Source organism: Lentzea kristufekii, assembly GCF_033949925.1.
Classification (GTDB): domain Bacteria; phylum Actinomycetota; class Actinomycetes; order Mycobacteriales; family Pseudonocardiaceae; genus Lentzea; species Lentzea kristufekii.
Genome location: NZ_JAXAVV010000013.1, coordinates 56,063 through 112,831, shown reverse-complemented (window position 1 = coordinate 112,831; position 56,769 = coordinate 56,063). Strand labels below are relative to the sequence as shown.

General features: G+C 66.6%; 58 protein-coding genes, 1 tRNA gene and 1 pseudogene (2 of these 60 only partly in view). 35 read left to right on the top strand and 25 right to left on the bottom strand.

Annotated features, from left to right (window positions below; all coding sequences use genetic code 11):
• Together ettA and SK571_RS26140 are read right to left on the bottom strand one after the other, a co-directional pair.
• Positions 1-582 carry the start of an energy-dependent translational throttle protein EttA gene (gene ettA / locus SK571_RS26145; RefSeq protein WP_319986727.1) on the bottom strand. It extends 1,095 nt beyond the left edge of the window, so the window shows 582 of its 1,677 coding nt (coding positions 1-582); it begins with the start codon at positions 580-582; its stop codon lies beyond the left edge, outside the window.
• 263 nt (positions 583-845) lie between these two features.
• Positions 846-1,241 (bottom strand): single-stranded DNA-binding protein, encoded by a 396-nt coding sequence (locus tag SK571_RS26140; RefSeq protein WP_319986726.1) that lies wholly within the window; start codon positions 1,239-1,241, stop codon positions 846-848.
• Positions 1,242-1,493: 252 nt separating this feature from the next.
• Here SK571_RS26140 and SK571_RS26135 point away from each other — a divergent pair, with 252 nt between their 5' ends.
• From SK571_RS26135 to SK571_RS26125, 3 genes are read left to right on the top strand one after another with little or no spacing between them, the layout of a single operon-like run.
• Entirely contained in the window at positions 1,494-2,105 is a 612-nt protein-coding gene (locus SK571_RS26135; RefSeq protein ID WP_319986725.1) for a TetR/AcrR family transcriptional regulator, read from the top strand.
• Positions 2,098-3,021, top strand: a complete 924-nt coding sequence (locus SK571_RS26130) for an ATP-binding cassette domain-containing protein (protein ID WP_319986724.1) — start codon at positions 2,098-2,100, stop codon at positions 3,019-3,021. The genes SK571_RS26135 and SK571_RS26130 overlap by 8 nt, the downstream gene beginning before the upstream one ends.
• Before the next feature lie 9 nt (positions 3,022-3,030).
• The gene (locus SK571_RS26125; RefSeq protein WP_319986723.1) at positions 3,031-3,828 is read left to right on the top strand and encodes an ABC transporter permease; all 798 of its coding nucleotides are present in this window, start codon (positions 3,031-3,033) and stop codon (positions 3,826-3,828) included.
• Here the strand turns inward: SK571_RS26125 and SK571_RS26120 are convergent.
• Positions 3,825-5,756: a cytochrome c oxidase assembly protein gene (locus SK571_RS26120; protein WP_319986722.1), complete on the bottom strand. Its 1,932-nt coding sequence runs from the start codon at positions 5,754-5,756 to the stop codon at positions 3,825-3,827. The two genes, SK571_RS26125 and SK571_RS26120, sit on opposite strands and share 4 nt — an antisense overlap.
• Positions 5,757-5,791: 35 nt before the next feature.
• Here SK571_RS26120 and SK571_RS26115 point away from each other — a divergent pair, with 35 nt between their 5' ends.
• Entirely contained in the window at positions 5,792-6,313 is a 522-nt protein-coding gene (locus SK571_RS26115) for a hypothetical protein (protein WP_319986721.1), read from the top strand.
• Here the strand turns inward: SK571_RS26115 and SK571_RS26110 are convergent.
• Positions 6,291-7,454, bottom strand: a complete 1,164-nt coding sequence (locus SK571_RS26110; RefSeq protein WP_319986720.1) for an MFS transporter — start codon at positions 7,452-7,454, stop codon at positions 6,291-6,293. The two genes, SK571_RS26115 and SK571_RS26110, sit on opposite strands and share 23 nt — an antisense overlap.
• A 72-nt stretch (positions 7,455-7,526) precedes the next feature.
• Between SK571_RS26110 and SK571_RS26105 the strand changes: the two genes are divergently transcribed.
• The 3 genes from SK571_RS26105 to SK571_RS26095 all read left to right on the top strand — a co-directional run bounded on the left by SK571_RS26105 (position 7,527) and on the right by SK571_RS26095 (position 10,511).
• Complete coding sequence (locus SK571_RS26105; RefSeq protein WP_319986719.1) at positions 7,527-8,606, top strand: LacI family DNA-binding transcriptional regulator; 1,080 nt, start codon at positions 7,527-7,529, stop codon at positions 8,604-8,606.
• Between the two features lie 129 nt (positions 8,607-8,735).
• A tRNA-Arg gene (locus SK571_RS26100) sits at positions 8,736-8,808 on the top strand.
• A gap of 128 nt (positions 8,809-8,936) precedes the next feature.
• Positions 8,937-10,511, top strand: a complete 1,575-nt coding sequence (locus SK571_RS26095; protein ID WP_319986718.1) for a tyrosine-type recombinase/integrase — start codon at positions 8,937-8,939, stop codon at positions 10,509-10,511.
• A gap of 1 nt (position 10,512) precedes the next feature.
• On the opposite strand, the gene SK571_RS26090 is transcribed toward SK571_RS26095, so the two are convergent.
• Positions 10,513-11,670 (bottom strand): tetratricopeptide repeat protein, encoded by a 1,158-nt coding sequence (locus SK571_RS26090; protein WP_319986717.1) that lies wholly within the window; start codon positions 11,668-11,670, stop codon positions 10,513-10,515.
• Positions 11,671-11,818: 148 nt separating this feature from the next.
• Between SK571_RS26090 and SK571_RS26085 the strand changes: the two genes are divergently transcribed.
• Genes SK571_RS26085 through SK571_RS26075 form a run of 3 tightly spaced genes read left to right on the top strand, consistent with a single transcriptional unit; the run spans position 11,819 to position 13,984 of the window.
• Positions 11,819-12,121: an AMED_5909 family protein gene (locus SK571_RS26085; protein WP_319986716.1), complete on the top strand. Its 303-nt coding sequence runs from the start codon at positions 11,819-11,821 to the stop codon at positions 12,119-12,121.
• A gap of 4 nt (positions 12,122-12,125) precedes the next feature.
• Entirely contained in the window at positions 12,126-13,076 is a 951-nt protein-coding gene (locus tag SK571_RS26080) for a Scr1 family TA system antitoxin-like transcriptional regulator (RefSeq protein WP_319986715.1), read from the top strand.
• Between the two features lie 2 nt (positions 13,077-13,078).
• The gene (locus SK571_RS26075; RefSeq protein WP_406602030.1) at positions 13,079-13,984 is read left to right on the top strand and encodes a helix-turn-helix domain-containing protein; all 906 of its coding nucleotides are present in this window, start codon (positions 13,079-13,081) and stop codon (positions 13,982-13,984) included.
• A 243-nt stretch (positions 13,985-14,227) separates the two neighbouring features.
• Here SK571_RS26075 and SK571_RS26070 read toward each other — a convergent pair whose 3' ends face one another.
• From SK571_RS26070 to SK571_RS26050, 5 genes are read right to left on the bottom strand one after another with little or no spacing between them, the layout of a single operon-like run.
• Positions 14,228-16,387 carry an FtsK/SpoIIIE domain-containing protein gene (locus SK571_RS26070; RefSeq protein WP_319986713.1) on the bottom strand — a complete coding sequence of 720 codons (2,160 nt, stop codon included), beginning with the start codon at positions 16,385-16,387 and terminating at the stop codon, positions 14,228-14,230.
• A complete protein-coding gene (locus SK571_RS26065; protein WP_319986712.1) occupies positions 16,380-17,222 on the bottom strand; it encodes a hypothetical protein in 843 nt (280 codons plus the stop codon). The genes SK571_RS26070 and SK571_RS26065 overlap by 8 nt, the downstream gene beginning before the upstream one ends.
• A complete protein-coding gene (locus SK571_RS26060; RefSeq protein WP_319986711.1) occupies positions 17,219-17,548 on the bottom strand; it encodes a hypothetical protein in 330 nt (109 codons plus the stop codon). Before SK571_RS26060 ends, SK571_RS26065 begins: the two co-directional genes overlap by 4 nt.
• Positions 17,545-17,886: a WhiB family transcriptional regulator gene (locus tag SK571_RS26055; protein ID WP_319986710.1), complete on the bottom strand. Its 342-nt coding sequence runs from the start codon at positions 17,884-17,886 to the stop codon at positions 17,545-17,547. The genes SK571_RS26060 and SK571_RS26055 overlap by 4 nt, the downstream gene beginning before the upstream one ends.
• Complete coding sequence (locus SK571_RS26050) at positions 17,880-18,161, bottom strand: helix-turn-helix domain-containing protein (RefSeq protein ID WP_319986709.1); 282 nt, start codon at positions 18,159-18,161, stop codon at positions 17,880-17,882. Before SK571_RS26050 ends, SK571_RS26055 begins: the two co-directional genes overlap by 7 nt.
• A gap of 155 nt (positions 18,162-18,316) precedes the next feature.
• Here SK571_RS26050 and SK571_RS26045 point away from each other — a divergent pair, with 155 nt between their 5' ends.
• Positions 18,317-18,691, top strand: a complete 375-nt coding sequence (locus SK571_RS26045; protein ID WP_319986708.1) for a hypothetical protein — start codon at positions 18,317-18,319, stop codon at positions 18,689-18,691.
• 231 nt (positions 18,692-18,922) lie between these two features.
• Positions 18,923-20,014, top strand: coding sequence for a tetratricopeptide repeat protein (locus SK571_RS26040; protein ID WP_319986707.1), 1,092 nt, complete (start codon positions 18,923-18,925; stop codon positions 20,012-20,014).
• Here the strand turns inward: SK571_RS26040 and SK571_RS26035 are convergent.
• On the bottom strand, positions 19,985-20,554 hold the full coding sequence (locus tag SK571_RS26035) for an NUDIX hydrolase (protein WP_319986706.1): 570 nt from the start codon (positions 20,552-20,554) through the stop codon (positions 19,985-19,987). The two genes, SK571_RS26040 and SK571_RS26035, sit on opposite strands and share 30 nt — an antisense overlap.
• Positions 20,555-20,612: 58 nt before the next feature.
• Here SK571_RS26035 and SK571_RS26030 point away from each other — a divergent pair, with 58 nt between their 5' ends.
• Entirely contained in the window at positions 20,613-22,373 is a 1,761-nt protein-coding gene (locus SK571_RS26030; protein ID WP_319986705.1) for a DUF4209 domain-containing protein, read from the top strand.
• 10 nt (positions 22,374-22,383) lie between these two features.
• Here SK571_RS26030 and SK571_RS26025 read toward each other — a convergent pair whose 3' ends face one another.
• Complete coding sequence (locus SK571_RS26025) at positions 22,384-24,600, bottom strand: hypothetical protein (protein ID WP_319986704.1); 2,217 nt, start codon at positions 24,598-24,600, stop codon at positions 22,384-22,386.
• Positions 24,601-24,874: 274 nt separating this feature from the next.
• A complete protein-coding gene (locus SK571_RS26020) occupies positions 24,875-26,374 on the bottom strand; it encodes an HNH endonuclease (RefSeq protein ID WP_319986703.1) in 1,500 nt (499 codons plus the stop codon).
• Positions 26,375-26,473: 99 nt separating this feature from the next.
• On the opposite strand from SK571_RS26020, the gene SK571_RS26015 reads away from it, so the two are divergent.
• Complete coding sequence (locus SK571_RS26015) at positions 26,474-26,857, top strand: hypothetical protein (protein WP_319986702.1); 384 nt, start codon at positions 26,474-26,476, stop codon at positions 26,855-26,857.
• Here the strand turns inward: SK571_RS26015 and SK571_RS26010 are convergent.
• The gene (locus tag SK571_RS26010; RefSeq protein ID WP_319986701.1) at positions 26,833-27,636 is read right to left on the bottom strand and encodes an NAD(P)H-binding protein; all 804 of its coding nucleotides are present in this window, start codon (positions 27,634-27,636) and stop codon (positions 26,833-26,835) included. The two genes, SK571_RS26015 and SK571_RS26010, sit on opposite strands and share 25 nt — an antisense overlap.
• Positions 27,637-27,724: 88 nt before the next feature.
• On the opposite strand from SK571_RS26010, the gene SK571_RS26005 reads away from it, so the two are divergent.
• Positions 27,725-28,486: an AraC family transcriptional regulator gene (locus tag SK571_RS26005; protein ID WP_319986700.1), complete on the top strand. Its 762-nt coding sequence runs from the start codon at positions 27,725-27,727 to the stop codon at positions 28,484-28,486.
• Here SK571_RS26005 and SK571_RS26000 read toward each other — a convergent pair.
• The 3 genes and pseudogenes from SK571_RS26000 to SK571_RS25990 form a co-directional block, all read right to left on the bottom strand.
• A complete protein-coding gene (locus tag SK571_RS26000) occupies positions 28,443-29,081 on the bottom strand; it encodes a LysR family substrate-binding domain-containing protein (RefSeq protein ID WP_319986699.1) in 639 nt (212 codons plus the stop codon). The genes SK571_RS26005 and SK571_RS26000 overlap by 44 nt on opposite strands.
• Before the next feature lie 71 nt (positions 29,082-29,152).
• A pseudogene (locus SK571_RS25995) lies at positions 29,153-29,284 on the bottom strand (LysR family transcriptional regulator); the annotation flags it as partial.
• 53 nt (positions 29,285-29,337) lie between these two features.
• Entirely contained in the window at positions 29,338-30,129 is a 792-nt protein-coding gene (locus SK571_RS25990; protein WP_319986698.1) for a DUF3152 domain-containing protein, read from the bottom strand.
• Positions 30,130-30,209: 80 nt separating this feature from the next.
• On the opposite strand from SK571_RS25990, the gene SK571_RS25985 reads away from it, so the two are divergent.
• Positions 30,210-30,875: a response regulator transcription factor gene (locus tag SK571_RS25985; RefSeq protein ID WP_319986697.1), complete on the top strand. Its 666-nt coding sequence runs from the start codon at positions 30,210-30,212 to the stop codon at positions 30,873-30,875.
• On the top strand, positions 30,872-32,581 hold the full coding sequence (locus SK571_RS25980; protein ID WP_319986696.1) for a sensor histidine kinase: 1,710 nt from the start codon (positions 30,872-30,874) through the stop codon (positions 32,579-32,581). Before SK571_RS25985 ends, SK571_RS25980 begins: the two co-directional genes overlap by 4 nt.
• Here the strand turns inward: SK571_RS25980 and SK571_RS25975 are convergent.
• A complete protein-coding gene (locus tag SK571_RS25975; protein WP_319986695.1) occupies positions 32,565-33,377 on the bottom strand; it encodes an NAD(P)/FAD-dependent oxidoreductase in 813 nt (270 codons plus the stop codon). The genes SK571_RS25980 and SK571_RS25975 overlap by 17 nt on opposite strands.
• A 50-nt stretch (positions 33,378-33,427) precedes the next feature.
• On the opposite strand from SK571_RS25975, the gene SK571_RS25970 reads away from it, so the two are divergent.
• Both SK571_RS25970 and SK571_RS25965 read left to right on the top strand, forming a co-directional pair.
• Complete coding sequence (locus SK571_RS25970) at positions 33,428-33,988, top strand: helix-turn-helix domain-containing protein (RefSeq protein WP_319986694.1); 561 nt, start codon at positions 33,428-33,430, stop codon at positions 33,986-33,988.
• 7 nt (positions 33,989-33,995) lie between these two features.
• Positions 33,996-34,265 carry a DUF2277 domain-containing protein gene (locus tag SK571_RS25965; protein WP_319986693.1) on the top strand — a complete coding sequence of 90 codons (270 nt, stop codon included), beginning with the start codon at positions 33,996-33,998 and terminating at the stop codon, positions 34,263-34,265.
• Here SK571_RS25965 and SK571_RS25960 read toward each other — a convergent pair.
• Entirely contained in the window at positions 34,262-34,477 is a 216-nt protein-coding gene (locus SK571_RS25960) for a hypothetical protein (RefSeq protein WP_319986692.1), read from the bottom strand. The genes SK571_RS25965 and SK571_RS25960 overlap by 4 nt on opposite strands.
• A 357-nt stretch (positions 34,478-34,834) precedes the next feature.
• Between SK571_RS25960 and SK571_RS25955 the strand changes: the two genes are divergently transcribed.
• Both SK571_RS25955 and SK571_RS25950 read left to right on the top strand, forming a co-directional pair.
• Positions 34,835-35,485 (top strand): hypothetical protein, encoded by a 651-nt coding sequence (locus SK571_RS25955; RefSeq protein WP_266037807.1) that lies wholly within the window; start codon positions 34,835-34,837, stop codon positions 35,483-35,485.
• Positions 35,486-35,801: 316 nt separating this feature from the next.
• A complete protein-coding gene (locus SK571_RS25950; RefSeq protein ID WP_319986691.1) occupies positions 35,802-35,963 on the top strand; it encodes a hypothetical protein in 162 nt (53 codons plus the stop codon).
• Between the two features lie 410 nt (positions 35,964-36,373).
• Here the strand turns inward: SK571_RS25950 and SK571_RS25945 are convergent, their stop codons facing one another.
• Both SK571_RS25945 and SK571_RS25940 read right to left on the bottom strand, forming a co-directional pair.
• Entirely contained in the window at positions 36,374-37,015 is a 642-nt protein-coding gene (locus tag SK571_RS25945) for an HNH endonuclease family protein (RefSeq protein ID WP_319986690.1), read from the bottom strand.
• 63 nt (positions 37,016-37,078) lie between these two features.
• Positions 37,079-38,026 (bottom strand): methionyl-tRNA formyltransferase, encoded by a 948-nt coding sequence (locus SK571_RS25940; RefSeq protein ID WP_319986689.1) that lies wholly within the window; start codon positions 38,024-38,026, stop codon positions 37,079-37,081.
• Positions 38,027-38,119: 93 nt separating this feature from the next.
• Here SK571_RS25940 and SK571_RS25935 point away from each other — a divergent pair, with 93 nt between their 5' ends.
• Positions 38,120-39,370 carry a lysine N(6)-hydroxylase/L-ornithine N(5)-oxygenase family protein gene (locus tag SK571_RS25935; protein ID WP_319986688.1) on the top strand — a complete coding sequence of 417 codons (1,251 nt, stop codon included), beginning with the start codon at positions 38,120-38,122 and terminating at the stop codon, positions 39,368-39,370.
• On the top strand, positions 39,367-40,902 hold the full coding sequence (locus tag SK571_RS25930; protein WP_319986687.1) for an amidohydrolase: 1,536 nt from the start codon (positions 39,367-39,369) through the stop codon (positions 40,900-40,902). Before SK571_RS25935 ends, SK571_RS25930 begins: the two co-directional genes overlap by 4 nt.
• Here the strand turns inward: SK571_RS25930 and SK571_RS25925 are convergent.
• Both SK571_RS25925 and SK571_RS25920 read right to left on the bottom strand, forming a co-directional pair.
• A complete protein-coding gene (locus SK571_RS25925; protein WP_319986686.1) occupies positions 40,880-41,191 on the bottom strand; it encodes an ArsR/SmtB family transcription factor in 312 nt (103 codons plus the stop codon). The two genes, SK571_RS25930 and SK571_RS25925, sit on opposite strands and share 23 nt — an antisense overlap.
• A 39-nt stretch (positions 41,192-41,230) precedes the next feature.
• The gene (locus SK571_RS25920; RefSeq protein WP_319986685.1) at positions 41,231-42,040 is read right to left on the bottom strand and encodes a hypothetical protein; all 810 of its coding nucleotides are present in this window, start codon (positions 42,038-42,040) and stop codon (positions 41,231-41,233) included.
• Positions 42,041-42,191: 151 nt separating this feature from the next.
• On the opposite strand from SK571_RS25920, the gene SK571_RS25915 reads away from it, so the two are divergent.
• A complete protein-coding gene (locus SK571_RS25915; RefSeq protein WP_319986684.1) occupies positions 42,192-43,664 on the top strand; it encodes a CYTH and CHAD domain-containing protein in 1,473 nt (490 codons plus the stop codon).
• 107 nt (positions 43,665-43,771) lie between these two features.
• On the top strand, positions 43,772-45,340 hold the full coding sequence (locus SK571_RS25910; protein WP_319986683.1) for a beta-N-acetylhexosaminidase: 1,569 nt from the start codon (positions 43,772-43,774) through the stop codon (positions 45,338-45,340).
• 1 nt (position 45,341) lies between these two features.
• Here the strand turns inward: SK571_RS25910 and SK571_RS25905 are convergent, their stop codons facing one another.
• Entirely contained in the window at positions 45,342-46,679 is a 1,338-nt protein-coding gene (locus SK571_RS25905) for an aldehyde dehydrogenase family protein (protein ID WP_319986682.1), read from the bottom strand.
• 197 nt (positions 46,680-46,876) lie between these two features.
• On the opposite strand from SK571_RS25905, the gene SK571_RS25900 reads away from it, so the two are divergent.
• From SK571_RS25900 to SK571_RS25865, 8 genes are read left to right on the top strand one after another with little or no spacing between them, the layout of a single operon-like run.
• Entirely contained in the window at positions 46,877-48,232 is a 1,356-nt protein-coding gene (locus SK571_RS25900; RefSeq protein ID WP_319986681.1) for a GAF domain-containing protein, read from the top strand.
• Positions 48,233-48,290: 58 nt separating this feature from the next.
• Positions 48,291-49,565 (top strand): FAD-dependent oxidoreductase, encoded by a 1,275-nt coding sequence (locus SK571_RS25895; RefSeq protein WP_319986680.1) that lies wholly within the window; start codon positions 48,291-48,293, stop codon positions 49,563-49,565.
• A complete protein-coding gene (locus SK571_RS25890) occupies positions 49,543-50,085 on the top strand; it encodes a DUF402 domain-containing protein (RefSeq protein WP_319986679.1) in 543 nt (180 codons plus the stop codon). The genes SK571_RS25895 and SK571_RS25890 overlap by 23 nt, the downstream gene beginning before the upstream one ends.
• Complete coding sequence (locus SK571_RS25885; protein ID WP_319986842.1) at positions 50,082-50,669, top strand: nucleoside/nucleotide kinase family protein; 588 nt, start codon at positions 50,082-50,084, stop codon at positions 50,667-50,669. The genes SK571_RS25890 and SK571_RS25885 overlap by 4 nt, the downstream gene beginning before the upstream one ends.
• 46 nt (positions 50,670-50,715) lie before the next feature.
• On the top strand, positions 50,716-51,261 hold the full coding sequence (locus SK571_RS25880) for an RNA polymerase sigma factor (RefSeq protein WP_319986678.1): 546 nt from the start codon (positions 50,716-50,718) through the stop codon (positions 51,259-51,261).
• Complete coding sequence (locus SK571_RS25875) at positions 51,258-51,977, top strand: hypothetical protein (protein ID WP_319986677.1); 720 nt, start codon at positions 51,258-51,260, stop codon at positions 51,975-51,977. Before SK571_RS25880 ends, SK571_RS25875 begins: the two co-directional genes overlap by 4 nt.
• Positions 51,978-51,987: 10 nt before the next feature.
• Positions 51,988-52,272, top strand: a complete 285-nt coding sequence (locus SK571_RS25870) for a DUF6412 domain-containing protein (RefSeq protein ID WP_229905080.1) — start codon at positions 51,988-51,990, stop codon at positions 52,270-52,272.
• A 40-nt stretch (positions 52,273-52,312) separates the two neighbouring features.
• Complete coding sequence (locus tag SK571_RS25865; protein WP_319986676.1) at positions 52,313-52,930, top strand: YidC/Oxa1 family membrane protein insertase; 618 nt, start codon at positions 52,313-52,315, stop codon at positions 52,928-52,930.
• Here SK571_RS25865 and SK571_RS25860 read toward each other — a convergent pair.
• A complete protein-coding gene (locus SK571_RS25860; RefSeq protein ID WP_319986675.1) occupies positions 52,912-54,438 on the bottom strand; it encodes a PucR family transcriptional regulator in 1,527 nt (508 codons plus the stop codon). The genes SK571_RS25865 and SK571_RS25860 overlap by 19 nt on opposite strands.
• A 107-nt stretch (positions 54,439-54,545) precedes the next feature.
• Between SK571_RS25860 and pruA the strand changes: the two genes are divergently transcribed.
• Positions 54,546-56,171 carry an L-glutamate gamma-semialdehyde dehydrogenase gene (pruA, locus tag SK571_RS25855; RefSeq protein WP_319986674.1) on the top strand — a complete coding sequence of 542 codons (1,626 nt, stop codon included), beginning with the start codon at positions 54,546-54,548 and terminating at the stop codon, positions 56,169-56,171.
• 88 nt (positions 56,172-56,259) lie between these two features.
• On the top strand, positions 56,260-56,769 hold the 5' portion of the coding sequence (locus tag SK571_RS25850) for a proline dehydrogenase family protein (protein ID WP_319986673.1). Its footprint extends 414 nt past the window's final position; only the first 510 of its 924 coding nucleotides appear in the window; its start codon is at positions 56,260-56,262; its stop codon lies beyond the right edge, outside the window.

Below are 56,769 nucleotides of genomic sequence, written 5' to 3'. Positions count from 1 at the left end.
GCTCTCCGCGTCCAGGTGGTTGGTGGGCTCGTCGAGCAGCAGCAGGTCGGGCTTGCTCAGCAGCAGCTTGCACAGCGCGACACGGCGGCGCTCACCACCGGAGAGCTTGGTGACGTCGGCGTCGGGCGGCGGGCAGCGCAGGGCGTCCATCGCCTGGTCGAGCTGCGAGTCGATGTCCCACGCGTTGGCGTGGTCGAGCTCCTCCTGGAGCTTGCCCATCTCCTCCATCAGCTCGTCGGAGTAGTCGGTCGCCATCAGCTCGGCGATCTCGTTGAAGCGGTCCAGCTTCACCTTGATCTCGCCCAGGCCCTCCTGGACGTTGCCGAGGACGGTCTTCTCCTCGTTGAGCGGCGGCTCCTGCTGCAGGATGCCCACCGTGTAGCCGGGGGCCAGGTAGGCCTCACCGTTGCCAGGTGTGTCCAGCCCCGCCATGATCTTGAGCACGCTCGACTTGCCGGCGCCGTTGGGACCGACCACACCGATCTTCGCGCCGGGGTAGAACATGATCGTGACGTCATCGAGGATGACCTTGTCACCGTGCGCCTTGCGCACCTTTTTCATGGTGTAGATGAACTCGGCCATGGCGGCGATCGTAGAGCGGTGCCCAGAGGCCCCTGACCTCGGTCGCCGACAAGCAGGCGCTCACGTCCGGATCGAGCGTCACGCGACTCGGTGACCAGCCCGTTCCGTTCGAACGTGAACGACTCTCGGCGATCGGTCCTCGGCAGCCCCGATCTACGAGCTTCCCTCCTTCTTCGTGGATCTCGGTACGTGCATTCTTCTCCGGCGATGCCGCCGGTTCGGGCGGGTTCTGAGAAGTCCGGGACCGGGTTGCCCCGAACGGCTCAGAACGGAACGGGTTCCTCGGCGAGATCTTCGGCGGCCCGCGGTTCAACGAGCGGGGCGGAGCCCAGTGACTGCACTCGGCTCAAGTCCAGCCCGACGTGCGACGCGTCGAGGCCGAACGCCTGCCGCTTCACGTCGTCCTTCTCGTAATGACGGATCCGCAGCTTGCCCTGGACGATCACGGGGTCGCCCTTGGACAGCGTGGTCTTCACGCTGTCGGCGAGCTTGCGCCAGCACGACACACCGAGCCACAACGACTCGCCGTCCTCCCAGTCACCGTTCGCCGTGTTGTACCGGCGCTCGGTCGAGTTGACGCGGAAGAACGCGTTCGTCTTGCCGTCCTCGCCGTGCTTGTACGTGATGTCGCTGACGACAGTGCCAACAACGGTGATCACGGTGGAATTCCAGGACATCGGGCTTGCCTCCAGGTCGCGGGGTTCTGGTCCAGGTTGCTCCGGAGGCGGGCGGCCGGGGTGGGGTGGCAGCGGATCTGTGGACAACTCGCGGGGTGTGGACAGGTCGAGATCTTGAACGGCCTCGAACCACGGAATTGTCGGGGCCACGTGCTAGTGCGCCGCTGGAGCGAGACGAGTGAGTGAGCGCCCACTCATTGACATGAGTGAGTACTCACTCATACAGTTGCGGACGTGTCAGAGGAACCACGCCGCCGCCGCGCCCCCGCGATGAGCCCGGAAGATCGCCGTGAAGCGATCGTCCAGGCCACGCTGCCGCTCGTCGTGAAGGCCGGCGCGAACGTCACCACCAGCCAGATCGCCGCCGCGGCCGGAATCGCGGAAGGCACGGTGTTCCGCGTCTTCAAGGACAAGGCGGAGCTGCTCGACGCCTGCATCCAACGTGCGCTGCACTCCGACGAAGAGGTCGCACGGCTCGAAGCGATCCCGGTGGACGTGCCGCTCGAAGAGCGGCTCACCGCAGGAGTCGCGGCGTTCAGCGGCTACCTCGACCGCATGTGGGGTGTCATCGGCGCGCTGCGCGAGTCCGGCTACCAGCCGCGCGACGAGGACCACAAGAAGCACAAGGGACCGCCGATCGGCATGCAGCAGCTGTCCGACGCCATCGCCGGCCTCTTCGGCGACGCGGAACTGCGCGTCAGCCCCGACCTCGCCGGACGGATGCTGCTCGGCGCCGTCTTCACGAACCGCATGGGCTCGGGCTTCGGCCAGACCGCCGCCGAACCCGCCGCCATCGTGGAGCTGTTCCTGCACGGAGCACTCAAATCAGGGGGAACAGATGTCTGAGCTCATGATCGAAGCCCATGAGGTGAGCAAGAGGTTCGGCGACGTGAACGCGCTCGACGGCGTGAGCGTCACCGCGAAGAAGGGCTCCGTTCTCGGCCTCCTCGGCCACAACGGAGCCGGCAAGACCACGCTGGTCAACCTCCTCACCACGATGCTGCCCCCGTCCAGCGGCACCGCGAGGGTCGCGGGGTTCGACGTCGTGAAGCAGAGCCACGAGGTCCGCAGCCGCATCGGCCTGACCGGCCAGTTCGCCGCCGTCGACGAGCAGCTCAGCGGCCACGACAACCTCGTCCTGATCGCCCGCCTGCTCGGCGCCGGCCGCAAGCAGGCCCACTCGCGCGCGGACGACCTGCTGGAGCAGTTCGACCTCACCGACGCCGCCAAGCGCAACGCCAAGACCTACTCCGGCGGCATGCGCCGCCGCCTCGACCTGGCCGCGTCCCTGGTCGGCAACCCCGACGTGCTGTTCCTGGACGAGCCGACCACCGGCCTCGACCCGGCCAGCCGCCTCGCGATGTGGGAGATCGTCGAGAAGCTCGTCGCGGACGGCACGACCGTGCTGCTCACGACCCAGTACCTGGACGAGGCCGACCGCCTGGCCGACTCGATCACCGTGCTGTCGCACGGGAAGGTCGTCGCGTCCGGCACCTCGGCCGAGCTGAAGGCCCAGGTCGGCCAGCGCACGGTCACCGTCACGCTCGACTCGGTGTCCGAAGTGGACGTCGCGCTGAAGGCCGTCAACGCCGTGGGGCTCCACCCCGTCGCGGAAGGCCTCACGCTCACGACCCCCGTCAGCGCGTCACGCGACCTTGCGACAGTCGTGCGCGCGTTGGACGACAACGGCTTGGAGGCGCACGAAATCGGCCTCAAGGAGCCAACTCTGGACGACGTCTACCTCACTCTCGCCGCGAACTAGGGGGAAATCATGGCGACCTTGACCTGGCACGGCAGCAGCTATCCGACACAAGTTCTCGTACTGACTGGCCGTTCTCTGCGCGCATTGCTGCGCACGCCCGCTCTCGTCTTCTTCAGCATCCTGCAGCCGTTGATCATGCTGACGCTGTTCAGCCAGATCTTCGGCAGCATCACGTCCACGGCGAACTTCCCGCCTGGCATGAGTTACATCAACTACCTGCTGCCCGCGATCCTCGTGAACACCGCGATGCAGTCCTCTCTTGCATCCGGCATCGGGCTCGTGCAGGACATGTCGAACGGTGTGCTCGCACGGTTCCGTTCGCTGCCCATCCGCCCGAGCACGGTTCTGTTGGCGCGCAACCTGTCCGACGCCGTCCGCACGGCGTTCCAGCTGGTGCTGATGATCGCGTTCGGCGTCCTGGTGTTCGGGTTCCGTCCGGACGGCGGCACGCTCGGCACCCTCGCCGCGCTGGGCCTGGCGCTGGTCGTCGGCTGGGCGCTGAGCTGGGTGTTCATCGCGATCGCCGCGTGGGTGCGCAAGGCTGAACTGATGCAGACCGTCGGCTTCCTGGCGATGTTCCCGCTGATGTTCGCGTCCAGCGCGTTCGTGCCGGTCAGCGGTCTGCCGGGCTGGCTGCAGGCGGTCGCGAAGGTCAACCCGCTGACGTACGCCGTCGACGCCGCCCGCAGCCTTGCGCTCGCCCACCCCGTCACGGGTGTGGCCGGCGCGCTGGTCACGAGCGGCGTGATCGCGGCGATCGGTGCGTTCTTCGCGGTCCGCGGCTTCCGCCGCCCGCTCTCGGTCTAGTCCTTGCCCGCCATCTTGCGCAGCATCGCGTTGTAGGCCTCGAGGTCGGCTCCACCATCGGAGTCGGCCTTGCGGTCGTACCGCTTCGCGTCACGACCGTCCTGCCGCGCCCACTGCGTGAGCAGGGCGACCATGACCACCAGCAACGGGATCTCCCCCGCAGCCCACGCGATGCCGCCACCGAGCCGCTGGTCCTCCAGCAGGTTCTGCACCCACGGCAACGCGAGACCCCGGTAGAACTGCTCGCCGATGACGTTCGCGGAGCTCATCAGCACGACACCGAAGAACGCGTGGAACGGGATCGACGCGAACAGCAGCCCCAACCGGCCGAGCGGCGGCAGCTTGTTCGGTGACGGGTCCACGCCGATCACGGGCCAGTAGAAGACGTAGCCCGCGAGGATGAAGTGCGCGTTCATCGCGAGGTGCGCCCAGTGGAACGGCAGCGCGGCCTCGAAGAGCCCCGAGAAGTACAGGGCGTAGAAGGAACCGACGAACAAGGCCAGCGCCACGAAGGGGTTCGTCAGCAGCCGTGCGACCGGTGAGTGCACGAAGGCCAGCACCCACTCTCGCGGTCCCGGAACCTCCTTGTTGACCGGCAACGCGCGCAACGCCAGCGTGACCGGACCACCCAGGACGAACAGGATCGGCGTCAGCATGGACAGCACCATGTGCGCTTCCATGTGCACGCTGAACATCGCGGGCGAGTACCGGCCCATGCCCGACGACGTCGCGAACAGCAGCGAGAAACACCCGCACAGCCACGCGACGGTGCGGCCCACCGGCCACTTGTCGCCGCGCTTGGTCAGCCTGCGCACGCCCAGGACGTAGAGCAGGGCGAGAGCCAGCGCCGCGGTGCCGAAGACCAGGTCGAAGCGCCAGTCGAACAGGATGGCCGCGAGCGTCGGAGGTCCGTCGAGGTCGTAGCCGATCGCGATCTCCGTGCGGCTGGGCAGTTCGGTGCTGCCGCCGGGAGGAGGCGTGCGGGCCAGCGCCACGGCCAGGCCGATGGTGAACATCATCAGCAGGACTTCGAGGCCGGCGAGCTTGAGCAACGCGTGCGGCTTGCCGTCGACGACGCCCTTCACACCGCGTTCGCGCTGGAAGTAGCCGAACACGCCGAGCAGCAGCAGGCACGCCAGTTTGCCGAGCGTCAGCCAGCCGTAGGTGGACGTCACGAGGTCGGCCGGTGTGATGCGCACCAGCGCGTTCACGACACCCGAGACGGCCATCACGATCCAGCAGACCAGCGCGATCTTCGAGAACCTCGTCGCGGCGAGGGGAAGGTGCGCGCCGCCACGCCTGCCGTGCGCGAGCAACGCGATCAAGCCGCCCACCCACAGCACCGCGGCGACGAGGTGGAACAGCAGGCTGTTCGTCGCCATGTCGTGCGAGCCGCCGGACGACGAGTGCCCCGTGACCGCGACCGGGACCAACGCGAAGATGGCGCCGAACAGCAGGACCGTCGTCCATCCCCACGACAGCACCAGGCGGCAGCCCAGTGCGAGCAACGCCACGATGATCGCCGTCAGGAGCCACGCCTTCGACTGCTCCAGCAACATCGCCGTCGCGATCATCTGGCTGAAGCTGAACGAGCTCACCGGACGGTCGATCGCGGCCGCTGTGGTGAACGGCACTGACAGCAGGGCGCCCACGAGCCACACGAGCGCGAACCACCCAGCGGTGCGCATCGCGGCGTAGCCGTCTGCTGCGAGAGTGCCGGACTTCTGCGGTGGCACGAGGAACGCCGCCAGCAACAACGAGCCGATGGTCACCACCGCACCCGTCTCGGTCAGCACCCGCACGATCTGCACCCCGGTTGGAGGGTTGCTCTCGAACGAGCTCAGCGCGACGGCCGCGAGGGCCGCCACTGCGAAGCCGATGGCGACGAGGGGCACCAAACCCGTTCTGGTGGAGCGTTCGATTGCCACGCCCCGGAGCCTACGACCCTCTAGTGTTGCGCCGTGTGAGACGTTCTCTCCTTCTCCTGCTCGTGCTGCTTCCACTGACCGGTTGCGCGTACTCCATCCAGGGCGAACCCATCGCGGCACCACTTCCGCCGCTCGCCATCGCCACGCCGCGCAAGACCGCCGGCGTCGACCCGTGCGCCCTGGTGACGGAGAAGGACCTCAAGCCCCTCGGCACGCTCAAGTTCAAGCCCGTGCCGCGCACGGAGCTGGCGAACTCGTGCCTCTTCACGCTCAACGAGGGCCCGTACGTGCTGGTGGCGGTCCCCTACCGGTCGTTCGACGAGTCGAAGAAGTCGCAGGAGACGGGCCGCGAGGTCGAGACCTCCAAGCACGCGACCTGGCTCAACTGCACAAAGCCGGCGGACAAGGACACGGTCTGCACCGCGACCATCGCCGTGACGCGCAACGAGTCGTTGATGGTCGCCATCGGCATGAGCGGCGACGCCACCGAGGACAAGGCCGCCAAGGCACTCGAACCGCTCAGGGTGGAAGCGCTCAAACGGATGCCGCCTGCCTAGCCGCTCGCCTGGCCAGCAGGGTCGTCGGGATGATCAGCGCCGTGACGAGCGCCACGAACCCGAGCGAGACCACGAGAGAGCTGACGTGCGCGAGCCCGCCCACGATCGGTGGCCCCGCGAGGAACCCCGTGTAGGCGATCGTCGTCACCAGCCCGAGCTCACGCTCGCCACCGCTGCCGTCCGCACGTTTGCCGGTCTCGCTCGCGAGGTCCATGACCACCGGGAACGAGAACGCGAGCCCCAGTCCGGCCAGGCCGAACCCGACGTAGCCGGCCACCGGGAACGGGACGACCACCGCGAGCGCCAGCCCCGTCGCGGCCAGGCCCCCGCCCGCGGCGAGCAGGCGGTGCGGCCCCAGGCGGCGTTGAATCGGTTCGCCGAACCACCGTGAGAGCGCCATCGTGACGGAGAAGCCCGCATAGGCGTATGCGCCCGCCGCGTCACCCATTCCACGCTCACGCACCATGAACAACGCCGACCAGTCCGCCGCCGCCCCCTCCGCGATGGCACTGCACAGCGCGACGCTCGCCAACAGCCAGAGGACAGGGCTCTTGAGCACGTTCGCGCGTTCGGTTACTTCTTCCCTATGACGCTCCCCTACTCCTCCGGGGATGCTCTTCGCGATAAGCGCAGTCACCAGTACGCCGACGAACGCCGCCAGGAGGAAGTGCTTCATGGGCGTCCAGTGCGCCTGAGCGGCGGCGGCGCTGCCCAACGAGCCGATGAGCCCGCCCACGCTGAAGCCCGCGTGGAACTGCGGCATCAGTGGCCGTTGCATGGCGCGGACGACGACGACCGCAGCGACGTTCATCGACACGTCCATCGCCGCGACACTTGCTCCCAGCGCGACGAGCGTCAGTCCGAACTGCAGCGGTGACTGCGACAACGCGAGCACGGGCAGAAGCAGCGGACTGAGGAGGCTGCTCGCTATCAGAACCCCACGCGACCCGTGGACCGCGCAGATCCGTGCCGCCAACGGCGCCGTGAACGCCAGCCCGGCACTCGCCCCGAGCAACGCCAGGCCGAGGCTGCCAACCTCCGCGCCGATTTGTTCGGCGAGCGCGGGCACGCGGGAGGCCCAGGTGCCGAAGACAGCGCCGTTCAAGAGGAACACGACGAACGTGGCCAGGCGTGGAGACATGAGCTCCAGCATGACTGAAGCGCTTCAGCAGCGCCAGCGATGGGGGTGCGATCTCTCGCATACGATGCGTCCGTGGACTCCGACCGCCGACGCAGGCCGACGCTGGACACCGTCGCCGCAGCCGTCGGGGTCTCCAGGGCAACGGTGTCGAACGCGTACAACAGGCCTGATCAGCTGTCGTCGACGTTGCGAGAACGCATCCTCGAAACGGCACGTTCCCTCGGCTACGCGGGCCCAGACCCCGTAGCCCGCTCACTCGCGACCCGTTCGTCCGCCGCCGTGGGCTTCATGCTGCCGCAGGGCCTGTCCGGCGCGTTCTCGGACCCGGCGCTGTCGATCGTGCTCGACGGCCTGGCCTCCACCGTCGACGGCCACGACCACAGCCTCGTGCTGATGCCAGGCGACGCCACGGGCGGTCCGCGCCCATCGATCGTGGCGCGCGCGCAGGCAGACGTGATGGTCGCCTACTCACTACCCGACTCCGCCCCGGCCTTCGACGCCGTCGCCGCCCGCGGCCTGCCGCTCGTGGTGATCGACCAGCCGGCACTGCCGGGCTCGGCGCGGGTGGAGGTGCAGGACTACACCGGCACCTGCGCAGCCGCGGCACACCTGCTGGCGCTGGGACACTTGCGCTTCGGCATCCTGACGTTCGCCCTGCACCCGGACGGAGTATCCGGCCCGGTCTCGCACGAGCGCCGTTCGGACGTGCCGTTCCGAGTGAGCAGAGACCGCCTGGGCGGCTACCTCGACACTTTGGAAAAAGGCGGGGTGAAACCGGACAATGTTCCGGTGTGGGAGGCGCGCGGCAGTGATCGCGAACTCGGACGTCTCGGCGCGCGGTGGCTACTCACCCGCACGCCGCGCCCGAGCGCTTTGCTGTGCGCGTCGGACCAACTGGCCTTCGGCGCCCTCCAAGCGGCCCGCGACCTGACGTTGACCGTCCCAGGAGACATTTCGGTCGTCGGCTTCGACGACGTCCCCGAAGCGGCCTACAGCGACCCACCGCTGACTACCGTGCGTCAACCCCTGGCCGACAAGGGCCGCCGAGCCGGCGAGCTGGCGCTGAAATTACTGGCCGGCGGAAGACCGCCACGGCCAACGAGACTCGACGTTTCCCTCGTGGAGAGAGCCTCAACGGCCCCACGAACGTGATCCGTGTCACGTTTAGACAGTTTTCGTCACCCGTTTGGACGTAGGGACGAAACAGTCGATCGACTTCGGACGATGTGTCCGGTGGGGGCACCGGTGGCCACGCTTCGTGGCCACTTTCGCACCCCTCCAGCCTCTGTAGCTCAGTGGAGAGAGCGAGGGACTTCTAATCCCGAGGTCGCAGGTTCGAATCCTGCCAGGGGCACTGGAACGAGATAAGGCCGCTGACCTGCTAGAATAGGTCAGCGGCCTTCTTCTTTGATCAAGCTCAGAGTTGATCTCTGACGGCTTCGTGGTGCGGCGCATGGTGCGAACTGTCGCTACGGTCGCACCATGACCGGTCGGAAGGCAGGCCCCAAGGCCCGGCAGCGCGGCAGGATCGAGGAGCTGCCGAGCGGCTCCCTGCGCGTGGTCGTCTACGCGGGCCAGGACGCGCTCACGGGCAAGCGGAACTATCGCCACGAGGTCATCCCCGGCAACTCGCAGGAGTCGTGGAATGAGGCCGAGAGGGCCAAGACGCGCATCCTCAACGAGATCGATGAGCAGCGTGCACCCAAGACCAAAGCCACCGTTGACGTCCTGCTGACCCGCTACCTGGACAACCTGGACGTCGATGTCAGCACGATGAACGGATACGTCCGCAAGAACCGGCTCCACATCAGCCCACTCCTGGGCAAGCTTCAGGTCGGCAAGCTAAGCGGCGAGACCTTCGATTCGTTCTACAAGGTCCTGCGGACCTGCCGCTTGCACTGCGGCGGTAAGGGCAAATTCATCGAGCATCGAACCAAGGCTCAGCACGAGTGCGACGAACGATGCAAGCCGCACGTGTGCACAGGCTTGGCCAAGTCGACCATCCGGCAGATCCACTTCATTCTCAGCGGCGCGCTCCAGGCCGCGAAGCGGTGGAAGTGGATCACCGTGAATCCGCTCGAACAGTCGAAGCCGCCAAGTCCACCCAAGCCGAAGCCGAGCCCGCCGAACGCCGAAGCAGCAGCCGCGCTCATCAACGAGGCGTTCCGCGATCTCGACTGGGGCATGTTCGTCTGGTTGTCGATGGTCACCGGCGCTCGCCGGGGCGAACTGTGCGCGTTGAAGTTCGATGACCTCGACCTGGACACCGGAATTCTCACCGTCGCCCGCAGCATCGGCCAAGAAGGCGGCGAGACGTGGGAGAAGGACACCAAGGACCACCAACAGCGCCGAATCGCGCTGGACGAGGAAACCCTCGTCCTCTTCCGCGCCTACAAGCTGATCTGCGAGGAGAAGGCGCAGGAGTTCGGAGTGAAGCTGGTCCTCGGGTCTCGGATCTTCTCGAACTCCCCAGACCACAGCACGTACCTCAAGCCCGACTCCGTGACCCAGCGATACGGCCGGATGTGCGCCCGTCTCGGACTGGAAACGCACCTGCACGAGCTTCGCCACTACTCGGCGACCGAACTGATTGCCAGCGGCGTGGACGTCCGCACAGTGGCGGGCCGACTGGGCCACAGCGGAGGCGGCACCACCACGTTGCGCGTCTACGCCGCGTGGTTCTCAGAAGCCGACCAGCGGGCCGCAACCAGCCTTGGCGGCCGAATGCCAGCAGCTCCCGTTTCCATCGGCCAAGACGGCACCGCAACCACCAAAATCGAGCCCAAGCTGAGCGGCCCGTACCAAAAAATCGCGGCTGACCTTCGCGGCGCGATCACCTGCGGAGCGCTCGCACCCGGCACGCCCCTTCCACCGGTTGTCGAGCTGGCCAATCGCTACGGCGTTGCCCCTGCGACTGCTCACCGTGCGATCGCCGAACTAAGCGCGAGCGGCCTCGTGCGCGTCAGTCGCGGCAAACGCGCCGTCGTGCTCGCACCGGATGAAGAACCTGATGTGGCCGACGTCGTGAGCATCAAGCGCAAGCGGAAGGCCGAGTGACCTAGCCAACCAGCGCAGCAAGCCGTTTCTGCTGCCGCTGTGAACCAACCTGAGCCGCGAGCAGTCGCGCACGTTCAACGTGTGCGGCTGCTTCGTCGTTCGCGCCGTTCGCGGTGAGTACCTGAACGAGGTCCACTCGAAGCGTCGTCTCCGCACGAGCGAAAGTCGGATCGAGACGTGCCAAGACGTCCGAAAGCACCTCGATTGCGTCCAGATCTCCGAGTCGAGCGAGCGCGTTCCCCCGCCACCGCGCAAGGTGCGTCGAATCAAACACCAGGTAGGGCGTCTCCGATCCGTCAACCTGCGCCGGCATCGCCCGCAACGCGTCATCGAAGGCGATCAGGCAGTGCGCACGATTACCGCTCGCTGCACACGCTTCGCCATAGCCCGCAGACAGCCATGAATAGAGCAGGCGCGGCACCCGACCACGGGCAAGTTCGAGCGCGTGCTGCGTCAACTCCACAGCGGCATCCGCTTCACCGATGTCGAGCAGAACCACGGCCTGCCCGGCACACGCGTACGCCTCAAGCTCGACCGACCGGGCTTCTCGCGCGGCTGTCTTCGCGGTGTCGTATCGGTTCCAGGAATCGTTGACCAATCCCTGGTCGAGCGACTGCCACCCGGCAAGCGCAGCTGCATCTACCAAGAGTTCGGCCAACGCTGCACGAATCGGTTGATCGAGCACGTCTCGAAGTGCGCGCTCCATGTGATCGATCTGCGCGCACAACTCGCCACTCAAGGCGGATGCACCCAACTTCCGATCTATGACCCGCGTGATGTCGAGCTTCTGCCGCATCAACCCGACGGTGTCCATATCGAGGGCACGACCGGCCGCGAACCTCGCGCGCAAGGCGAGTTCATCTTCCGTGGCAGTGTGAGAGACCTGTTCGACCGACTCCAGCAGACGTTCGATCGGCACACCCAACATCTCTTCAAGAAGGCGCCCGGTCGTGGCCGTGACGGGTCCCAGGCCGCGACCGTCATCCCGTTTGCCAGATGCCAGGCGGCGCACGTGTCGAGGGCTGATCGTGCCTTTCAGACCGTGGTCGCGCGCAAACACCTCGGCAGCCTCGCTGAACTCTTCAGCGGTCTGCCGGCGCTGTCGCAGCAGCTCGCCGAACAGCGTGTGTGCCCGTTCCTGTCCGCCTGCCGAGCCCATCGGTCGACCTCTCATGCGCCAATGTCAGCTTTGCTTAGTTCAGGTCCAATCATGGCACCCCAGGTCAATACCAGGTCATTTACACCTCGCGCGCCCGAGCGAAAGCTGATGTCTGCGGTTCTGAGGTGACGATCTGAGGTGATGAGCAGTGAAGTCGAGCGAGGACTGGTGGGCCAAAGCTGCCCTGGCAGAAACACTGATGCAGGCTCACGAGGCACTGAGCCGCGCACGTCCACGGCCGGGCACGAACAACCCACGCGTGTGGCGCGACTACCACCTACGCAGCGCGGCCATCTACACCGAAGTCGCCCAGATCGACCGGGGCCACTTCCACGAGGCGACGGCGTGGGCCACCTGCGAGCGCCAACGCGGTGAAGAGTTCGACCGGCAGATCAAGACCAAGAAGGCGGACAACGCAGCCGCTTCATCCTCAGTGGACAAGGCGAGCTGACGACATGGCGCAGAAACTCACCGGAGGCAAGGCAAGCCTCGAAGTACGGGCGTTGAGCAGGAGCGTACTTGGATGGCGCCACATCCGAGGCTGGTCCCTCGCGGAGTTGGGCGAACTGGTCGGCTTCTCAGCGGCGACGCTCTCCCAGATCACCAGGGCCGTGATACGTCCGTCTCCCAGTGATGTCCTGAAGATCGGCGCTGCGTGCCGCGCACCCGACGACGAGATCGAACTTTGTGTTCGTGTGGCACAACGGGCGAACGATCCTCAGATGTGGGACCGCATCAACGGTGACGCGTGGGCCCGCCTGGCCTGGACACCCTGGGACGTCATGGCAGAGGCCAACGAACTCTTGATCGTGGCAACCGACGTACTGCCCGAACTGCTCCGCACCAACGCCTACCACGAGGTGCTGTGCAAGTCCGGCGCAGCGACCAACGGCCTTGATCTCGGCCTACAGCAGTCCGTTCTAGCCCGCTTGGACATGGATGCGAAGGAAGCGGCACGACCAGGCAGCCACGGGCCGCTACGCGTTCGGCTTCTGGTGACGGAGGCCGTTCTCACGAGCAGTGTTGGCGGAGCGCGGACCATGATCGAGCAGTTGGGACACCTGGAAGACCTGACGGGGCAGACAGGGTTCGATCTTGCCATCGTGGACGGCGATGCAGGACCGTACTTCGGTCATCACCAGTCATTCACCGTAGTGCGTTTCCGAGCACCTCGTTTCGATGACGTCGTCCTCACACGCACCCTGCACGGCGGTGACACTTGGCTTGAGTCTGCTGCTGAATGCGCACCCTACGAACGCGTTCTGCTCGTCCTCAACGACGTCGTCAGGACACGAGAAGAGTCGGCGCATTGGGTAAGTCAGGCGTCACTCGCTCTACACGAACCGTTGCCTGACAACAACTCCCACTGTCGTCCGCCCACGACCACTGTCCAGGCGGGAACCTAGACATGCCAAAGAGAGTCTCTACCGCCCGAGGTCGCGAGTTCGGTGCAGGGGTGCGGGCAGCGCTCGAACACAGCGACCTCACCTCCCGCGAGGTCGCTGAAGTCATGGGCTGCCACGAGGCCAAGGTCTCAGATGTCCTGACCGGCAAGGGTGGCGTCACTCAGACCGAGGTCGCTCTACTGCTGGGCATCTGCCGGACCAAGGCACCAGAAGTGGCGCACTTGATGGACTTGTTCCCCATGCGACACCACGGCGGGGGCTGGTGGCAGGAACACGGCGCCTGCCCGCCTATCTCGCTGCGCACGGCCTCGGAGAACCTGAAGGTCTCCAAGACGCTCGTGAGCTGGCACGGGAACATGGTGCCGTTCTTCCTTCAGACGGCCGACTACATCCGCGAGACACTCCGAGCTTCCGCCACGACTCCCGCCGAAGAACTCGAAGAGCGCGCGAAGGCGCACCTCGTGATGCAACAGGCTTTGCCACGTAACGCGAAACGCCTGTTCTTCGTCCATGAGTCGGCGCTACGTCTGCAAGTCGGTGGACCCGAGGTGTACGCGTGGCAGATGCAGCACCTCGCCGTCACCGCGAACCAGTCGAACACCAAGATCAGGATCCTCCCGGCAGCACGCGGTGCCCACGCTGGCATGGCTGGACCGTTCACGCTGTTGACCTTCGAGAAGTACGAACCGCTCGTGTGGGTGGACACGGAGAACTCCAGTCTGTTCGCCGAAACGACAGATGCAGTCAAGGGCTACAACACAGTCGTTGAGGCACTCACGGACACAAGCCTGAGTGAGGACGACTCCAGGGCACTGATCGCCGAGTTGTCCGAGATGGCATGGGCCCGCGCGGACGAAAGCGCAGGGTTGCAGACACCTCCGGCAGAACAAGCCCCACCCGTGCCGTAGCGGCATGCCCTCAAGCTGCCAGCCTTGGCGCCCTCCGTCACACGCCCCCGCCAAGGCTGGCACCCAAAGCCGTCGCGGTACCCGATTTCACGTCATCGGGTACCGCGACGGCCGCATGTGACGGGTGGACCCGTCACACGTCACACGCGTCACGGCGGACCGTTCGCGCAGGTGATGCGCCGTTCTGGACCCGTCACAGGGCTTGTGACGGCGTGACGGGTCCGTGGGACGGGGTGTGACGGGTCAGCGCTCACCGTCGATCACCTCGCCCTCCAGAACAGCAGCGTCCCGCAGACGCTCGGCAGCGGCGACCAGATCCGCGACGGCGTAGCCGCGTATCTGCTTCACACCGTCAGCCGTCGCCACACGGTCCCGAGTCGACCGGCAACCCAACTCCACCATGTCGCGCCCGAACGTCGTCATCTCCAGTCCCAACGCCTCTACAAGCTCAGACGTGGGAACGAAGTGGCGGCCGTCACCCCCTTCCCCGAGGTAGTCCACGACGGACGCCAGTGGCTCAGGCAGTTCGACGTCCGCCGCACGCACGGCCTCCGCTGCCACCGGAACGCTGCTCCCGATCGCCTTCGCTACGGCCGCGTGATCGAGCATCGGCTGTGCCTCTTGCCCTGCCGCATGTCCGGTCAACGTCCCTTCCGCTTCACGCAGGCCACGCCCGCGCTCGCACAACTCCCTCCAGTCCTCGTTCGGCATGTAGAACGTGCGCACGGTCAGCGCGAGCACATCGGCGCCTGCCTCCGTCTCGCCGTCCGGCCGCAGGATGCCCACGCCCTTATGCGACGGCAGCAGCCGACTGCTGTCATACCCGCGCGTGTTCATCTGCTCCCCGAGGACGATGTTGCTGTCACGCCAGTCGATGACCCGCAACGCGAACCGCGAGCCGAGCACCGCGCGCAGCTTGGACGGGATGGTCTTGCTGTCCGGACGCTGCGTCGCGAGCACCAGGACCAGCCCAGCAGCCGGCGCCTTCTTGGCGAGCCACGTCAGCAACTCGCCGATGTACTCCCCCGCCGTGAGCTTCTTCCCCTGCACCTCAACAGGCGTGCGGTCTTCGAGCGGTAGCTGAACCTCATCGATGAACACGGCCGTGATGGGCATGTCCAGTGCCCGATCACGCGACATGTCCGGCGTGACCTTCGACTCCGGGCACGTGAGGTCGTCCAACTCCTGCATCCGCCGGTAGCGCCCCTGGACCTCACCCACGAGTTCCACGAGCCAGTCGATCAGCGCCAAGACGTGTTCGGTGCCGTCGCCGGACATGAACCGGTGCGCCACCTGCGCCGCTGAAATCCAGTCCTTTCCTGCCTTGAAGTCAGCGACGTACAGCCGAACATGCGGGTCCAAGATCAAGGCCGCGGCGACCAGTCGAGCGGCCATCGTCTTGCCCTGCCTGGGGATTGCGCCGATGAGCAACGACGTCCACACCAACGGAAGGTCGATCCGCCGATCACGAGCGTCCCGCCCGAAGGGCAGCGGCCGCCACGCGTCCCACCTCTGCACCGCGAGCAGAGGTGTCCGCAACGGAGGCGCCGCGTACGGGTCCTCGTCCGCGACCCACATCGCGACCCGGCCGGCGTGGCCACCGTTTCCCCGGACGCGTTCCACGATGAGCTGCACCTCGTCGACCGCGAGCGCGGAGGCGAGAGCATCCCGGTTCTTCACGACGTCGGCCGCCTTACGGGTGGCCGGTAGGTCCACGGTGATGGCCCACCCGTCACCCTGCCTGGTAGCCCGCTCGACCAGGCGCAGCGTCTCGTCCTTCCCGATCAGCTTCGCGTCCCGGAACGCGTCAACGAGCACCTGAGGGTCCATCGTCCACGTCAGCGTGCGCGGTCCGGCGAGTACCGCCTTACGCCCCGGACTGCCATCCTTCCGCCTACCGAGGACGGCAAGCGCTACGGCGACGACACCACCACCGATCCACAACACCCGATGCCCGTACACGAGATCAGCGACGGCACCGACGATCGCCACGCCTGCGAACACTGCCCCCGTGACCTTCCACCGGAAGAGCGTCAGTTCACGGATGTCACCGAACTTGTCCGCGAGCTTCTCCGACTGCTCGGCAGCCTCTCGGTAGTCCCGCACGGTGACCCACGACCGCCACCACCGAACGGCGACCACCAAGCCGCGTACAACGGCCCCGAGGAACCGAAACGGTGAACGCAACAGGGCCACGACCAGATCCTTCGCGGCCTGCACCGCGTGAACTCGATCCTTCGCCCACAGCGGCACGCGCGGTGAACGCTTCCACCTGTTCATGAACCGACGCACCGGTGTGACGCGCGGAGCCTGCGGAGCGTCGTTCACGAACTCGCCTTCGAGCACCGCACACACCGGCAGACGCGGGTCTGTGACAGCCAACTCCCGATCATCCTCACTCATGGCCGTCACCACCTTCAGCGACCTCTGCCGCAAGCAACGAAGCCAGCCGCGACGAGAGCCCGCGCGAACACCCCGTGACCTCGCGAACCCACGCGGGACTCACCACGACTTCGGGTGTCCACATTTCGCGAGCCTTGTCTAGGTACTCCGCAGAGGACACACGTCCCGACGTACTTCTGTTGGACCGCTTGACTTTTGAGTGCTTAGGCTCTGTCGCAACGAGCGCCGGAGACTTCGCCGCGGTGACCGGCGCCGTCCGCTGTTCCGCCTCTGTGAACGCAGCGGTCACGGCCTCCGTGAGCTTGTCACGCAGGTCTGTGACAGCCTCCGCCGCGGCGAACACCACGAGCGGTGGAACCGAGTGCAGGACCACACCGGACACAGACCCGGCAGCCCATGAATGCCACGTGTTCATGACGTACGTAGCGGCGAGCGTGAACCATTTCGCACGACGCGTCCACGAACCCGTGCGCACTCGATACCGCGCGGTCACCTGCTCCGCTCGAAGGATCGCCAGCAGCACCAGCGACACCGTCGGATCGAGCAACCACGCAGCGAGCCAAGGCAACGACCAGGCCGGCGTTCCCGCTGCCGCGAAGCTCTGCACGTTGGTCATCGTGAAGCCGAGACCAAGCACGATCCCCGCCCAGCACAGTCGGTCGACCTCCGCCCGGACCCGCTCGACACGAAGCGCCACCACGTCCGGATGCGTCGCGTAGGCCCTCAGCTCCGCAGCCTCCGCCGCATCAGCGGCGAGCTGCTGCGCCGCTGCCGGGGCGGCGGGCAGCCGCCCGAAGGCGGCTACCCCTTCCCGAACCCGAGTGACCGCGCTCATCGCCGATCACCCTTGCCACGCGGACTGTCGTAGGACGTGATCGTGAGAGCACGGGTCAACGTGTACGCGGCGAACAGCGCGGGGAGGCCCAGCACCACGAGCAACAACACGGTGTCGCCCCGGTGCGTGATCACCACCCACTGAACCCCGACGATGACGCCGGCCATCACGAGCACCCGCCCGGTGAGCGAGAGCAACCGCGCACCCGTACGCGCTGCGTTCGCAGCGGCCTTCGCCCTACGGGCGCTCGCTCGCCAGATCCACAGCACCGCGATGACCGCACCCAGCACCGCGAGAATCTGCGTGGGAGTCAGGTTGATCGTCATGACAGCTCACCGCCTTCACGACGAACCCTCCACACGCGGTAGAGCGCGCGTCGATCGGCCTGCGACAGCCCACCCCACACACCAACCGTCTCCGCACCGGCCGTGCGCAACTCCAGCTCCAAGCACACGTTGCGGATAGGACAGCCCGCGCACAGCCGCACGGCCAATTCCCGATCAGTCAGCTTCTCGTTCTGCCACTCCGGCTCGTCCTCGTTCGCCCACAACCACATGCAGGCGCCGTCACGCGTCACGATCTCCAGCAACACGTCATCCGGGACCTTCGCGTAGCGGTCGAGCTCGGCCGCGATCACCTCGTAGTAGTTCTCCGGGTTCACCACGTACCCCCGGCCTTGGCCTCGAACTCACGAGCAGACCGGCGCTCGGCCGTCATGCGAGCAACGTCAACGACGCTGCCGGACTCCGACGCCTGCCGAACGATCTCCTCGACCGCACGAGCAGGGACCACGTAGCGAGTGCGCAAGCGCACCGCCGGAAACGCGTCCTCTCGGATCGCCCTGTAGATGGTCGCGACGTCCACGCGCAGGATGCGCGCGGCCTCCGCGACTGTGTAGAAGATCGGCGGGTTACTTCCCGCCGCACTTGACATAGTCATCAGATGTAGCCCTTTCGAAGGAACTGATTTCTTCTCCGAAAGCGCTGACATTGGCGTCGAAAACTGCTGAATGACCGCCGATGTCAGCGCCAAGCCCGCTTTAGAGCGAGATCGCGCGCTAACGTCGGCGCTGAAGGCGGAGCCCGGAGGCGTACGTGACAGAGGACTGGTCGGCAGTCGCGGAGGCAATGAATGCCCGCGCGGCAGAGCTGGCTTTGAAGCAGAAGGAACTTGCGACGAGATCCGGGGTGTCCCTCGCGATCGTTCGCGAGATGCAGCAGGGCAAGATTCAACGGCGCCGGAACCCGCGCACCCTCGAAGCTCTGTCGATCGCTCTCGACTGGCACCCGCAGCACCTGAGCGCTGTGCTGCAAGGGAAACCGCCACCCGAGACCGAGCCCGCGGAGCCGGCCGCGACGGACCCGCTCGTGCCGCTGCTGAACACCATCATTCGCGAGTTGCGCGGACTCCGCGCACAAGTCGGCACACTCACGAGCCGCATTGACGAGGAGTCGCGGCGAAAGGACTAGCTGGATTTCATTTGGGGGTTCCGGCGTCGCTGTCATGTCACCAGCAGACAGCCGGAAAGGGTGTCAAAATAATTGGCAGCGACTAACAGGAGGGTTGTTAGAACGAGTTAAGTCCGCAGGTCACGGCCGTTGGGGAACGGGGGGAACGTGGCAGGAAAGAGGCGCGGCAACAGGCCGCAAACACGACTGCAAGCAGTCCGCGAGGAACTCGGCCACACGCAAGATCACGTGGTGCGCTACTTCCTCAAGCGAGCACCACAGCTCGGCATCACGGTCGCGTCGGAGTCGTCACTCCGGATCATGGTGTCCCGATGGGAGAACGGACACGTAGAGGTCACCGAGCCGGCGTACCAACGCCTGCTCCGCGAGCTGTACGGACGGTCCAATGAGGAGCTTGGGCTCCCGACCGAACTGATCAACCAGAGCGCAGAGGAACTCCGCGATCGTCTGGTCGTCGCGAGGAGCATCGACCCTGCGACGCTCGACCTGTTCCAGCAACAGGTCCAGACGCTCCGCAACTCAGACAAGCGCTTCGGCGCCGTGATCGTTCTCGACCAGTTAAACAGCCTCGTCCAGCAGATCGAGGAGTACTGCACGTTCAGCGTTAGCACGCGTCACCGCGAACGACTCGCCGCGATTCTCACCGACGCACGGACGCTCGCAGGATGGACCGCCCTTGACCGGGGCTCGCAGCTCGACGCGTGGAAGTACCACGAGGACGCGAAGATCTCGGCGCGCGAGGCAGACTCGCCGTACCTACTCGCTCATGCGGCCGCGCAGCAGGCCGTGATCCTTCTCGACATCGGCGAGGCCGATGCAGCAGTCGAGCTGCTGGAGTTCGCAAGGGACGTTGCCGAGAACCGCGCACCGTCGCTGCTGCGCACGTGGCTCGCCGCCGCACATGGCGAGGGACTCGCAGCTGCTGGCCGCCGCAGCGAGTCCCTACAAGCCTTTGACGAAGCGAACTCACTGCTGCCAGCGAATCCGGTCGACCCCGAGATGCCGTTCCTTCTGCTCAACGACGGCCATCTCGCACGCTGGCGCGGTAGCGCACTAGTTCGCCTCGGGGATCAAGACGCAATCAATCAACTTGAAGCAGCATCACGAGATCTCGACACGTCCAACCAGTCAGCCGTACGCGGACAAACAGGCATGTATGTCGATCTTGCCTTTGCTTATGCAGCAGCAGGTGATGGGCGCGGTGCGCAGGACTACGCCCAGAAGGCCCGGCAGCTCGCCGCCCGCATCAAGTCAGACCGGCAAGCCAAGCGACTCGCAGGTCTTGAGTTCCCCCTACCGAAGTCCATCACCGGTGGCGCGTGACGCAAGATAATACAGCAAAGGGACTATCGCACCGGAGCCAAGCACTTCGCCACGACGCACAAGTTCCAGCACCCTGTCGACGGGAATCCACTCGATTCGAGCTGCCTCTTCTGCGTCTGTCGGCTCCCCCACCTTCTCAGCTGAGCGCCAAAGATATGCATCTACCGGCGAATCGATGATCCCGGGAAGTGGTTGAAAAGTGCCGATGTGCTCAGGTTCTCCAAGCGGACGCCATCCCGTCTCCTCGACAGCTTCACGCGCCGCTGTGACAGCAGGCTCTTCACCTTCCTCAACAAGACCGCCGATCAACTCATAACCCCATTGATCGACCGCGAACCGGTAACGCCAGAGAGTTAGAACCTCTTCCTTCTGGTTAACCAGAAGCGCTACAGCGACGTGGTCAAGACGCACAACGTGATGCTCAAATCGACTGCCATCAGGCGGCTCGACATCTACAAGGTCAACCTTGACCCAGCGGTTGTCATAAACAGTCCGCTCGCCATGGACCTTCCACTTCAGTTCCTCTGGATACTCCGTCACACGCAGAGCGTACAAGGACCAGTGTTACAACACGAGCTCTCAGGACGATGAGTCAACTATGACGACACAAGACGATCACACGATCGGCCTCGCAGCCACACTCGACAGCTTCGCAGCAGAAGGGAGCCGATTCAACATCGAGCAGCGTCTGCGGCAAGAGGTGCCGCAGGCCGTTATAAGCACGAACCGCACTAAAGAACAAACTGACTCTACCGCAATTCAGTTTGCCTTCACCTACACAATTCAACAGAAGATGATCAACGGAAAGCCCCGGGCAACAATCGAAGGAAAGTACAGAAACCCAGACGGCACGCAATCTCCACCACCCGTAGATGAAGTACCTCAGGAGATAGTCGACTCTTGGGCGGATCTAAGCGAAAAAGTCAACGCGCCTTACGCGCGCGCACGACTTGAACATTTACTTTTTGCGCGACGACACGGCAACGCTGTCGAGCACGCCGAAAAGGCAATCACCGCTTACCGGAAATCCTCCAAAACCTGGAAGCGAAGCCTCGATCAAATCAATGATCTATCGATGGCCCTTAGACTAAGTCGCGCAATCGGGAACGCAAGCCTAAGTCAAGAAGTTATGGCGGAGATTATATCTGCCGCGACGGCCGCACTGGAGTCGAAGGAGAATATCCCCGGAATTAGCCTCCGACTAATTGCAGTATTAGCTACAGAGCCGAACGCGCCCGCAGAATTGGATGAGCTTCTAAAAAAGGCGCGATCGCGATACAAGGGCGATCCATGGATCGAAGAGGACGTAGTAGATTTTCAGATCGATCGAGCGAGCGACGCTACCCGCGCGACACTGCAAGATGAACTCGTCCAAATCTGGCTTGATGCCGGTGAGGCATCCGCCGGAATCGTACGTCTAGGTCACCTGAAGAAGGCACTTGAGATCGCTAACCGTATCGGACGCAACGAACTAGTAAATCGTGCCGCAGCGGCAATTCAAGCTACCAATCCTGCAGAGCTTGAGCTGATGTCGATCAAATCGACGGTAAACATATCGGAAGAGATGATCGAACTACTAATTCAACCGGTAACGAGTGCACCCAGCTGGCGTGATGCACTCGATGAATTCGCACGTTTCGGCCCAATATCCGGAGACAGATCCACAAATGAGGCCCGAGTCCAACAACAAGCCCAAGATTTCCCGCTGCAAGCAATGCTTCCGCCTGAGCTGCTTGGAGGCGACGGGCTTCCTCGATTCTATGCGGACACTCCTGAGCGCCAGTTCGATGTCGCTCTCAGCAAAATCGAAAGCCAGCAAATTAAGATATACGGCGCTTTTCTAGCAGAAGCGCTGCACCGAATCGCCAGAACTCATGGAATACCGACCGAAGCAGATTTGACTGACTTCTTCCTTTCAAGGAAAACCGTCTCCGAAGTTATTGCTGGGGCACTGGCGCGCGCTCATATTCGATTCTGGACAGGCGATGCCGAGGCCGTCATGTTTTGCACTCCTCCCATCATTGAAGCCTTGGCCAGGCAGCTTGTCATTGATACGCAACAAGGCGTCTACAGGCTCCAGCGTCAAGATTCGCCAGGACAGTACCCAGGCCTCGGTTCCCTTCTAGGCACCCTGCTTACTGCAGGACTTGATCCGTCATGGTTCAGATATCTTCACACACTTTGCACAAGTATTGCGGGCATGAATCTTCGTAACGAGGTAGCGCACGGATTCACTTTCGGCCATAGCGCCTCTATTACAGCCACGCTACTACAAGCTGCTGGATACCTTTCCTGCTTGGCTGGCACTCCAGATGAGGCAGATTCAGACGAGGGCACCGGGTCAGCTGAGCCCGAGTAAGTACAGCTCGCTACGAGAATTTTCTAACCAAATTTGTGTAGCCAGCAATCGCTAATGTCGCAAGAAGCCACAGCGTTGCTTGAATGGCCCAGATGATGAGGGTAAAGGCTTGCCCCCACCGCGTACCAGTATCTAAATCGCAGCGGCTGCGTAGACCGGTAGAGCCAAGCGGCAGTCCACGATCGATTCCAAGTCCGATCAATTCGATCGAGGAGCAGGGCACTCCCTGGGCAGAGTTGGAAAACGCTCCCGTTTGAGCCGTCCGTTCGGCGGCTAGATGCCCAGGCCGCGTATCAGTTTGGCCGGCCACATAGCCAACGACGCCTGCAGAGAGCAACACCGCCAGCAGAACCCCAGCAAGCCGGCTAGTTCGATAGCCGAATCCAGCGACCATGCCAAAAAGACCATGCAGCAACCAAGAAAATCTTCCATCAAAGCTTTTCTGCGCTCGCGTTCTTCGATCTTGCTGTTGCGCAATGAGCACATTTTTAGCGTAGCCGTCGTGGCCGGTAGCTCGCTCTACGGAAGCAAGTTGCTGATACGGCTGAGCTTGATAACCGATGCTGTGATGCTTCAGAAAATGCAGCCACTGCCGCCAATCTGAACGCCCTAGTGACACATAAACGCACCCATCTACATTGATGCGGAAGTTGCTTGCATTGTCGCAATGCTCACCACGGCCCATATCCGGACAGATCGTCTTGTAGGGCAGGAGCAAACTTGAACCGACCTTGAGGCCTTCCCACTCCAATACATAGCGTGCACCCTGCAGACGAAGATCGAGGCATGTAAGTTGGCCCGAAACTTTCGCGCCAGGCAATCTAATCGTGCCGCCTCCTCCGGCACCACGTGCAGTCAGCCCCATTCTGAAATTTGCGCCCACCTCAAGCCCGTCCGCATGCAGCGCCGTTCCTTCTCCATTCTCAATGACTACGTCAGTGAAGTCCATCTGTTCACTGATACGCGCACCAGAAAGACGGACCATACCAGTTTCACTAGCGCCGACCGCACTGACTCCTATCCAAGCAAAATTTCCTTTTACCTGAATTCCTTCAAGATGCATTGCGGGGCCTGATTCATTTAAGGCCTCTACATCCTTCATCGTAAGCGGACGCTCTAGATGTGCGCCTGCAAGACGCAGCGCACCCCGATTGCCAGCACCACTAATGTCGACATTGGCGAATCGAACTAGACTTAGCTTCGCCCCCTCGCAATCCAGCGCAACACCGCAATCGTTGGAGATACTGCTTTTCGCAAGCTCAAATCCTTTAGCGACACTTATCCCCTGAGCGCGAAATGCGCCAAGTTCATGGTTTCCTCGTATTGCCATATTGCGACACAGAAGATCGCTTTCCGCCTTCATTCCATCGAAGCTGACTGCGGAACCAGACTCATTTTCCACGGTCAACTTATCAATAAGTACCTGGCCGCCCACAGTTACGTTCATCATCCTCAGGGTTCCCAATTCGCCAGCCCCTGAGGCGCGCATTGCAATCAGATAGAAATTACCGCCTACCTTCATTCCATCTGCAATAATGGCAGGACCCGAGGGATTGTCTATCTCCAAATCGTGAAACGTCAGTTGCCCGCCAATTGTCGCCGTACTAACACAAATGGCACCGCGGTCGCCAGTTGCACTGACTTCCATATTCCGAAAGAAGAGATCCGCGCCAACTCTCATGCCGTCCATAAGGAGGCACGACCCAGACTTATTGCTGACCTTTAGCCCGTCGCACACGAACTGCCCGGTTATGTGCGCAAGAATCATGCGCACGGTTCCGGTGTCTCTATCGGAATGACCAAATGCGCCCTCAAGAGACATATCTCCGTTGACGCGCAGGCCGTCCGCATACACGGAAGAGAACCGACTTCCAGACAGGCTCAGGCCACCGATCTTTGCATATTCAGCGGTAATCTCTCCGGAAATTTCGCAATTCACCAAACTTAGCCCATAGGGTACGTCCATGTGATCCAGAGCGAGATTCCCTGAAATTGCCGCTCCCCTAATTCGAACTCCGCGCGGATCGAGCTTTTTATCGCGATCTAGTAGGAGCTCGCGAATAACTCCCGACCTAATGATCGGAAGAGCGCCATCTTCTCCATGAGAGATATTGGGATCAGATTCAGCGTAGGTCCACTCGTCGCCGACTGCCGCAGCCTGGATCAGGTTGATTTCATGCTCGGTCAGAGGATGGAGAGCAGAGGGCCAGCCTGACGGAAGGTTCATACCGTGAATGTCGATCGCAGCAGCAGATCCGCTACTGCACGCCGGGTAGACAACCGCGTCGACCAGCCGTCAGGCTTCACTTCATGGTGCGGCGCATGGTGCGAACTGTGGCTAACCCGTGACCTTCGAGCACCTATGGTGCGAACTGGAGTTACTCAGAAGCGCTGGTAGAGAGCTTTTTGGTCCTCTAGAACGGCACTTCTAATCCCGAGGTCGCAGGTTCGAATCCTGCCAGGGGCGCCTCATGAAGTGGCCTCTGACCTGTGCAAACAGGTCAGAGGCCTTCTTGGTTTCCGCCCTGCTGCCCGATCCACGCACCCGTCACAGCGAGGAAGTGATCAGTGATCGCCTTCTCGGAAGGGCCGACAGCGAACTCCGCGCCGTCGAACTGGGTGTAGTGCGGGTAGGTGCTCAGCGAAGGAGCGAGCACCACGCGCCGGGTCGTCGGGTCGACCGCCAACAGGCCGCTGTCGAACAGCAGGTGCACGTCAGCGCGCAGCAGCACGCCTTCGTCGAGGTTGTGCGTCTCATGTTCGGCGAAGCTGCGAAGATGCGCCGCCTGCAACACTTCGGCCGGGCATCGACCAGTGATCGCGCACACGTGTCCGTAGCGTTGGATCAGCTTCTTCCGGAACTTGTCCTGGCCCTTGCGGGCCTTCGCCTTGATCTCACGCCGCCCACCCGTGGGCGCTACTCCGTCATCCTCGCCACCACGGACGTCCTTACCGGTGACGATGCGCCGTACCGACCTGATCTTCGCAACGGAACGGGCCTCGGCCGCTTGAGAGGGCAGTGACACGGCAACTCGCGCCAGCATCGCCTCGACCTTGTCGATGTCGAGGGGCTTGATCACGTCGTGCGCCGCCATGTCGGTGGACGCGTCCTTGAGGTCGTCGCTACTGATGGCCCCGTCGACCGCACGCCAGGTTCCGCCGTAGTACGCGACGTACTTGGTCACACCCGCTTGTCCGTCTTCATGATCGATGCGACCGATCCGGGCGATGCCGAGCACGTCCTCGTCGTCATGGATGACGACGACATGGCCTTCGCGGAGTTCCTGCGAACGACTGAAATTGTTGTCGTAGACGAAACTTGAACCCAGCACGCCTGACGAGCCGGCATCGCTGTCGTGCTTCCTCTCCGCGGAGAACAGTGCCCACGCCTTCGGCTCGTGTTCGGCACGGATTGCGGCAGCTCGGCGGTGCATCTCCGCCTCATCCGCGAGGAACTCACCGATGATGACCTCGTCCAGGGCTCCGCCACGGGTCCTCTTGCCCTTGTACTCAGGCAATCTGGTTCCGAGGTCGAAGAGCTTTCGCTGCACGCTGTTGACCGACCGGAAGTTGAGCCCGCGGTCCTGCGGAGCGTGAAACGGCAGTCGGCGCAGGAACGCCGCGAGGTGCTGCACAGCGGGATCGTTGACCCGCTGGGCCACCCGGTCGTTCGAGAACAACTGTGAGCAGGCAAGGGTCAGTTCCTCGCGTGTCCACTTGGGTGGGCGCAGCTCCCTCACCTCGAACCCCAACCCTTCCAAGAGCTGGTTGACGAGGTCGTCGTCGGCGACTTCCGGTGGGGTCAAGGGCACTTGGCCGGGCAGTCTGCCGTGAGCGGCAGCCGTGATCACCCGTGTGCCGTACCTGCGGGTGTCGTCTGCGATCACGTAGTTGCGGAACCGGTCGAAGCCGTGCTGGTTGCAGAACTCGATCAATCCCAGACGGTCGTGCTCCGCCATTGCCGTGCTAACCGCATCTGCGGTGATGTCCCCAAGACCCACCTAAGGACGATTTCAACCAAACGCCGAACAAACAGCCGCCATATGCCGCAATGAGGACTGCTATCGAGCGGCGACGCGCAGAACTGAATAATCGGGCGCGTGGACAAGACGCGGTTGGGCATTGGGCTGGTCGTCGGCGTGCTCGTGGTGCAGACGGCGGCAACCCTGCTGTGGGACCCCGACGCGACGCTGACCGGCATCGCCCTCGCCTTCAACGCCGTGGCCGCGGTGTCGACGTTCCTCTTCGTGCGGCGGGGCGGGCGGGCGGCCTGGGTGGTCGGCGGGTGGTGTGCTGGGTTCTTCGGGTGGCACGTGGTGGGGCTCGGTGAGCTGGCCGGCTGGTGGACGACCGGGCTGGACGCCGCGTTCCTCGTCGGGGGCGGGTACCAGGGCTCGGTCGTCTACCAGGCGGTGATGGCCACGGCTGCTGGGTTTGCCGTGCACCTGTTGTTGCCTCGTCAGCGCCAGGTTTCCGAGACGTAGGTGTCGAAGCTGGTGGCGGGGCGGTTCAGGAGGCGGGCGATGTCGTCCGTCGGGGTGGCCAGGTGGCCCTTGCGCATGGCCTCGAACATGCCGTTCAGTTCGGTGGCCACCTCTTCGGGGGCGCCTTGGGCGAGCAGGGCTTCGCGGTACTCGGCCGGGGTCAGCTTGACCAGTTCGATCTGGCGGGCGGTGGCTGTCGCGATCTTGGACACGGCTTCGGTGAAGGTGACTCCTTCGGGGCCGGTCAGGTCGTAGGTCTGGCCCTGGTGGTTGTCGGTGGTGAGGGTCAGGGCGGCTACCTCGGCGATGTCCTGGACGTCCACGAACGGTTCCGGGGTGTCGTCGACCGGCAGGGAGAGGCGGCCCGCCTCGATTTCTGGCTGCCAGATCTCCTCGGAGAAGTTCTGGTTGAAGTTGTTGGCGCGCAGGATGGTCCAGTCGAGGTCGCTCTCGCGGACCGCCTTCTCGGCGGCGTGCATGCTCTGGAAGACGTTCGGCGGGGTCTTGTCGAGGCCGCGGCCTGAGAGCAGGACCAGGCGGCGGAGGCCTGAGGCTGCGGCCAGCTCTACGAACGGGTGCGCTGCGGAGGGGTCTTCCGGGGCGATCAGGTAGGCGGCGGTGGCGCCGTGCAGGAACGGCTTCCAGGTCGACTGGTCGTTCCAGTCGAAGCCGGTCGCGCGGGAGGCCTTGCGGAGGGTGGCGCCGGCGGCTTCGAGGGTGCGGACCACGCGGCGGCCCGTCTTGCCGGTCGCGCCCAGGACCAGGATCTCTTCAGTCATGTTCTCAGCCAACCCGCCCGGGCCGCTAGACGACATGGGTGAGAGTTCATCGACGATGTTCGATCGTTCGGGCCGTATCGTGGACGGCATGAAGCCGTTCGACGAACTGCTGCGCGGGGTGCGCGCGGATGGTGCCGGGGTGCGCCGGACCGAGATCGACGGAACGCGGGTGTTGCCGGGGCTCACGTTGTACGCGGTGGCGTCGGGTGAGATCAGCGTGCGCGGGGAGACCGCCAAGGCCGGGGACGTGCTGGTGGTGCAGGAGTCCGTTGCGGCGCAAGGACGTGCGTCGGTGGTGAGCGGGACGTACGAGGTCACGGGGGCCGTGGCGCGCCGGCTCACGGCGGTGTTGCCGGACGCGCTGGTGGCGCCGGGCCAGGACGGGTGCGCGGAGTTCTACGCCAACATCGGCGTCGACGGGCCGAGTGTGGTGGCGGATCGGTTGCTGGACTGGCTGATGGTGTGCGCGCTCAAGGAGTGGTTCGACCGCGAGCACGGTGACGGGTGGCTGGGGGCCCAGGCCGACGTGGTGGTCGGGCCCGTTCTCGAGGCGATGCACGCGAGTCCCGAACGGGCCTGGACGCTGGCCTTGCTGGCCAAGGAGGCCGGGGTGGCGCGGACGACGCTGGCGAGCAGGTTCGCGAAGCTGGTCGGGGTGCCGCCGCTGACGTACCTCACGGAGTGGCGGATGGCGCTGGCGGCGGATCTGCTGGCCGAGTCGTCGGCGACGGTGGCGTCGGTGGCGCGCAAGGTCGGGTACGCGGACGCGTTCGGGTTCAGCGCCGCGTTCAAGCGCGTGCACGGGTTCAGCCCGAGCGAGTGCCGCAGCCGGTGCGCCGAGAGCGCGTGACGTCGAGGCAGCAGCGGACGAAGTCGACGGCTGCCTCGCCGGGGTCCGGCAGCCACGCCACGGCCACGTCGCTGGGGCTCACGCCCCTCACGGGCACGTAGACGATGTCCGGCCGCGAATAGAAGTGCGACGTGGACGCCGGAACCAGTGCGATGCCGCAGCCGCCGGCGATCGCGCCGAGGAACTCGTCGGGGTGTTCGGTCACGGCACCGACGCGGACCTCACGACCGTCCCTTTCGGACAAGGCCAGCCAGTGCTCGCGCCAGGTTCCCTTCAGGGCGGGGGCGACGATGACCGGGTCGTCCCACAGCTCGCAGAAGTCGATCGAGGCGCGGCCGGCCAGCGGGTGCGTGGAAGGCAGTGCCACGCAACGGGATTCGCTGAACAACGTCCGCACACCGAACGTCTCCTCGCCCGGGAAGGGTAATCGCAGCAACGCGACGGGCACGTCCGCGCCGGCGAGGCCCGCTGACGGATCCGACCAGGGCGCCTGCAACAGGTCGACCCGCCAGCCCGGCCGAAGCTTCCCGAACGCCCTGACGATGGCCGGCGTCGCGTCGTTCGCCGCGCTGGCCAGGAAACCGACGCGCAGCACGCGGCGAGGGCGCGGCCCGCCTCCGTCAGCCTCATCCCGGTGCTGGACCGCGTGAACAGCCGCACGCCCAGCTGCGACTCGAGGTGCTTGAGTTGTTTTGTCAGTGATGGTTGCGACACGAAGAGCCGGTGCGCAGCGCGCGTGAGGTTGCCCTCCTCGGCGATGGCGGCGAAATATCTCAGCAGCCTCGTGTCCACGTCCATGCCGTCAAGGCTATGAAGCCGGACATCAACCACGAGTGAGCCGACGACCGCGGTCATGGATACGGCCACCCGTTCGGCGTGCACACCTTCCCGTCCTGCGGGATGACCGCGCCCTGGGGCACGCCGTCGGTGATGCGGACGATCTCGTCGTTGGACACGCTGAACGTCTGCTGCATCATCACCGGCGCCGGCCCACCCGCGACGCCACAGGGCTGGTGGCCTTGCCCGAAGGCGTGGCCGACCTCGTGGTTGACCATGTACGCGCGGTACGCGTTCAGGTCCGGGAGGAACGCGACGGCGCCGCGGAACCAGCGGGCGGCGCTGAGGAACACGAAGTTGCCGTCGCGGCACGAGACGTCGACCGGGATCTCGAAGCCGCAGACGTTTCGCGCGGTCTGCTGGGACGTCAGCCGCACACGCACCGACGCGGCACCGGAGACGCGCTGCACCGAGCGCGCGCCACGGGCCGTCCAGCCACGTGGGTCGGCGAGAGTGGCGTCCACGAACGCCGCGAAGGCCTGTTCGTCGACGGTGATGCCGTTCTCGACCTCCACGGCGTAGGTCCGCAACGGGCCGATGCCCACGACCGGGCCCGAACCGGGGACCACGTGGAACGTGCCGGCCCCGGCCACCGGGAACTCCGGGCCGTCGGGCAGGTCGGAGCTGGACGCGTAGACGCGCGGCGGAGGCGGTGCCGGCGAGGACGGGACCTCGACGGGCGTGACGGCTGACGTGATCGACGACGTGGTCGGAGCGGCCGCGGGGGACGTCTCGCCTGCCAGCTGCGTCGTCGTCAGCAGGATCGCGGTCAGCGCGACCGCCGCCAGAGCCAGGTGGACCCTCATGACGGCAACGCTCGCCGGAACTGATGAAGAACCTGTTTACGTTCCGCTTGACTGTCATGAAGGCCTGCATACTTCGGACTGTGTGCGCCCACATCCTCGTCGCGGAGGACAACGTTCACCAGGCCGAACTCGTCCGCCGGTACCTGGAGCACGACGGGCATTCCGTGGTGGTCGTGCACGACGGACGGGCGGCGATCGACGAGACGCGGCGCCGCAATCCCGACCTGCTGGTCCTCGACGTGATGATGCCGCTGGTCGACGGCATCGACGTGCTGCGCGCCGTCCGGACCGAGTCGGACGTGCCGATCGTGCTGCTCACCGCGCGGTCCACCGAGGACGACGTGCTGCTCGGGTTCGACCTGGGCGCCGACGACTACATCACCAAGCCGTTCCGGCCACGGCAGATGGTCGCGCGGGTGCGGACGATCCTGCGGCGCACCGGGCGTGCGCGCGCGACGAACGCCACGGTGCTCAAGGTCGGCGATCTGACCGTCGACCCGATCCGGCACGAAGTGCGCATCAAGGACGAGTTGGTGAGCCTCACGCCCGCCGAGTTCCGGTTGCTGGCCAAGATGGCCGCACAGCCGCAACGGGTGTTCACGCGCGAGCAGCTGCTGGAGGACGGGTTCATCACCGCCCGCACGGTCGACGTGCACATGATGAAACTGCGCCGCAAGATCGAGCAGGACTCACGCCGGCCGGAACGACTTCTCACCGTCTACGGCATCGGATACAAGCTCGTATGAAAAGCCTGCTGGTCCGGTTCTTCCTGTTCTCCCTGGTGATCGCCGCCTGCTCGATCGCCGTCACGGCGTGGCTCGCGTCGCAGGCGACGACGGGTGCGATCCGGCAGGAGCAGGGCGACGCGCTCGAGACGGACGCACAGATCTTCGACGAGCTGGTGCGCTACGCGGCCACGCACAAGGACTGGACGAGCGCGAAGTCCGATGTGGACGGTATCGCGCAGAAGCACGGCCGCCGCATCGCGCTGACCGACGGCAACGGCACGACGCTGGTCGACACCGGCGGCGAGAACGCGCCGCAACTGCCCATCACCCCCAAGGCACTGGTCGACCCGTTGAACGTCAACGGAAAGATCGACCCAAGGGCGGTCGGGCCGTTCAAGCTCAACGACGAGGAGTACCGCACGCTGCGCGCCTATGCGGACCAGCTCCTCCAGTGCAACGGCAGGATCACGCTCGTGGAAGCGCCCAACGGCCGGCCGCGGCTGCCCGACCTCGGGCCCGGCGAGCTCTCGGTCTGGGAGGACTGCCCGGTCGGCTACCGCCTCTACACGATCACGGTGACGGAGAAGGCCGCGTACGGGCAGCTCCAGGCGCTGTTCACGAAATGTCTCGACCAGCGCGCCCCTGGCGGCAGGAACTACGACAGGCCGCTCACTCCCACCACCTTCGACTGGGAGGTCACGACTGTCAACGGCGCGCCGCCGGAGGTGGTGGCGTGCATGGACAGCTCGCGGCGCGAACAGCTCAGGCCGTACGTCGCGGCGCCGGCACAGCTGTTCCTCACCTCACCGACCGGCGACGAGCCGATGACGATCGACCTGTCGACGACCGGTGCCACCCGGATCACGCTGGTGGCGCTGGGAATTCTCTCCCTGGCCGGGTTCGCCTCGTGGCTCACCGCCACGCAGCTCGTGCGGCCGATCCGGGCCCTCACCGCCGCCACGAAACGCACCGCCGAGGGCGATCGGACGGCACGGGTGGACGGCGGCTCGGGCGAGATCGGCGAACTCGCGCGGTCGTTCAACGCGATGTCGGAGAAGCTCGCCGAGACCGAACGTCAGCGGCAGGCGATGGTCAGCGACGTCGCGCACGAACTGCGCACGCCGCTGGGCAACATCACCGGCTGGCTGGAGGCGACGCAGGACGGGCTGGCCGAACCGGACCCGCACCTGATCGACATGCTGCTGGAGGAATCCCTTCTGCTGCAACGACTGGTGGACGACCTGCACGACCTCGCCCAGGCCGACGCGGGCACGCTCCGGCTGCACCCCGAACCGATCGCACTGGACGACGTCGTGGACCAGGTCGTCAACGCGCAGCAGAACCGCGAGATCCTGCTGCGCGCCGAGACCACACCGGTGCACATCACCGCGGACCCGGTGCGGCTGCGGCAGGCGCTCGGCAACCTCGTCGCGAACGCCGTGCGCTACACCCCGCCGGGCGGCGAGGTCGTCGTGAAGCTGTTCCGGTGGCAGGACGAGGCGATCCTGGAGGTCACGGACACCGGCACCGGCATCGCGCCGGACGACGTGCCGCACGTGTTCGACAGGTTCTGGCGGGCGGACAAGTCCCGCAGCCGCCGGACCGGTGGCAGCGGGCTCGGCCTCGCGATCACGCGGCACCTCGTGGAGGCCCACGGCGGCGTGGTGTCGGTGACCAGCACCCTCGGCGAGGGGTCGACGTTCCGGATCAGCCTGCCGGCATGAGGCCGAGCAGGTCCACGTTGATCATTCCGGCCGCCTGGGCTCCCTGAGCGGCGGCGACGATCACGATGGCCGCCGGATCCGTGACGTTGCCTGCGGCGTAGACGCCGGGCACGCTCGTGCGTCCCTTCGCGTCCGTGCGCACGAACCTGCCGACCGGCGTTTCCTCGGTTTCGGCGCCCAACGCGAGCAGGAACTCGTCGCGCGGCTTCATCGGCGCGGAGTACACGAGCGCGTCGGCCGGTACCCGGTTGCCGTCGGAGATCACGGCGACCAGCCGGTCGTCCTCGACCTCGATGCCGTCGACCGACGGCACGTGGGTGACGTCGTCCGACCACTGCCGGACCAGCGCGACCTTCATCTCCTCGCCGAACACCACGAGCTTCTGGTCGCGGACCTCGTAGCCGTGGCAGTACGGGCAGCCGAAGACGTCCCGGCCCCAGCGTTCGCGCAGGTTGTCCGGCACCTCGTCGACCAGGCCGGTGGCGAACAGCAAGCGCTTGGCACGCACCGTGCGCTCGCTCAGGTCGACCGCGAACCCGTCGTCGAGCGCCGTGACGCCGCGAACCTCGTCGTTGACGATCTCTCCGCCGTAGCCCTCGACCTCGGCCCTTCCGTGCTTGAGCAGCTCCAACGGCGAGAAACCGTCGCGAGAGAGGTAGTTGTGCATGTGCGAGGCCGGGGCGTTGCGCGGCTCGGCACCGTCGACCACGAGCACGCTGCGACGCGCCCTGGTCAGCATCAGAGCGGCGCTCAGTCCGGCCGCTCCCCCACCAATGATCACCACTTCGTAAGTCATGCTCCGAGAGTGCGGTCGACAGTCCAGTTTTGGCAAAGTAAGTTGCTGTTATGGCAACAACCGTGGGGCAACGGCTCGCCGCGCTGCGAGCCGAGCACGACCTGACGCTGGCGACGTTGTCCGAGATGACGGGCATCTCGAAGTCGACGCTGTCGCGTCTGGAGACCGACCAGCGCAAGCCGACACTGGAGCTGCTGCTGCCGTTGTCACGGACCTACCAGGTGTCGCTGGACGACCTGGTCGGCGCGCCCGAGGTGGGCGATCCGCGCGTCGCGATGAAGCCGCGTCAGCTCGACCACGGCCGCGTCGGCATCCCGCTGACCCGCTCGATCGGGCCGCTGCAGGCGTGGAAAATGATCATCACGGACTCGGAGCTGCACGAACCGCGCGTGCACGAGGGCTACGAGTGGTTCTACGTGCTGAGCGGGCGGATCCGGATGCGGCTCGGCGACAAGGAGATCGTGCTGCGCGCGGGCGAGGTGGCCGAGTTCGACTGCCGGCAGCCGCACAGCTTCAGCAGCTCGGACGGCAGGCCCGCCGAGATCATCAGCCTGTTCGGCAAGCAGGGAGAACGCATCCACACCCGCGCGGCGCCGCCGAACAGGTCATAGTGGAGGCATGTGCCGAAACATCCGGGTGCTCCACAACTTCGAACCGCCCGCCACGTCCGACGAGGTGCAGGCCGCGGCGCTGCAGTACGTGCGGAAGGTGGGCGGGGCGACGAAACCGTCCGCGGTGAACCAGGCCGCGTTCGACAGGGCGGTCGCGGCCGTGGCGGCTGCGACGCAGGAACTGCTCGACGCGCTGGTGACCACGGCACCGCCGAAGGACCGCGAGGTCGAGGCGGCGAAGGCCAAGGCGCGGGCCGCCGAGAGGTACGGGAGCTAGTTCTGCGTGCGGGTGTCGAGGTACATGCAGATCAGCTTGGCCGCGATGCCCGCGGAGCCGACGATGAAGGCCTGGTCGGGGCCGAGCGTGACGGCGATGGCCCACAGCAGCAGCGCGATCAGCACGAGGATGACCGTCACCTGCATCGCGTGCGGCCAGTTTCCGGGGTGGACCAGCCACCTCGCCAGCTGCCGCGGCTGCGGAACCTCCACGTCACCCGCTCTATCGGGTGAACGCTCCGCCCTTACCGCCATCGTGCTCCCTCGCCGTGATTCCTCCTGACGAACTCATTCTCCTGAGTTGATCTTCTACGGAGGGTTACTTCCGCTGGTCTTGCGGTAAGCGTTCGGTGAGCGTCGGCGAACGGCAGACGAACGGTCATCCGCTTGATCGGTTGCCGGTCTGTCACCGTCCGTTTACCGATTGCGATCTAGGTCGCAACTCTGCGTGTCACCTACTCGGGTGACCGCTCAACGCTGCGTAGCGGTTGCGCCGTTCGGAGTAGACCCGTTTTTGTCAGACCCCTCGGATAACGTCAGGTGAAGCTCGCGGTACGAGGGGAGAAAACGTTGCCGGACAACAACGTCAGCGTCACCGCACTGTCGTTCACCGAGTACGTCATGAGCGGTCAGCGTGGACGCATCAACATCGTGTCGGAACAGCGGGGGATGTACCTGGCCTCCGATACGCGGGTGTGCGGGTTCTACAACCCGATCCGCGACGCCATGCGACGAGCGGTCAACTCGACCGAACCCGAGATCGAGCTCAAGAAGGCGATCATGAACGCCAACCGCACGGGGCAGCCGCGGGCGTTCGAGGAGATCGCCGACGGCTTCCTGCCCTGGCTGGCGTCGTTCAAGGCGACGGGGGTGCCGGTGGAGGGCGCCACCTACCGCGCCGGCGAGCTGACCTTGAAGGTGCGGCCGCACCTGGGGCTGCGCAAGAAGGACGGCACGACCTACGCGGTGCTCGTGCACACCAAGGAGGTGCCGCTGACGAGGGAGGCGGCCAACGTCGGGCTGCGGATCCTGCAGCACACGGTCGCGGACACGCTGCCCGGCGCCATCCCGATGGTGCTCGACGCGCGGCGCGGCAAGGCGTACCAGATGCCGGCGCGCACGAACCTCGGCAAGCTCGACGTGCTGATCGCCGCCGAGGCGATGGGGTACGTGACGCACTGGAAGCTGTCCGGCCTGTTCGAGTCCGTTCAGGTCGGGTAGGGGGAGGGGACGACACGGTCCGCCTTGGGGGGGCGGGCCGTGTCGTCGGCACTGCTTGCAGGGGGAGAGTTGTCCAGAACCGAGGATCTCGTCGCGCTGCTCGGGTGGGAGCAGCGCGACGACGCACGGGCGCTGTCATGGGGTCCGGTGGAGGAGCGGCTGGGGTTCGCGTTTCCAGTGACTACAAAGAGCTGATGTCGGCGTTCGGCACCGGCTGTTCCCCGATCCGAACGGGCTCATCCCGTGGGCAGAGGCTGGAGACGCCTGGTCGATCTTCTGGCGAACCGACCGCGGCGGCCCCGACGAGTGGACCGTCGTGTACTGCGACGCGGAGTTCTCCGAATGGGCCGAGTACGCCGGGTCGTCGACCGAATTCCTCCACGACCTGCTCACCGGGGAGGTCGAGTCCGAACTGGACGAGTACGGGCCGCCGTACGACCTGACGTTCGCCGCTCCTCCGCAGAGGCAGCCCGGATGAGCAGCGAGCCGAGAAGCGCGGACCTCGTCAGGTTGCTCAAGTGGGAACTGAAGCGTGAGCCTGAGCGGTCCTGGGACGAGGCCGGGGAACACGTGGGGCTCGCGTTCCCCGCGGACTTCAAGGAACTGCTGTCGGCGTTCGGCAGCGGTGTCTTCGATCACGTCGTAAAGGTGACGTCCCCTGTCTTCGACGGCCTCGTCCAGTGGGGTCGAGCCGGGAGGTGCACCCTGTTCTGGCGCACCGGCACAGGCGCCCCGGATCAGTGGACGGTCACCTGGTGCGACGCCGAGTTCTCCGAGTGGGACAGCTACGACGGGCCGGCGTCCGCGTTCCTCCACGACCTGCTCACCGGGAAGATCACGAGCAGGCTCATCGAGTTCATGCCCGCGCGAACCAGGATTCTGGCCTGCCTAACAGGTCTTGAGCAGCCCGGCCAGCGCGTCGTGCTCGGCCTGGTCCACGGTCAGCTTGTAGGTGATCTTCACCGAGATCCAGTGCTGCGCGTACGTGCACCCGTACGCCGTGACCGGCGGCTTCCACTTCGCCGGGTCCTGGTCACCCTTGGAGCGGTTGGACTTCGCGGTCACCGCGATCAGCTGGATGCCGCCGAGGTCGTTGGCGAACGCCTTGCGCTCGTCGTCGGTCCACTTGTCGGCGCCCGACCGCCACGCTTCGGCCAGCGGCACGGTGTGGTCGATGTCGACCTCGCCCGCTTCCTTGATCACCACGCCGTCGTAGACGCTGTTCCAGGTGCCCGAGGTCGCCTTGCAGTCCTTGTCCGTCTTCACGTCGGCACCCTGGCGCTGCAGCACGATCTCCCTGGTGTCACAGGAGTTCCCCTGCGAGGCCCAGTGCGGGAAGCGGTCGCGGCTGTAGCCGGCCATCTTGCTCTCCGGCGCGATCTTCAGCGCGGCGAGGTCCGACGAACCGGTCGGAACGGGCGCTGGCGTCGTGGGCGGATTCTGCTGGGACGACTGGAGATTCGTGAGGTACCAGCCGACCGCCACGAGCAGCACGAAGACCACCAGTGACGTCACCGCCGCGCGATTCATGCGCCCATGATCGACCATGCTGATCACGGACCGGTCACCCGGCCCGCGATCAGCGTGTCGGGGCTACGGACGCGAGGTCAGGTAGCCGCCCATGTGCTTGAAGTACTCGTGCGCCTTGAGCTCGGTGCCATCGGCGGTACGAACCTTCTTGACCAGCAACGCCTTGCTCCTGCCGCGCCGGGCCTCGGCGCCGGCGACGATCGCCACGCCGTCGCCCTCGCGGTAGAAGATCCGGCCGGGAGTGCCGCCGTAGACCTCGGCGGAGACGTCCGCCTCGATGATCTCCAGGCGCTGGCCGCGGTGGAAGCAGAACGCGCTCGGGTACGGCGCGCACTGCGCGCGCACCAGGCGGTCCAGCTCCTCGGCGGTCCAGGTGAAGTCGATGCGCAGGTCCTCCTCGGCGCGCTTGTGGAAGAACGAGGCCTGCGAACGGTCCTGCTTCTGGAAGTCCGTGCGGCCGGACGCGATCTCGGCGAGGCCGTCGACCGTGATCGGGCCGAAGAGCTCCAGCGTCTTCTCGAACAGCACGGCCGTCGTGTCGCGCGGACCGACCGGGACCGAGCGCTGCAGCACGATGTCGCCGGCGTCGAGCGTGTCGTCCATCATGTGCGCCGTCACGCCGACCTCCTTCTCGTCGTTGAGAAGCGCCCAGATCAACGGCGAGAAGCCCGCGTACTTCGGCAGCAGCGAGTCGTGCACGTTCAACGTGCCGTGCTTGGGCAGCGCGAAGACCTGTGGCGGGATCCACGTCCGCCAGTTGCAGGCGACGATCACGTCCGGCTCGGCGGCCTTGAGCGCGTCGAGCAGCTCCTGGTCCTCCGGGCGCTCGCGGACTAGGACCTCGACGCCGTTCTCGCGGGCCAGGTCCTCGACCGAATCGCTCCAGACCTTCTCGTACGCGCCCTCTCCCTTGGGGTGGGTCACCACCAGGACGACCTCGTGCTCGGACGCCAAAAGTGCCTGCAGGGTGCGATGACCCCAGGTCTGGAACCCGAACATGACGACCCTCATGGGGGTGTCCTCCTTCACTCCGGTGCGATACGGTCAGGCTAACCTAACTGACGGCTTGCGGAGATAGCTTAGGCTGCCCTAAGTTCGGTGCTCATGCATCCGATCTACGACATCGTCGGTATCGGGTTCGGTCCTTCGAACCTGGCGCTCGCCATCGCTCTGACCGAGCACAACGAGCAGGCCGAAACCCCTGTTACCGCGGTGTTCCTGGAACGCCAGGAGGCGTTCGGCTGGCATCGGGGCATGCTCCTGGACGACGCCACCATGCAGGTGTCGTTCCTCAAGGACCTCGTCACCATGCGGAACCCGACCAGTCGTTTCTCGTTCCTGTGCTACCTGCGGGACCGCGGCCGGCTGATCGACTTCGTCAACCACAAGAACCTGTTCCCGCTGCGCGTCGAGTTCCACGACTACTTCGAGTGGGCCGCGGCCCAGGTCGACGACGTGGTCTCCTACGGCACCGAAGCCGTTGGTGTGGAAGCGATCCAGGACGACCTGTTCGAGGTGACAACGGCCACTGGTGACGTGTACCACGCCCGCAACCTCGTCTTCGCGACCGGACTGCGCCCGACGGTGCCCGAGGGCATCGCGCTGTCGGACCGCGTGTGGCACAACAGCGAGTTCCTGCACCGCGTCGGCACGCTGAAGGACCCGAAGCGCTGCGTCGTCGTCGGTGCCGGGCAGAGCGCCGCGGAGGCCGTGGCGTACCTGCACCGCGAGTTCCCCCGCGCCGAGGTGTGCTCGGTGTTCTCCCGCTACGGCTACTCCCCCGCGGACGACAGCTCGTTCGCGAACCGGATCTTCGACCCCGAGGCCGTCGACCACTACTACGACGCCCCGGACGCCGTGAAGCAGCGGCTGATGGACTACCACCGCAACACCAACTACTCCGTGGTCGACGTCGACCTGATCGCGCAGCTCTACCGCACCGCGTACCAGGAGAAGGTGCTGGGCACCGAGCGCCTGAAGATGATGAAGATGACCCGGCTCGTCGCGGTCGAGGAGTCGGCGGACGGCGCGCGTGCGGTGATCCAGTCGCTCATCACCGGTGAGCAGGAGTTCGTCGACACCGATCTCGTGCTGCTCGCGACCGGCTACGACGAGGCCGCTCCGGTCCTCGGTTCGCTGGAAAAGACCTGCGCACGCGACGAGGCCGGCCGTCTGGTCGTCGGCCGCGACTACCGCCTTCAGACGTCGCTCAGGGGCGGCCTCTACCTGCAGGGCGGCACTGAGCACTCGCACGGCATCACGTCGTCGCTGCTGTCCAACGTCGCGGTGCGGTCGGGTGAGATCCTGACGTCCGTGCTGACCAACACTCCCGTGCCGGTCCTCGCGACCGCGTGAAACTCGATCTCAAGCTGACGGGCTGCCGGGCCATCACGATGGACCCGGCACGCCCCGCCGCGCACACGATCGGCATCTGGCAGGGCCGCATCGCGGGCCTGGACGAGCAGGTCGCGGACCTGCCCGCGAACGAGACCGTCGACCTGGGTGGAGCCGTGGTGCTGCCCGGTTTCATCGACGCCCACACGCACCTCGCGTGGAACGGCCGCCGCGCGATCGACATCACCGGCCTGACGACGGTCTCGCAGATCCTCGACCGCCTCACCGATGCTCCCGGCACGGGCTGGATCGAGGCGTCCGGCTACGACCGCCGGATCATGGACCGCCCGCTGACCGCGCTGGACCTCGACCGGATCAGCGGCGGCAGGCCGGTGTACGTCGCCGACCTGTCCGGCCACGCCTGCGTCGTGAACTCCGTGGTGCTGAAGCGACTTCCGGAGATCACGAGCGACGGCTGGCTGACCGAGAACGAGCAGCTGGCCGCTCGCACGTTGCGGCTGCCGTACTCGCTCGACGAGATCACGGCCGAACTGCACGAGAGCGCCCGTCAGGTGCTGTCCGAGGGCATCACGATGTGCGCGGAGGCGGGCATCGGCGCGGGCCTGATCGCCAGCAGCCCCCTCGAAGCCGCCGCGTACCAACGCGCCCGGCTGCCGATCCGCGTGCAGCTCATGGTGTCCGCGCACGTCCTGCACGACGTCGCCGCCGACCCGTCCGACGGCGTTCCGCGCGCGATCGACCTCGGGCTGCACACCGGTTTCGGCGACGACATGCTGTCGTTGGGAGCCCTGAAGCTGTGGACCGACGGCGGCATGATGGCGCGCACGGCCGCGTTGTCCGAGCCGTACCTCGGGACCGGTGACTCGGGTCAGCTCGCCGAGTCCGAGGAGTCCATGCGGGCCGCGATCATCGACGGCCACCACGCCGGCTGGCAGCTCGCGATCCACGCGATCGGCGACAGGGCCATCGACTTCACCCTGGACGCGGTCCAAGAGGCGCAACGACAACGCCCGCGGCCCGACGCGCGGCACCGCGTCGAGCACTGCGGGCTCGTCCGCCCGGACCAGCTCGGCCGGATCGCCGCGCTCGGCATGGTTCCCGTCGTCCAGCCGACGTTCCTCCACTCCTACGGCGACGACTACAGCGAGATCATGGGCCCGCGCCGAGCACCGTGGATGTACCGCGGACGTTCGTTCCTCGACCACGGCATCACCGTCGCGGGCAGCTCGGACCGGCCGGTCGCCGACGGAGCCCCGTTGCGCGCCATCGAGTTCATGGTGCGCCGGAGGTCGTCCAGCGGCCGGGCGGTCGGACCGGACGAGGCGATCACCGTGGAGGAGGCGATCCGCGCGTACACGCTCGGCAGCGCCTACGCGTGCCGCAAGGAGCACGTGCTGGGCAGCCTCACCCCGGGCAAGCTCGCGGACCTGGTCGTGCTCGGCGAGGACCCGCGCACGAGCGACGCCATCGCGGAGATCCCCGTGCTCGCCACCGCGGTGGGCGGCACCCTCATGACTCAGCGATCTTCTTGATGGCGGCCAGCCGCTGGTCCCACTGGGAGGCGAGCGAGGCCATCCAGGAGGCGGTGGCGTCGAGCGCGTCCGACCGGACGGAGAAGTTGTTCTCCCGGCCGGCGCGCTCCGAGGCCACCAGCTCCGCCTTCTCCAGCACACCCAGGTGTTTCACGATCGCCTGCCGGCTCACCGGCAGTTCGGCGGCGAGCGCCGACGCCGACGCGGCCCCCTTCGCCGCGACCAGGTCGAGGATCCGCCGGCGCATCGGGTCGGCGAGCGCGGCCAAGACGTCATCGACCTGACTCACTCGCGCACCCCTTCTGCAACCCGACGGTTGCAGAAAAGGCTACTGCAGGTGGAAGGTCGCGGCCAACGTCGTCAGGCGGTCGGTGATGTCGGCGTGGACGTTCGCGCGGCGGACCCAGTTCTCACTGCCGGACGACGCGGACGGCGGCGTGCCCAGCGGCGTGACCGCGTCCGTGACGCCGTACTCGAGCCGGTACGCGAGCACCGCGATCGCCGACTCGAGCCAGAACGACGGGTCCGGCGTCGGGATCTCGCCCAGCCCGACCCGGAACCACACCGGCATCCGCGCGTACTGCCCGAGCGCCTCCGAGATGCGCCGCGCGGCTGCGTCCTTGATCTCGCCGCGAGCCTTGTCCCCCGCGAGCACGGCCTCGGTGCGCCACTGTTCGCCCATCGCGTCCTCGTCGGCCTCCAGCCGCTCGGCGGCCCGCTGCGCGCTGGCCTCGTTCGCGTTGATCAGCCACTCCATCTGGCGCACCTCGTGCGACAGCGCGTCCCGCTCGAACCGGGGCACCCGCCCACCGTCCAGTTTGGACCTGGCCTCGTCGCGGCGGGCCTTGAGCCCGTCGAACTCGAGCACCTCCTGCTTCAGGGCGACCCGAGCCGCGTCAGCGAGGATCTCCTGCTCGGCGTCCCACGCCGTGCGCAGTGCCTCGACCAGCGGCTCGACCTCGCCGGTCACCGCGTCGAGGTCGGCCAGCGGCCCGTCCCCGGCACCGGACAACCGCCGTTCCAGCACCGTCAGCCGGGCCGTGACGCGCTCGAGCTCCGCCGTGAGCTGACCGACGTGACTGATCAACGTGGCGACCTGCGGCTCGACCACGTCGAGCCGTTCCTTCTCCGTGGGCACGCGACCAGCGAACCGGACACAGTGGACCGGGAAAAGCGGGTACCCGACGAATGCACGCATTAGAGGCGTGGTTCCGCCCGGCCGTGGCGCCCACCCTCACGCACCGTCACCGCAGTGGGTGAACCCGGACAAAACGAGGTATTAATAGAAAATGGCGACCTCCGTTACTGAGACCGAACGCAAGTACGAGGCACCATCGGACGCGAGTCTGCCGGACCTCACCGAGATCACCGGCGTGGCGACCGGCCCGGAAGAGTTCGATCTCGAAGCCACCTACTTCGACACCGACGACTACCGCCTGGCCCGCGCCGGCGTGACGCTGCGCAGGCGGGTGGGCGGCAACGACGAGGGCTGGCACCTCAAACTCCCGGCAGGTGAGGACTCCCGCCAGGAGCTCCGCGTCCCACTGGGCCGCGCCGTGAAGAAGCCCCCGAAGGACCTCTCCTCCCTGGTCCGCGCCCACACCAGGGGCGGCGACCTGAGCCCGGTGGCCGAGATCCGCACCAACCGCCGCCGCTGGCAGCTCACCAACGGCAACGGCGACATGCTCGCCGAGGTCGTCGACGACGTGGTCACCGCCCAGACCATGGGCTCCTCCACCACGACCACCTCGTGGCGCGAGATCGAGGTGGAGCTCGGCGAAAGCGGCGACCGCGCCCTTCTCGACACGGTCGAACGCCACCTGGGCGACGCGGGCATCGTCCCGTCGTCCTCCAAGTCCAAGCTGTCCCAGGTGATCGGCGTGAAACGGGACTCCGGCCCGACCCTCGGCAAGAAGCCGACGGCAGGTGACGTGGTCCTCGCGTACCTCTACGAACAGCGAGCCGCACTCCAGAACCAGGACCCCCGAGTCCGCCGCAACGAGGACGACGCCGTCCACCAGATGCGAGTGGCCACCCGCCGCATGCGCTCGGCCCTCCAGGCCTTCGGCAAGATCGTCGACCGCGAGCAGACCCGCGCCCTGACCGACGAACTGAAGTGGCTGGCCTCCGTCCTGGGCACCTCGCGCGACCTGGAAGTGCTCCGCATGCGCTTCGAGGAGGGTCTGCACGCCCTCCCGCCAGAACTGGTCCTGGGCGACGTGGCAGCCCGCACGACCCGTCACTTCGCCCCGCTGGAAGCCAAAGCGCACAAGGACTCCGTGGCCGCGCTGAACAGCGAGCGCTACTTCACCCTCCTCGACACCATCGACACGCTGCTGACCGCGCCCCCGCTCACGTCCGTTGCCTCGGGCAAGGCGAAGGACGTCCTCCCGCGCCTGGTGGAAAAGGCCCGCCACCGCCTGGACGTCCGTGTGGAGGAGGCACTGGCCACCACCGACAGCGACGAACCCCTGCACGAGGCCCGCAAAGCGGCGAAACGCCTGCGCTACTCGGCCGAGGTGGCCGAGCCCGCACTCGGCAAGCACGCCAAGGCCCTGCGCAAGCGGGCGAAGGACGTCCAGACCCTGCTGGGCGACCACCAGGACTCGGTGGTCGCACGCCCGGTCCTGCTGGAACTGGGCAGGGGCGACGAGAACGGCTTCACGTTCGGCGTGCTCTACGGCAAAGAGGTGGAGCTGGCGCACAGGACGGAAGCAGCTCTCCCGGCCCTGTGGCACAAGCTGAGCAAGGAGCACCTCTAGACACACGGGCAGAGCGGCGAAATTGGTCTGAACCTTGACACCGAATCCCCGCCCCTGAAACCGTGACCGAACGCCGCCAGGTCCCCCCATGCCCTGTGGAGGATGGCGTGAAAGCGAAACGACTGCAGGCCGCACTGGCGGCGCTGGTGATCGCCGGATCAGGAGTGCTGGTGACCGACACGGCAGAAGCGGCAGCCCCGGCCCTGTTGCAGGAGCTCGTTCCCCAGCCGGTCCAGGTGCGGCCGCGCCCGGACATCACCTTCACCCTCACCGCAGCCGCCAAGATCCAGCTGACGACCCAGGACGCCCGCAAACCGGCCGAACTGCTGGCGAAGGTACTCCGTCCCTCGACGGGCTACGCCCTGCCGGTCACAGACGGCATCTCCGGCGACGGCGTGGTCCTGACCGGCGGCGCGGACCCCAAGACCGGCCCCGAGGGCTACCAGCTGGACGTGACCCCGAAACAGGTGGTCATCCGGGCGAACTCACCGGCCGGCCACTTCAACGGCATCGCGACCCTGCGCCAGCTCCTCCCGCCCAAAACCGAGGCGAAGACCAAGCAGCCAGGCCCGTGGACCGTGCCGGGCGCCAGCATCCTGGACCACCCCAGGTACCACCACCGGGGCGCGATGCTCGACGTCTCCCGCCACTTCTTCACCCCGGACCAGGTGAAGCGCTACATCGACCAGATCGCCGCCTTCAAGATCAACTACTTCCACCTGCACCTGTCGGACGACCAGGGCTGGCGGCTGGAGATCACCAGCTGGCCCGAGCTGACCAGGATCGGTGGCAGCACGGAGGTCGGTGGCCGGACGGGCAAGCTCTTCTACACCCAGGACCAGTACAAGGATCTCGTCACGTACGCGGCGAACAGGGGCATCACGGTCATCCCCGAGTTCGACATGCCGGGCCACACCAACGCCGCCCAGGCGAGCTACGCCGAGCTGAACTGCGACGGCAAGAAGCGCCCGCTCTACACCGGCACCGAGGTCGGCTTCAGCTCCCTCTGCATCAACAAGGACATCACCTACAGGTTCGTCGAGGACGTGGTCCGGGAGGTCTCCGCGATCACGCCCGGCCCGTACTTCCACATCGGCGGCGACGAGGCGCTCAGCACCCCTGACGCCGACTACGTGACGTTCATGAACCGAGTGCTGCCCATCGTGAAGAAGTACGGCAAGACCACCACCGGCTGGCACGAGTTCATCAAGACCACCGAGGACACGGCCGTCGTCCCGCAGTTCTGGGGCACCACGACGACCGACGCCAACGTGGCCGCGGCGGCCCAGCGCGGCAACAAGGTGCTGATGTCACCGGCGAACCGCATCTACCTCGACATGAAGTACGACAAGAACACCAAGCTCGGCCTGGACTGGGCGGGCCTCGTCGAGGTCAGGGACGCCTACAGCTGGAACCCCGGCGCGTACCTGCAGGGCGTGACCGAGGCGAGCGTCCGCGGCGTCGAGGCTCCACTGTGGACGGAGACCATCAAGACCTCCTCCGACATCGAGTACATGGCGTTCCCGAGGCTTCCGGTCGCGGCCGAGCTCGGCTGGTCTCCGGCCGCGGTCCACAACTGGGACCGCTTCGCACCGCGCCTGGGCGCGCAGGGGCCGCGCTGGAAGGTCCAGGGCGTCAACTTCTACGCGAGTCCTCAGGTGCCGTGGAAGAAGTGACTCAGAAGTGGCCCTGCCCGCGGTCGGAGTAGCTGACCAGCAGGTGCTTCACGCGGCGGTACTCGGCGAGCACGGCGGTGTTCGCCGGGTACGCGTGGTAGTTGTTGACCCACACCCGTTCGGCGCGCAGGTCCTGGCCGACGTTGTGCGCGAGTGCGACGTCGCGGCACCAGATGCCGGCGCCGAGCTGGGCGACGGCCTCGTTGGCGATCTTCAGGGCGTCGTCGCGGTCGTCGAACCTGGTCACCGACACGACGGGACCGAGCACGTCGTCGGTGAACACGCCCGAACGGTGGTCGCCCTCGAAGATCGTGGGCTGCACGAAGTGCCCGGAGGCCTCACCGCCGGTCACCAGGCGAGCGCCCTCGGACTTGCCGCGCTCCACGTACGCAAGAACTCGATCGCGTTGCGCAAGACTCACGACAGCGCCGACCATCGTGTCCGTGTCGAGCGGGTCGCCCGCACGCAACGCCTCCGTGCGGACCGTCGCGAGGTGCAGGAACTCCTCGTAGACGGCGGTCTGGATCAACGCGCGCGACGGGGCCGTGGAGATCTCGCCCTGGTTGGCCGCGAACATCGCGAAGCCCTCCAGCGCCTTGTCCAGGAAGCTGTCGCGCCGCGCCATGACGTCGGAGAAGAAGATGTTCGGGCAGCGGCCGGCGACGACGGGGTGGTCGTCGGAGCCGGTGACGACGTTGACGACGCCGGGCGGCAGCAGGTCGGCGATCACGCCCAGCAGGACGTGGATCGACGCCGGGGTCTGCAGGGCGGGCTCCAGCACCACCGCGTTGCCGGCGGCCAGCGCGGGTGCGAGCACCCGGCAGGCGTTCATCAGCGGGAACGTCCACGAGATGCGCTCGTGCACGACGCCGATCGGCTGGAACGAGCGGTAGTCGAAGGTGCTGCGGCCGAGCTGCTCGACCTCGCCCACCTCGGCGCGGACGACGGCGGCGTACTGGCGGAACAGCTCGATCAGCATCGGCACGTCGGCGACCAGGGCCTCACGGACCGGCTTGCCGTTGTCCCACGTCTCGGCGACGGCGAGTTCGGTCGCGTGCTCCTCGATGCGGTCCGCGATCTCGCACAGCACGGTGGCGCGTTCTCGGGGCGTGGTGTTCCCCCACGCGCGTGCGGCGCCACTGGCCGCGTGCATCGCACGGGCGCGGTCGGCGTCGGTGCCGCGGGCGACCTCGGTGAAGACGTCTCCGGTCACCGGAGTGACGTTCTCGACGTACTCGCCGGTCACGGGTGACACGTAGTCGCCGCCGATGAAGTGGTCGTACCTCGCTCGGTACGCGACCACGCTGCCGGGCTGCCCCGGCGCCGCGTACTGCGTCATTCTCGACTCCCTGCCAGAGATGGCCCACTCGATGCCCGGGGTGGGGAAAATGAGAAAGTAGGCAGCAGAACGTTGCATGGTCGTTGCAAGCCGTGGATGGATCAATGACCCACGAACCCGGGCAACACGCACTGTTGCTGAGTCGAGTCAGAGAAGCCGTGTTGAGTGGTACTCACACGGTTGATTTGCCACGCTCGGTGATTTCGGCGTCGTGGCAGCGGTCACTAGCCGCCAACGTCGATCCCGACCTGCACACCGCGCCGACCGTGTTCGCCGCCGACGAGCTCTCCGACCTGCGCGAACGTCATCCGCTGCACCCGACGCTGCCGCTGCTGCGCGAGACGTTGCTGGGCTTCGCGGAAGAGGCGAAGCACATCATGATCGTCGCGGACGCCCAGGGCCACATCCTGTGGTGCGAGGGTTCCAAGGACACCCGCGGCAGCGCCGAGGACGTCGGCCTGGCGGAGGGAACGCTCTGGTCGGAGGGTGCGGCGGGGACGAACGGGATGGGCACCGCGCTGGCGGTGAACTCCCCCGTCACAGTCCACTCGGCCGAGCACCTCGTGCGGACCTACCACCACTGGACCTGCGCGGCGAGCCCGATCCGCGACCCCGATACGGGAACCACGATCGGGGTCGTCGACCTCAGCGGCCCGATCGAGACCGTTCATCCCTCGATGGTGGCGCTGGTCTCGGCGTCGGCCCGCCTCGCCGAGTCGGAGATGCTCGCCCGGATGCACGCGCAGGACGAGGAACTGCGGGCGCGCAACATGCGCCACCTGATCGCGTTGCGCGGCGAGCCCGGCGCGTTGCTCAGCCCGACCGGCCGGGTCGTGGCCGTCGAGCCGTACGGACTGCTGCCCTCGCGCGTCGACGTCTCCACGGACCGGGTCGAGCTCCCGGACGGCCGCGAGGCGGTGCTGGAGCCGCTCGCCCACGGTTATCTGCTGCGTGTTCCCCGGCAACGGCACGTGCGGCGCAGCGTGCTGTCGCTGTCGTTCCTGCTGCCGGAGCCCAAGGTGGTGCTGGACGGCCGCGAGGTGCCGATCTCGTTGCGGCACGCGGAGATCCTGGCGGCGCTGACGTTGCAGGGCAGGCTGACGGCCGGCCAGCTCGCGTTGCGCCTCTACGGCGAGCGCGGCAACCCGACGACCGTGCGCGCCGAGCTGCACCGGCTGCGGGCCCAGCTGGGTCCGGACGTCCTCGCGACCAGGCCGTACCGGCTCACCGCCGACGTCGAGACCGACTTCCTGGCGGTGCGGGCCGCTCTCAAGGCAGGTGACGTGCCGCTGGCCGCGAGCAGGTACCGCGGCTCCCTGCTGCGCCGCTCCGAGGCACCCGTCGTGCTGGCCGAGCGGGACGACCTGGCGACCGGGGTGCGCAAGGCGGTTCTCCAGCGCGGCGACGCGAACGCGCTGTGGACGTTCACCCAGACCGACTCCGGCGAACACGACGTCGAGGCGCTGGAACAGCTGGTCAAGCTGCTGCCGCCGGACGACGTCAGGCTCGCCATCGCCACCGCGCGGCTCCGGAGACTCAGTCAGGACGATTGACAAGACTCTCGCAAACTGAATATCTTCGTTGCTAAGAGACTTAGCGACGGGGGTTGTCATGCGCGTACTCATCATCGGAGCGGGGACCGGTGGCCTGTGCCTGGCGCACGGGATGAAGAAGGCCGGCGTGGACGTGGCGCTGTTCGAACGCGACCGCACGCCGCGCAGCATGTTGATCGGCTACCGCGTCGGGATCAGCCCGGACGGCAGCAAGGCGCTGCACAGCTGCCTGCCGCCGGACGTCTTCGCCGAGTTCGTCCGCACCACCGCCCGGCCGCCGCAACGAATAGTCATGCGGACCGAGAAGTACAAGGAGCTGCTGGTCGGCGACATCGACACGGACCGCGACGACAGCCGCAGCGAGAAGTCGGTCAGCCGGATCGCGATGCGCACGGCGTTGCTCGGCGGCCTGGACGACGTCGTCCGGTTCGACAAGACGTTCACGCACTTCACCCAGAACGACGACGGCACCGTCACCGCGTTCTTCCGCGACGGCACGTCCGAGACCGGTGACGTGCTGGTGGGCGCGGACGGCGCGCAGTCGAAGGTGCGCAGGCAGTACCTGCCGGAGGCAAAGGTGGTCGACACCGGCATCACGTCGATCGCGGGCAAGCTGCCGCTGACCGACGAGAACGCGAAGCTGCTGCCACCGCTGGCCGACGGCGGCATCACGTTGCTGTTCGGACCGCACGGTGAGTTCGTGATCATCCACGTGATGCGCTTCGACGGCACGGGTGTCGAGGACGACTACATCATGTGGGGCTACGCGGCCTCGCACGACAAGTTCCCGGACATGGAGGGCATGAGCCAGGCAGAGCTCAAGCAGGTCGTGCTGAACCTGACCCCGAGGTTCCACCCGCACCTGCGCAAGCTCTTCGCGCTGGCCGTTCCGGAGACCGTGTTCCAGATCAGGGTCCGCACGTCCGAACGGCTGCGGCCGTGGCAGCCGAGCAACGTCACGATGATCGGCGACTCGGTGCACCTCATGACACCCGGCCGCGGCATCGGCGCGAACACGGCGCTGCGGGACGCGGAACTGTTGTGCCGCAAGCTCGTCGAGGCCCACGCGGGCAAGGACGCCGTGCAGGCGATCGGCGAGTACGAGCAGGAGATGATCGAGTACGGGTTCGAGGCCGTGGAGGCGTCGCGCGAGATGATGGACGGCTCCAGCCTGGCCCACAAGCCCGTGATCGGACCGGTCGTGGCGGCGTTCTCGCGGACGTTCCTGCGCGTGACCAACGCCGTGCCGGTGCTCAAGCGGAAGATGCTGGCCCAGGACGCGGCGGAGCGTGATCACGTAAGTTCTGACCATGAGGTTGTTCACGCCCGGTGAGGTCGTGGTGCGGCGTGAGGTGCTGCACGGCAAGGTCTGGTCGGAGATGCCGACCAGGGTGGTCGTCGACGAGCCGGGACTGCTCGCGGTGTTCGTCGAGCCGGGCACCCGGCTCACCTACCCCGACCACCACCACCCGCACCCGTGGGACAAGCCCGAACGCGGCTTCTGGCGCGGTCACGGCAAGCTCATGCTGCACCGCCCGCAGGACGCCTACTCCGTCGACCTGTTCTGGAAGGGCGACGACCGGGTGTTCGGCAACTACTACCTGAACCTGCAGGCGCCCTACCGCCGCGTCGAGGACGGGTTCGAGACCCTCGACCACGCGCTGGACTACACCCTGACGCCGGACGGCACGTGGGCGCAGCGCGACCTCGACGAGTTCGAGGAGCAGGTCGCGTCGGGCAAGTACTCCGCCGCCGAGGCCGAGGCGATCAGGGCCGAAGGGCTCAAGATCGAGAAGATGCTGGCGTCCGGCGAGATCTGGTGGGACACGGCCTGGGCGGACTGGCACCCGTGAAGGTCCGGCCGCTCACGTTCGACACGCTCGTCGCCGAGATCGTCACCCGCGTTCAAGCGTTGCCCGGCCGGGTGCGCGTCCTGATCGACGGCGCCCCCGCGGCCGAGCCGGGCACGCTCGCGGACGCCGTCGTGGAACCGTTGCGCGCCTTGGGCCGCCCGGTGCAACGCGTGTCCGTCGAAGACTTCCTGCGACCGGCGTCGGTGCGGCTGGAACACGGTCGCACCGACTCGTACTCCTACCGGCACGACTGGTTCGACTTCGGCGGGCTGCAGCGCGAGGTCCTCGACCCGGCGATGGACGGCAAGGTGCTGCCGTCGTTGTGGAACGCCGCCACGGACCGCGCCAGCCGCGCCGAGTACGTCGACGTGCCGGAGAACGGGGTCGTGCTCGTGGACGGCACGTTGCTGCTCGACCGGTGGCTGCCGGCCGAGCTCACCGTGCACCTGTGGCTCTCCCCCGGCGCGCTGAAGCGCAAGACCGCCGAGGAGTGGACGCTGCCCGCGTTCGACGACTACGACCCGGTGGCCGACCTCTTCGTGCGCTACGACCACCCGGAACGGCCAGGTCTGGTCGAGTCGTGAACCGCTCTGCCCGCCGCGGACATAGGCGGGGCAGAGAGGAGGGTCCGTGACCGACGAAGAACTCTGGGGGCAGGTCCGGGCCGGTGTGAGCGAGGCGTTCGGGCTGCTGTTCGAACGCCACGCCCAAGCCGTGTTCGCCTACTGCCTGCGCCGCACCGGTACGTGGGCGGTCGCCGAGGACCTGGTGTCCGTGGTGTTCATGGAGACCTGGCGCAAACGCACGTCCGTGACGGTCGAGGAGTCGCTGCTGCCGTGGCTTTACACCGTTGCGCTCGGTGTCACCCGCAACCACCAGCGCGCCCGCACGCGGTACAAGGCCGCACTGGGCAAGGTTCCGCCGCAGCACGCCGACGACGACCACGCCGATGACGTGGCACGGCGGGTGGACGCGGAGGCCAGGACTCGGGCGGTGATCGCGGAGCTGGAGAAGCTGCCCGCCGTGGATCGGGAGGTGCTGGAGATGTCCGCGTGGTCGGACCTGAGCCAGGCGCAGATCGCCCAGGTGCTCGGCATCCCGGTCGGCACGGTGAAGTCCCGACTCGCTCGCGCGCAACGCACCGTGCGTGGCGCTCTGGTTGAGGAGGCCCTGTGATCAAGCCCGACATCCCGCAGCTGGACCCGATGCGGCTCCAGGTCCGCAAGCACGCACTGCTCAACGAGATCGGCTCGAAGCCGTCCCGGCGGTGGTGGCGCTTCACGGTGCCCGCGACGGCTCTCGTGGCCGCCGTCGCCGTGACGCTGGTGCTGTGGACCCCGACGACCCAGGACGCCTCCGCGTCGTGGACCGCTGAACCGCGGGCGCCAGGCGACCTGGCACCCGTGCTCGCGGACTGCGTGAAGATGCTCGACGAGCACGACGCACGAGGCGAGGGAGAGAGGCCGAACTGGCTGGCCCCCCGCGAGGTTTCGGTCGTCGACCAGCGCGGAGAGATGACGATGGTGCTGTTCACCGGTCCGCAGTCCGAGATCTTGTGCCTGCGGACGCCGAAGGGCGTCTCCACGGCCGGGACCGGGAACGCCGCGGGCCGCGAGCCGCTCGGCGACAGGCTGTTCGCCGACTTCGACCCGCAAATGGGCATTCAGGACGTGAAGACCCGCAACAGCATGAACATCCTGACGGGACGGGTGAGCCCGAAGGTCGGCAAGGTGGTCATCGGCACCGAGGACGGGTTGGAGGTGACCGCGACCATCGGCAACGGCTGGGTCGCGGCGTGGTGGCCGAGCTCGGGCAAGCAGAAGTACGTGAAGCTCTACGACGGAGCAGGCGGCGTTCTGCAGACTTCCCCGATTCCCGTCCGCGTTCGGTAGTCTGCAAGGCATGTGGCGGCCGGAGACCAAGCAGCGAGCGATGCTCGTGCTCGCGGTCTTCCTGCCTGCCCTCTACGCCTTCACGTTGTTCTCGTCTCCGACCGAGGTCGTCGCGGCCGTGACCGCGCTCGCCCTCGCGTTGATCGTGGTCGTCGCGCTGGTGCCGCTGTCGGTGGCACCGGCGCGATCGCTCTCGATCCGCGAACGAGCCCAGCGCACGGCACAACTGCGGCTGCGAAATCCTGACGCCGCAGGCAAGTCCCGTCCTCGAGCACCGGGATGCCGGACGTTCTGACACGTCCCGCACTTCCCGACTCAAGACGGAGAAACCACCCTTGTTCGCAGACCTGGGCGCTGCCCTGGCGAGCTTCGGCATGCCCGCGCTCGCCATCGTCCTGTTCACGATCGTCGTGCGGCTCGCGCTGCACCCCTTCTACCGCGCGGCCGTGCGCGGGGAGAAGGCCAAGGCCAAGCTCGCGCCCGAGATCCAGAAGCTGCAGAAGAAGTACGGCAAGGACCTGATGCGGCTCTCCGAGGAGTCCCAGAAGGTCTACAAGCGCAACGGTGTGTCGATGTTCGCGGGCATGCTGCCGATGCTCGCGACGATCCCGTTCTTCATGGTCATCTACCAGGTGGTGACGACGCCGAACCCGTTGCTGGAGGGCACGTTGTTCGGCACCTCGCTCGGCACGCACTTCACGTCCGGCTTCGCGTGGGTGTTCTTCGTGCTGTTCGGGCTGCTGGCCGTGGTCGCCTATGTGACCGTGAAGTGGCAGCAGTCGCGGATGACGACCACGCCTGCGCCGGGGTTCATGACCGGGCTGGTCAAGGTGCTGCCGTTCGGGACGATCCTGGTGGCCGCGTACCTGCCGCTGGCCGCCGGGTTGTACCTGCTGACCACGACGACGTGGACGATCGCGGAACGGGCGCTGCTCTACCGCATCCTGAGCTGAAGCTGGGCGATGAGCCGGACGAGGGGGTCGTTCAGATCCAGGCCGTCACCACTCTCTCTGGCACGCTTGAGCCGGTACCTCAACGTGTTCGGGTGCACGTGCAGCCGGTCCGCTGCGGCACGCACGTCGCCCAACGCGTCGAGGTAGGCGAGCAACGACTTCGCGAGCTCCGGGTCCAGCGCGTCGATCCTCGGGTCCCGGATGCGCGGATTGTCCTGGAGCAGAGCCAGGATCTCGCTCACCAGGACCTGCGAGCGGACGTCGGCGAGCGTCGCCACCTCGGCGTCGAGGTCGCGGGCCATCGCGTCCAGCACGCGTTCGGCCTCCTGGCGGGAGACCTGTGCGTCGTCCAGTGTGGACACCGTCGAGCCGACCGCGGCCTGGACCGCCGTGTGCAGGTGACGGCGTGCGGTGGTGACGATCTCCCTGGTCAGGCTCAGGAGCTGGGCGTTCGGGGCGAGGTCCGGCAGCAGCACGTAGGTGCGGCCGCCGGACTCGCTGACCAGGGCGCTGCGCCGGTACGCCGCCGCGTGCACGGAGATCAGGCCGGTCATCTCGGCGCGGCGGAGCTCGTGTTCGCTGCGGTCGCCCTCGGCGCTGCGGACCGCGAACACCACGACGGCGGCGGGTTTCTTCGGGTCGGCGCCGATCTGGCCGGCGACGGTGGCGGCGTCCATGCGGCCGGTGAGCAGGGCGGCGAGGAGGTTCTCGCGGAACCTCGACGTGGGCTGGTTGCGCTGCTGGATGAGGTGCGGTGCCGTGACGCGGGCGGCGCCGAGCAGGGCTCGTTCGGCCTGCTCGGTCAGCGGCTGGTCGCCCTCCTGCACCCAGATCGTGCCCAGCGGCTGCTGACCCGCGTGGATGCCGACGGCGATGCGCCGGCGGATGCCCAGCTCAGGGCGTTCGTCGATGCGGACGACCTCTTCGCCCGAGCGCAGGAGGTTGTAGACGCCCCACTCGCGCAGCATCTTCAGGTACGGCTCGGGGCCCTGGCGGCCGAGGATCGACAGCCGGCGCAGCTCGTCGACCTCGTCGGACGAGCGCGAGTAGGCGAGCACGCGGCTCGCGGTGTCCTCGATGCTGACGATGCCGCCGGTCAGGGTGGCAATCGTTTGCGCGAGCGCGAACAGGTCGCCGAGGACCTCGCCGTCGTCGGTCGTGGTCGTGAGGACGCCCTTGGCGAGCGACTCCAGGTGGCCCCAGCGGACCTCGGGCCTGACTTCGAGCAAAGCCACGCCGGCGTCCACGGCGGCCTGTTCGAGTGCCTTGGACGACTCCTTGACGGCGATCGCGGCTGCTTTCGCTCGTCCGGCGGCCCTGATCAGCGGCAGAGCACCCCGGCCACGCGCGCCGATGACCAGTGCGAGGTCGCCTTGCGCCACGTCAGGCGGGTCGTCCGGGTCCATGATCACGACATCGCGCACGTCCACCTCCAGGCCGCTCGGGGCAACCTGGAGTTCGACGAGCGGATCGCCGAGCGCGATGAGAACGTGGCGGAGGCTCGACACTGTTCGATCGTACATCTGACCTGATGAATCTTGGCCTGTCGGACAAATGAGGCGAGGTCGCGCGGACTTACGGTGTGCGTACCGAACAAGCCCATAAGGAGTTGCGCGTGGACGCGGTCACCCAGGTTCCCGCCCCGGTCAACGAGCCGGTCCTGCAGTACGCCCCCGGCACCCCGGAGCGTGCTGAGCTGCAGGCCAAGCTGGTCGAGCTGCAGAAGGAGCCGCTCGATCTGACGCTGACCATCGGTGGCGAGCAGCGCATGGGTGGCGGTGAGCGTTTCGACGTCGTCCAGCCGCACAACCACCGCTCGGTCCTCGGCACGCTGGCCGGCGCGACCCAGCAGGACACGACCGACGCGCTGCGGGCAGCCCGCGAGGCCGCTCCGGCGTGGCGCGCGATGTCGTTCGACGACCGCGCGGCGATCATCCTGCGTGCCGCCGACCTGCTCGCCGGCCCGTGGCGCCAGACGCTGAACGCCGCGACGATGCTCGGCCAGTCGAAGACCGCGATCCAGGCGGAGATCGACTCGGCGTGTGAGCTGATCGACTTCTGGCGCTTCAACGTGCAGTTCGCCCGCAACCTGCTGGCCGAGCAGCCGATCTCCTCCCCCGGTGTGTGGAACCGCACGGACCACCGTCCGCTCGAGGGCTTCGTCTACGCGATCACGCCGTTCAACTTCACCGCCATCGCCGGCAACCTGCCGACCGCGCCCGCGCTGATGGGCAACGTGGTGCTGTGGAAGCCGTCGCCCACCCAGTCGTTCGCCGCGCACCTCACCATGCGGCTGCTGGAAGAGGCGGGCATGCCGCCCGGCGTCATCAACCTGCTGCCCGGTGACGGCCTCGCCGTGTCCGAGGTGGCGCTGAGCTCCCCCGACCTCGCGGGCATCCACTTCACCGGCTCCACCGCGACGTTCCAGAAGCTGTGGGCGCAGGTCGGCTCGAACATCGCGAACTACCGCTCGTACCCGCGCATCGTCGGCGAGACCGGTGGCAAGGACTTCATCCTGGCGCACCCGTCGGCCGACCCGGACGTGCTGCGCGTCGCCCTGATCCGCGGTGCTTTCGAGTACCAGGGCCAGAAGTGCTCCGCCGCGTCGCGCGCCTACGTGCCGCGCTCGGTGTGGAACAAGATCAAGGACCAGTTGCTGTCCGAGGTCGACGCCCTGACCTACGGCGACGTCACCGACTTCTCGAACTTCGGTGGCGCGGTGATCGACCGCCGTTCGTTCGACAAGCTGTCGGGCGTGCTGCAGGCCGCTCGCGCGGACTCGTCGCTGGAGATCGCCGCCGGTGGCACCGCGGACGACAGCGACGGCTTCTTCGTCCGGCCGACCGTGCTCGTCGGTTCCGATCCCACGAACTCCGTGTTCACCACCGAGTTCTTCGGCCCGGTGCTCGCGATCCACGTGTTCGAGGACGCGGACTACCTGACCGTGCTCAAGCAGATGGAGAGCGCGGCGCCCTACGGCCTGACCGGCTCGATCATCTCGCGTGACCGCGCCGCCGTGGCGCACGCGCAGGAAGAGCTGCGGTTCGCCGCCGGCAACTTCTACGTCAACGACAAGCCCACCGGTGCCGTCGTGGGCCAGCAGCCGTTCGGCGGCGGTCGCGCGTCCGGCACGAACGACAAGGCGGGGTCGGTCCACAACCTGCTCCGCTGGGTCAGCCCGCGCTCCATCAAGGAGACCTTCGCGGCGCCCACCTCCCACCTCCACCCGCACCAGGGCTAGATCCAGCCCTCCTGAAGTGAGGGGAACGTCCTTGAGCCACAAGCACTTGGACGTTCCTCTCACCTCTCACACCCTGAGGACGTGAACCATGTTGCGCTCCAGCCTCCTTCTGGCGTCCCGCAGCGCGGGTGCCCGCAAGCTCGTCGAGTCGACGCCGCTGACCCGGCCCGTCGTCGAGCGGTTCGTCGCCGGTGCCGACGTCTCCTCCGCGATCCGCGCGACCGCCGAGGTGCTCGCTGACGGTCGCCTGGTCACGCTCGACCACCTCGGCGAGGACACCTTCGAGGAGTCGCAGGCCAACGCCACCGTCGAGGCGTACCTGACGCTCCTGTCGAGGCTGGAGTCGCAGGGGCTCACCCGGGGTGCCGAGGTGTCGGTCAAGCTGTCGGCCGTCGGCCAGTCGCTGGCGATCGACGGCGAGAAGATCGCGCTGGAGAACGCGCGTCGCATCTGCACGGCGGCTGCCGTCGTCGGCACGACCGTGACGCTGGACATGGAGGACCACACCACCACGGACTCCACGCTGGGCATCCTGCGGGAGCTGCGGGTGGACTTCCCGTGGGTGGGCGCGGTGCTGCAGGCGTACTTGAAGCGCACC

Coding starts and splice junctions, on each gene's coding strand:
- SK571_RS25870 (WP_229905080.1), top strand. CDS start 51,988: ATGTGGCGGCCGGAGACCAAGCAGCGAGCGATGCTCGTGCTCGCGGTC.
- SK571_RS26060 (WP_319986711.1), bottom strand. CDS start 17,548: ATGACGATCAACCTGACTCCCACGCAGATTCTCGCGGTGCTGGGTGCG.
- SK571_RS26010 (WP_319986701.1), bottom strand. CDS start 27,636: ATGACTGAAGAGATCCTGGTCCTGGGCGCGACCGGCAAGACGGGCCGC.
- SK571_RS25975 (WP_319986695.1), bottom strand. CDS start 33,377: ATGACTTACGAAGTGGTGATCATTGGTGGGGGAGCGGCCGGACTGAGC.
- SK571_RS25980 (WP_319986696.1), top strand. CDS start 30,872: ATGAAAAGCCTGCTGGTCCGGTTCTTCCTGTTCTCCCTGGTGATCGCC.
- SK571_RS25935 (WP_319986688.1), top strand. CDS start 38,120: ATGCATCCGATCTACGACATCGTCGGTATCGGGTTCGGTCCTTCGAAC.
- SK571_RS26005 (WP_319986700.1), top strand. CDS start 27,725: ATGAAGCCGTTCGACGAACTGCTGCGCGGGGTGCGCGCGGATGGTGCC.
- SK571_RS26110 (WP_319986720.1), bottom strand. CDS start 7,454: ATGTCTCCACGCCTGGCCACGTTCGTCGTGTTCCTCTTGAACGGCGCT.
- SK571_RS25945 (WP_319986690.1), bottom strand. CDS start 37,015: ATGAATCGCGCGGCGGTGACGTCACTGGTGGTCTTCGTGCTGCTCGTG.
- SK571_RS26025 (WP_319986704.1), bottom strand. CDS start 24,600: ATGAACCTTCCGTCAGGCTGGCCCTCTGCTCTCCATCCTCTGACCGAG.
- SK571_RS25940 (WP_319986689.1), bottom strand. CDS start 38,026: ATGAGGGTCGTCATGTTCGGGTTCCAGACCTGGGGTCATCGCACCCTG.
- SK571_RS26095 (WP_319986718.1), top strand. CDS start 8,937: ATGACCGGTCGGAAGGCAGGCCCCAAGGCCCGGCAGCGCGGCAGGATC.
- SK571_RS26050 (WP_319986709.1), bottom strand. CDS start 18,161: ATGACTATGTCAAGTGCGGCGGGAAGTAACCCGCCGATCTTCTACACA.
- SK571_RS25905 (WP_319986682.1), bottom strand. CDS start 46,679: ATGACGCAGTACGCGGCGCCGGGGCAGCCCGGCAGCGTGGTCGCGTAC.
- SK571_RS25970 (WP_319986694.1), top strand. CDS start 33,428: ATGGCAACAACCGTGGGGCAACGGCTCGCCGCGCTGCGAGCCGAGCAC.
- SK571_RS25895 (WP_319986680.1), top strand. CDS start 48,291: ATGCGCGTACTCATCATCGGAGCGGGGACCGGTGGCCTGTGCCTGGCG.
- SK571_RS26080 (WP_319986715.1), top strand. CDS start 12,126: ATGGCGCAGAAACTCACCGGAGGCAAGGCAAGCCTCGAAGTACGGGCG.
- SK571_RS26130 (WP_319986724.1), top strand. CDS start 2,098: ATGTCTGAGCTCATGATCGAAGCCCATGAGGTGAGCAAGAGGTTCGGC.
- SK571_RS26030 (WP_319986705.1), top strand. CDS start 20,613: ATGACGACACAAGACGATCACACGATCGGCCTCGCAGCCACACTCGAC.
- SK571_RS25890 (WP_319986679.1), top strand. CDS start 49,543: ATGAGGTTGTTCACGCCCGGTGAGGTCGTGGTGCGGCGTGAGGTGCTG.
- SK571_RS26090 (WP_319986717.1), bottom strand. CDS start 11,670: ATGGGCTCGGCAGGCGGACAGGAACGGGCACACACGCTGTTCGGCGAG.
- SK571_RS26065 (WP_319986712.1), bottom strand. CDS start 17,222: ATGAGCGCGGTCACTCGGGTTCGGGAAGGGGTAGCCGCCTTCGGGCGG.
- SK571_RS26070 (WP_319986713.1), bottom strand. CDS start 16,387: ATGAGTGAGGATGATCGGGAGTTGGCTGTCACAGACCCGCGTCTGCCG.
- SK571_RS26075 (WP_406602030.1), top strand. CDS start 13,079: ATGCCAAAGAGAGTCTCTACCGCCCGAGGTCGCGAGTTCGGTGCAGGG.
- SK571_RS25915 (WP_319986684.1), top strand. CDS start 42,192: ATGGCGACCTCCGTTACTGAGACCGAACGCAAGTACGAGGCACCATCG.
- SK571_RS25990 (WP_319986698.1), bottom strand. CDS start 30,129: ATGAGGGTCCACCTGGCTCTGGCGGCGGTCGCGCTGACCGCGATCCTG.
- SK571_RS26125 (WP_319986723.1), top strand. CDS start 3,031: ATGGCGACCTTGACCTGGCACGGCAGCAGCTATCCGACACAAGTTCTC.
- SK571_RS25965 (WP_319986693.1), top strand. CDS start 33,996: ATGTGCCGAAACATCCGGGTGCTCCACAACTTCGAACCGCCCGCCACG.